Here is a 52,349-nt window from a genome sequence, read left to right as displayed (position 1 = left end):
ACCTTCACGGTGTCGGCGTACTGGCCGCGGCTGCCGAAATCGGCGAAGTACAGGTAGTGCTTGGCCGAGCCGCTGGCGCCGGTCGTGATGGGAGCGTTGAACAGCAGGCTGACCTGTCCGCCCTCGCCGAGAGACAAGGTCCCGGTGCTCCCATTGAGATCCCCATCCATGGTGCCGAGGGTGGCTCTCGCCGGGTCGTAAACGTGGCCAGCTGCAGTGCCGAAGAGGCCGGGGGTGTCCCACGGCCCCAGGTCGCCCTGGAGCCACTGCGCGACAAAGCCCGGATTGTAGACGACATCGGCATTGAGCGTGCTGTGGGTGACGGAAGACGGGATGTCAGCAGGCGAGGCGTACAAGCCGTCCGCAATCGCCACGAAGTCGATGTCCGCTCCGGATGCGCCGCCGCTTCCCCCTGATTTCACGCCGTCATCAAGGAGGGCAATGGACTGAACGGTGCTCGACGGAAGCTGGCTCAGATCAACCCGGTAGATGCTTCTGCTGCCATCAAAACCGATAAACTCCGCCGACGCGACAACATTGACCATGTAATGCTTCCTCCCAGGTGTTTGATAGCATCAAATGCTACGCTGGGCGGAAGGTCCAGGCCTACCAAGTCGTACCCCATTTAGCCTACAATACTGTATCTTGACATCACCAAGAAGCCGGATTCGCCATCTCGATAAGATGATGTCACAATCGACAATTTAATTAACATAGATTAATCTTGGCTGTTTCGCACCTCAAACTTGGACGTTACTTGATGGCAGCAGGATTGGCTGGGCCGACATGCCGCTTGCAGGCGTGTGTCAGCCCCGCTGGCTTGACTTGGATCAGTGCACATCCGATATTTCAGAAAATTCTGAAACATCGGAATAATCATGAACCTCCCTCCCCTCGTCCAGACCTTCGTGCTGCATTTCGGCGAAATGGGCTCCCGCTGGGGCATCAACCGCACCGTCGGCCAGATCTATGCCCTGCTGTACCTCTCGAAGGAGCCGCTGAACGCCGAGGATATCGTCGAGCGGATCGGCGTCTCACGCTCCAATGTCAGCATGGGGCTCAAGGAACTCCAGGCCTGGAACCTCGTGCGGCTCCAGCACAAGCCAGGCGACCGGCGCGACTATTTTGCTACCCCTGATGACATCTGGCAGATCGTTCGCACCCTCGTCGAGGAGCGCAAGAAGCGGGAGATCGACCCGACCATGACCCTCCTGCGCGAGGTGCTCATGCAGGAGCCCGCCAGCGCCGAGGAGCGACATGCCCAGGAGCGCATGCGCGAGATGCACGATCTCTTCGAGCTTCTGACCGGTTGGTATGCCGACGTGCAGCGGCTCGACACGGAGCGCCTCGTCCAGCTCCTGACTCTGGGCGCGAAGGTGCAGAAGATCCTGGAGATGAAGGACCGCCTCTTCCTCGTGCCGGGTTCGAAGAAGAGCCGCCGCGACGATGCCAAGGACAAGTAGCATGTTCGACCAGTTCGACGCCCTGCTGCTGGCGCGCTTCCAGTTCGCGTTCACGGTCTCGTTCCACTTCATCTTCCCGGCTTTCTCGATCGGCCTCGCGAGCTATCTCGCCGTGCTCGAAGGGCTGTGGCTGTGGACCGGACGCGAGGTCTATCTCAACCTGTTCAAGTACTGGCTCAAGATCTTCGCCCTGGCGTTTGCCATGGGCGTGGTCTCGGGCATCGTCATGTCCTACCAGTTCGGCACCAACTGGTCGGTGTTCTCCGACAAGGCCGGGCCGATCATCGGCCCACTCATGGCCTACGAGGTCATGACCGCGTTCTTCCTGGAGGCGGGCTTCCTCGGCATCATGCTCTTCGGCATGGGGCGGGTCGGGCGACGGCTGCATTTCGCCGCCACGCTGGCGGTCGCCATCGGCACCTTCATCTCGGCCTTCTGGATCCTGTCCGCCAATTCCTGGATGCAGACGCCGGTCGGCTACGGCGTCAACGAGGCCGGGCAGTTCGTGCCGGAGGACTGGTGGGCCATCGTGTTCAACCCGTCCTTCCCCTACCGCCTGGTGCACACGGTGATGGCGGCCTACCTCACCACGGCTCTCGTGGTGGGCGGTGTCGGCGCCTGGCACCTCCTGCGCGAGCGCACGAACAAGGGCGCCCGGGTGATGTTCTCGATGGCCATGGGCATGGTCGCCGTTGTCGCCCCGCTCCAGATCCTGGCCGGCGACATGCACGGGCTCAACACCCTGGAGCACCAGCCCGCCAAGGTCATGGCCATGGAGGGGCACTTCAAGAGCCATCCGGACGGAGCACCGCTGATCCTGTTCGGCATCCCCGATCAGGAGGCTGGCACGGTGCGCCACGCCATCGAAATCCCGAAGGCCTCCTCGCTCATCCTGAAGCACGACCTGAATGCACCCTTGAACGGGCTCGACACCGTCGACCGTGCCAACTGGCCCCACGTGCCCGTGGTGTTCTGGTCCTTCCGCATCATGGTGGGCCTGGGCTTCGCAATGCTGGGGCTTGGAGCGCTCAGCCTTCTCGCCCGGTGGCGCGGCACGCTCTATGACTGGCGCCTGCTGCACCGGCTGGCGCTCGCGATGGGACCTTCGGGCTTCATTGCCGTCATTGCCGGCTGGGTTACCACGGAAGTCGGGCGGCAGCCCTTCACGGTCTATGGCCTGCTCAGGACGGCGGCCTCGGCCTCGCCGCTCGAGGCTCCGGCCGTGGCCGTGTCGCTGCTGACCTTCATCGTCGTCTACTTCATCGTCTTCGGGGCTGGCACCGGGTACATCCTCAAGCTCATGGGCAAGCCGCCGCATCCGGGTGAGACCGGGCCCGAGGCCGGGCGCGAGCCGATCCGGACCGCCGGCATCACGCCGGCACCCTCTGTCGATCCCGCCCGTACCCTCGGCGCGAAGGCCTGAATCATGATTCCTGTTTTTGATCTCCCGACCCTCTGGGCCTTCATCATCGCGTTTGCCGTCTTCGCCTATGTGGTGATGGACGGTTTCGATCTCGGCATCGGCATTCTGTTCCCGTTCTTCAGTCCTGGACCGGAGCGCGACAGCGCCATGAACTCGGTCGCGCCGGTCTGGGACGGCAACGAGACCTGGCTGGTGCTGGGCGGCGGCGGCCTAATGGCCGCTTTTCCGCTGGCCTATGCCATCATCCTGCCGGCCCTCTACGCGCCGATCATCGCCATGGTGCTGGCGCTGATCTTCCGCGGCGTCGCCTTCGAGTTCCGCTGGCGCGACCCGGGCCACCGCCGCTATTGGGATCTTGCCTTCACCACGGGCTCGCTCGTGGCGACGCTCGCACAGGGGATCACGCTCGGTGCCCTGCTCCAGGGCATCGTGGTCGAGGGACGCTCCTATGCGGGCGGCTGGTGGGACTGGCTCACGCCGTTCAGCCTGCTGGTCGGGGTCAGCCTCGTGGTTGGCTACGCCCTCCTTGGTGCGACCTGGCTGGTGATGAAGACCGAGGGCGCCGTCCAGAACCACAGCTTCCGCCTCGCCGGCAAACTCGCCGTCGGGCTGATCGCCTGCATCGGTCTCGTCAGCGCGGCAACGCCGTTCCTCAGCGGCGCCTATTATGAGCGCTGGTTCGCCTGGCCGCAGGTGCTGTTCACCGCCCAGGTGCCGCTGCTCGTGGGCCTCTGCTCCGGGATGCTACTGGTGAGCCTGATGCGCCGCTGGGAGTACTGGCCGTTCCTGCTGACGCTGGCGCTGTTCGCCCTCTGCCTGCTGGGCCTGGGTGTCAGCATGTTCCCGCACGTGGTGCCGAACGCCGTCACCATCCACGAGGCCGCGGCGCCGCATGCCAGCCTGCTGTTCATGCTGGTCGGCGCGAGCGTGCTGATTCCGATCATCCTCGCCTATACCGGGTATTCGTATTGGGTGTTCCGTGGCAAGACCGGGCACGAGGGGTATCACTGATGACCGATGATCTCGAAGGGGGCTCCGCCATCAGACGATGGTTGTGGTTCATCGGTCTCTGGGCCGCCGGCGTCGGCGCAACGGGAACGGTCAGCCTTGTCATCCGGTTCTGGCTGACCTGACAATCGGGGAAGTTCCTAACGGGCGCGGTATCGCGGCAAGACGTCGGTAGGCTCCTGCATCTCCGGCAGGAGGGATCGCGCACCCTCAACACAATTATGACACAAAACAAGATCAATTGAGCTTGGCAATGAGCGGGAGAGAGCCAGCGTGCTGGCCGCCGAAGGAGCAACCGCCCCGGAAACTCTCAGGCACCGAGGACCGCTTACCGGTGAAACACTCTGAAAAGCGGAGCGTCCCGCTCCCGCCCAAGGTGTAAGTCGCGGCCGTTCAAGCCGGCTGCGATGAAGCTCTCAGGCCAATGACAGAGGGGGCTCGCGCGCAATCCGTGCGCGGAGCCTTTCCGGAGCCTGATCATGCCTTTCCCCATCCGACGATCCTCATGCGAACCGCCGAGTCGTCCCGGCCCGCATCCACGCCGCGCGATCAACGGCACGCCCTGTAAGCCGGCGCCGACAGTCACCGACTGAACCCCTGCTTCCCTCCGGTCGGCACCCGCTCCGGCTGTGCGCATCCGCGCTCGCGAACCGTCACGGATCCGTGCGGCGCAACGGGCACGTGCGGCCGCGCGGATGTCATCCCGTCATCTCCCTTCAAAAAGCGAACTGCCCCATGTCCCGTTTCCGCCTCCTCTCCCGTCAGAACCCGTCCATGCATCTTGCAGTGATCAGCATCACGCTGCTGGCCCTGACCCTGGCAGGCTGCGTCTCGACGCAGACGCCTCAGGACGCCGATCTCAAGGCGCCGCATCCGACCTACGTCGCCATGTACGGACCGCAGCCGGACGAGAAATTCCCGCTTCCGGCCACCGACATCTCGACCGTCGATCCGCAGTTTCTCAGGCGTGAAGTCGCCTACGACAGCCCGGAGCGGCCCGGTACCATCGTGGTCGACACGGCCAACCGCCACCTGTACCTCGTGCGGGAGAACGGCCGCGCCATCCGCTACGGCATCGGGGTGGGCGCCGAGGGCATGAAATGGGCCGGCCGGGCGCAGGTGGGCCGCAAGGCGGCGTGGCCCCGCTGGACGCCCACCGCCGCGATGATCAAGCGGGATCCGAAGCGCAACCGGCCCTGGGCGAACGGCATGCCTGCGGGACCGAGCAATCCCCTTGGGCCGCGAGCGCTCTATCTGTTCCAGGACGGCCGGGACACCTTGTACCGGATCCATGGCACCACCGAGCCCGACACCATCGGCGAGGCGGTGTCGAGCGGCTGCATCCGCATGCTCAATCCGGACATTCTCGACCTGTACAGCCGCGTCCCGGTCGGAACCCCGGTGGTGGTCCTCCCGGACATGCGCACCGCCGATACCGGCATGGAGCCGTCCACTTAAGGAATCCAGCCCCCGTTGCGGGCGGGCGCCACACCGGTCGGAGCGGTGTGGGCCTCGTGCCAGAGATCGCGCATCCAGGCCGCTTACGGTTCGGGCAGGGACCGATGGACGCACGGCCGCCCACATCGGTCTAGGCCGAACCCTGGCGCAAATTTTTTCAGGATAAGTCCTTGCGTATTGCCTCTTATGTCAACCATATTGGGCGATATTACCCCAGTTTCGGAGTTTCGCACGCGCTCCCCAGCCCCGGAAGGAGACCGCCTCACTCATGTCCAGTGGCATGCCCCTCCTGGCCATCGTCGCCCTTCCTTTCATCGGGAGCCTCGTTGCCATCTTCCTGCGCCAGAACGCCAGGAACGGCGCCGCCTTCCTTGCCGGTACCATCGCCTTCTGTTGCATGGTTCTGACTGGCTTCCAGTACCGGGCCGTTGGCCGTGGCGGCGTTCTACGCCTGAGCGTCGAGTGGCTGCCGACCCTCGGCCTGGACTTCACCCTGAGGATGGACGGCTTCACCTGGCTGTTTGCCATGCTGGTCACCGGCATCGGCCTTCTGGTGGTCCTCTATGCCCGCTACTACATGTCGCCCGCCGACCCGGTGCCACGCTTCTTCGCTTTCCTGCTCGCTTTCATGGGCGCGATGCTGGGCATCGTTCTGTCCGGCAACCTGATCCAGCTGGTCTTCTTCTGGGAGCTGACCAGCCTGTTTTCCTTTCTCCTCATCGGCTACTGGCACCACAATGCCAGCGCCCGCGACGGGGCGCGCATGGCGCTGACGGTGACCGCCACCGGCGGGCTGTGCCTGCTGGTCGGCGTCCTGCTGATCGGGCACATCGTCGGCAGCTACGACCTGGACGATGTGCTGGCCTCCGGAAACCGCGTCCGCAGCAGCAGCCTCTACCTGCCTGCCTTGATCCTGGTCCTGCTCGGCGCCTTGACCAAGAGCGCCCAGTTCCCGTTCCACTTCTGGCTCCCGCATGCGATGGCCGCCCCCACGCCGGTCTCGGCCTATCTCCATTCGGCCACGATGGTGAAGGCCGGCGTGTTCCTGCTCATCCTGCTCTGGCCCGTCCTGTCCGGCACGGAAGCCTGGTTCTACATCGTGGTGTCGGCCGGCCTCTGCACCCTGCTTCTCGGGGCCTATGCGGCCATCTTCCAGCAGGATCTGAAGGGCCTCCTCGCCTATTCCACCATCAGCCATCTCGGCCTCATCACGCTCCTGCTCGGGCTCAGCAGTCCGCTTGCGGCGGTCGCGGCGATCTTCCACACGATCAATCATGCGACCTTCAAGGCGTCACTGTTCATGGCCGCTGGCATCATCGACCACGAATCCGGCACCCGTGACATCCGGCGCCTGAGCGGCCTGTTCAGGTTCATGCCGATCACCGCGACCCTGGCCATGGTGGCGGCCGCCGCCATGGCCGGCGTGCCCCTGCTCAACGGCTTCCTGTCCAAGGAAATGTTCTTTGCCGAGGCGGCGGCCTTCCACATCGACTCGCTTCTCGACCATTCCCTGCCGTACTTCGCCATGCTGGCGAGCGCCTTCAGCGTCGCCTACTCGCTCCGGTTCATCCACGGCGTGTTCTTCGGCCCGCCCGCGACCGATCTGCCGCGCACGCCGCACGAGCCGCCGCACTGGATGAGGTTTCCCATCGAGTTCCTCGTCCTGGCATGCCTGCTTGTCGGCATCCTGCCGGCGATGACCATCAAGCCCTTCCTGTCGACGGCGGTCCGGGCGGTTCTGGGGCCGGACACGCCCTACTACAGCCTCGCGATCTGGCACGGCTTCAACGAACCGCTCCTCATGAGCGTGATCGCCCTTATCGGCGGCATTGCGCTGTACTGGGCGTTGCAGCGGCACCTGAAGAAAGGCATCGACGGCCCTCCCCTGGTGCGCCATCTCAAGGGCCAGCGCATCTTCGAGCGGGTGCTGGTCACGCTGTCATGGAAGTGGGCACGTTCCCTGGAGCGTCTGTTCGGCACCCAGCGGCTTCAGCCGCAACTGCGGCTGCTGGTGGCCTTCGCGGTGCTCGCGCCACTCTGGCCGCTCTATCGGCAGGGGCTTGAGGCGGGCTCCCGTCCAGGCACAGCCTTCGACCCCGCGTTCCTCCTGCTCTGGATCGTTGGCAGCCTGTGTGCCATCGGCGCGGCCTATCAGGCCAAGTACCACCGCCTCGCAGCCATGGTCCTGATGGGTGGGGCTGGTCTCGTCACCTGCATCACCTTCGTCTGGTTCTCGGCGCCTGATCTCGCCATCACCCAACTTCTCGTCGAGATCGTCACGACGGTGCTGATCCTTCTCGGCCTGCGCTGGCTGCCGAAGCGGATCGAGACCGCAGGCGAAGGCCTCACGATGGGAGTGCGGGCAAGGGTGCGGCGGGTCCGGGACCTGATGCTGGCTGTCGCGTCCGGCGCGGGAATGACTCTGGTCGTCTACGCGATGCTCATGCGGCCGCTCCCGGACACGATCTCGCGTTATTTTATCGAGAACGCCTACTCCGAAGGCGGCGGACGCAACGTCGTGAACGTCCTTCTGGTCGATTTCCGCGGCTTCGACACCTTCGGCGAGATCGTGGTGCTCGCCGTGGTGGCCATCACGGTCTTCTCCTTGCTGCGCCGATTCCGCCCCGCACCCGAGAGCGTCGCCGCGCCCGAGCAGCAGCAGGTGCAGGACGCCCATGACCGGGCCAGCCTGGACCGTGCCGTCGGCGATACCCTCGCCGATTACCTCACGATCCCTGCCGTGATCATGCAGTGGCTGTTCCCGGTCATCATCACGGTTGCGATCTACCTCTTCCTGCGCGGTCACGACCTGCCGGGCGGAGGCTTCGCGGCCGGGGTCACGATGTCGATTGCCCTCGTCCTGCAATACATGGCCGGCGGAACCCGCTGGATCGAGGCGCGGCTGCGGATTCGCCCCATTCTCTGGATGGGCCTCGGCCTGCTCTGCGCGGCCTCCACCGGAATGGGCGCGTGGCTCTTCCGCCACCCGTTCCTGACGTCCTATTTCCAGTATCTGGACGTTCCCGCCATCGGCAAGGTGCCCGCCGCCACTGCGCTCCTGTTCGACCTTGGCGTCTTTGCCGTCGTCGTTGGGGCGACGGTGCTTATCCTGATCGCGCTCGCACACCAGTCCATTCGCAACCCGCGCCCCGCCCGGCGGGCGTACACCCCCACGATGCAAGCCGTGGCGAAGGAAAACGCATGATGGAGCTCGTCTTCGCGCTGGCGGTCGGTATCCTCACCGCCTCGGGCGTATGGCTCCTGCTGCGTCCCCGCACGTTCCAGGTCATTATCGGCCTGTCCCTGCTGTCGTATGCGGTGAACTTGTTCATCTTTGGCATGGGCCGGCTGCGGATCGGAGCACCGCCGGTCCTGGAGAACACGGAGGCTGTCGACCCAGCGCTCTACACCGATCCCCTGCCACAGGCGCTGGTCCTCACGGCCATCGTCATCAGCTTCGCGATGACCGCCCTGTTCCTCGTCGTCCTGCTGGCCTCGCGCGGCCTGACGGGAACCGACCACGTCGACGGCCGTGAGGACGGACAATGACGGGCCTGCTCGACCACCTGATCATCGTGCCGATCCTGCTGCCGCTCGTCTCCGGAGCCGTCATGCTCCTCCTCGAGGAGCGCCACCGCATCCTCAAGGGCGGGATCGGCGTTGCGACCACCCTTGGCCTCCTGGCCGTGTCGATCATGCTGCTGCGCCTGGCCGATCTGCCCCCTGCCGGGCCGGACGGATCGGCCGTGTCGGTTTATCAACTCGGGAACTGGCCCGCGCCCTTCGGGATCGTGCTGGTGCTGGATCGGCTTTCGGCCCTGATGCTGGTGCTGACGAGCGTGCTGGGCATCACGTCGCTGCTGTACTCGCTCGCGCGGTGGCATCGCGCGGGGCCGCGGTTCCACACGATCTTCCAGCTGCAGCTCATGGGCCTCAACGGCGCCTTCCTGACCGGGGATCTCTTCAACCTCTTCGTATTCTTCGAGGTGCTGCTGGCGGCATCCTACGGGCTCGTTCTGCACGGGGATGGGATCGGTCGGGTCAAGGCGGGCCTTGCCTACATCGCCATCAACCTGACGGGCTCGTTTCTCTTCCTCATCGGCGCCAGCCTGGCCTACGGCGTCACCGGCACGCTCAACATGGCGGATCTCGCCAACCGCATCCCGACCCTTGCGCCGGGGGATGCAACCCTCGTTGCGGCCGCGGCGGCGATCCTTGGCACCGCGTTCCTGATGAAGGCAGGCGCATGGCCGCTCAACTTCTGGCTCCCGACGACCTATGCGGCCGCCTCAGCGCCGGCCGCCGCCATGTTCGCGATCATGAGCAAGCTCGGCGTGTACGTCATCCTGCGCCTGTGGATGCTGGTGTTCGGCCCGGCGGCCGGCCCGCTTGCCGGGTTCGGCGGCGACGGGCTGCTCGTCATCGGGATGCTGACCATCGCGTTCGGCACCGTGGGCGTTCTGGCCTCGCAGTCCCTGTCGCGGCTCGCCGGATGCAGCGTCCTCATCTCGTCCGGCACGCTGATTGCTGCCATCGGGACCGGGGGCGGCACGGTCATCGGCTCGGCCCTGTTCTATCTCGTCAGCTCGACCTTGGGCATTTCCGCCTTCTTTCTGCTCGTCGAACTGGTCGAGCGCCTGCGCGATCCCGGCGCCGACGTGCTGGCCGTCACGATGGAAGCCTATGGCGAGGGTGACGATGATGGCCCCCAGCACGAGGAAGTTGGCGTGGCCATTCCGGCCACGGTGGCCCTCCTGGGCGGCAGCTTTGTCGCCTGCGCGCTGCTTCTGGCAGGCCTCCCGCCCCTTGCGGGCTTCATCGGCAAGTTCGGCATGATGGTGGCGATGCTGAAGACGGACGGCGCCACGGTCCAGGCCTCGACCTGGATGCTGATCGGCCTCTTGACGGTGTCGGGCCTGGCGACCCTGATCGCGATGACCCGGTCCGGGATCAGCAGCTTCTGGGCCCGCCTGGACGACAGCGTTCCCCGGGTACGGGTCATCGAGATGGCACCGGTATTGTGCCTTCTGCTGCTCTGCCTCGGCCTGACCGTCGGCGGCGGCCCGGCCATGCGCTACATGGAGGCGACCATGCAAGCCCTCCGCACCCCGCAGGGCTACGTCACGGGCGTGCTGTCCGCACCGAGAACCGGATCGAACGACGGGGAGGATAGCCCATGAGCTGGTTCCTGCCCTATCCTCTCCTCTCGGCCGCTCTGCTCGCCCTTTGGCTCCTGCTGAACCAGAGCGTCTCGCCCGGCCATCTGGTGCTGGGGAGCGTGCTCGCCGTCCTAGCTTCCTGGGCGATGGCGGCCCTGCGGCCCGAGAAGCCGCGCATCCGCCGTCCCGGCGCAGCCCTGCGGCTTGCCGGCATGGTGCTGATCGACATCCTCCGCTCGAACCTCGCGGTGGGCCGGATCATCGTGCGTTCCCGGGAGCCAGGGGTGAATGCAGGTTTTCTGACCATTCCGCTCGACCTGCGTGATCGCCAAGGGCTTGCCGTTCTTTCCGTGATCATCACCTCGACCCCGGGTACGATCTGGGTGAGCTACGATGCCGCCAAGGGAACCCTGCTGCTGCATGTGCTGGACCTGATCGACGAGACGGTGTGGGTCCGGACGATCAAGGACCGCTACGAGCGGCGGCTGATGGAGATCTTCGAATGAGCCCTCTCGCCATCCTCGGATGGGCCATCATCAGTGCCCAGGTCATGCTTGGTCTGGCCATGTGCTGCGCCACCTACCGTCTCGTCGCGGGTCCACGGGCGCAGGATCGCATCCTGGGGCTGGATACGCTCTACGTGAACGCGATGCTGATGCTGGTCACGTTCGGAATTCGCACGGGCAGCACGCTGTATTTCGAGGCCGCGCTGGTGATCGGCCTCCTCGGGTTTGTCTCGACCGTGGCGCTCGCCAAGTTCCTCATGCGCGGGGAGGTGATCGAATGAACGCAGCAGGGACCCTGCCGGCCTGGGCCGCACTGCTGACCGCCCTCTTCGTGCTGATCGGGGCGGCCGTCACCCTGATCGGGTCGCTCGGGCTCCTGCGGCTCGGCACCTTCTACAAGCGCGTCCATGCACCCACGCTTGGCACAACACTGGGTATGGTCAGCATCCTGGCCGGATCCGTACTCTGCTTCAGCGTGCTCGAGGCGCGGCCGGTCGTTCACGAGATCCTGATCGCCGTGTTCGTCACCCTGACCACGCCGGTGACCTTGATGCTGCTCGTCCGGGCGGCGCTCTACCGCGACCGAACCGAAGGCAGCACGGACGTTCCGGCAGCGGAAGTGGCGGAGGATCTGATCCCTCCGGCATAGGAACCCCGTCGATGTACCGATAATGGCTGCTGGGCCCGGCGCCGGTCGGCTCAGCCTTCGCTCTCCGCGGCTGGCTGACCTAACTCCCAGAGTATCGGAACTGCGCATCGTTCGGGGCGGACCCAGTGGGCCGCGTCAGCGAAAACCGCGTCCACTTTTCAGCACGATGCTCTAGCCAACGGGTTTGCGGAGCCGCACTCCCGGGCCGGCCTCGTCGGATGGAATCAGCAGCGCTCCCCCTCGCTCCAAGGCTGCGACGACCTGTGCCGCCGTCGCAGGGTGGAGATGATGGCGCCCATTCTCGAAATCGCGAATGGTGCTGCGCGAGACGTCCGCCTGTTCGGCGAGTTCCTCCTGGGTCCAGTCCAGGAGGCCACGGGCGGCACGGCACTGTTCGGGAGACAATAGCGGCATTCAGGATGCTCTTGCACGGGCAACGCCAAGTCACCCATTATGGTTGAACCTAGGGCGATGTCGCGACTGGTGCAAGCAGACATGCACGCGGCTATCCGGTGCCATGATGAGGACCTATCGGTCGTACCCAGTCAGAACACGGTGGCGCCCAGGCCTCAGCGGGAGGTTACCTCGTGGATCAAGGCGCGATGGTTGAGCAGTGGCACAAGGCCTGCTTTTCCCACACATGGATTGGTGAACCTGCGCCAAGCGCCCGGCCCAGAATTCGGGAACCTTCTGGATCAGCCCTCATCCAATGGGGACGCACAGGCTCGAAACAGGGTCTGCGCTCCAACGGAGGATGCCATGAGGATTGCTGTCGCCACGCTCGCCCTGTTGTCCGCTTTCGCCCTGCCGGCCCAGGCCGCCGATCAGGTCGAAAAGGCCCCGCCGACAGGGGCCTACAAGAAGGTGAGCGAACTCGTGAAACTGCCCGACTTCCTGCCGGGGCTCGGTCAGCTCTATGTCGATCCCACGACCCTGCCGGCCGGTCCGTTCCTGGCATATGACCGCGACGGACGGCTCGTCAGCACGGTCTACATGCTCCCGATCGACGACCTCACCAACAAGGACAAGCGCTTCGACGATCTCGCCGCGCCCGGCGGCAAGGTCGATCATGTCGACGTCTATTTCAACGCCGGGCACCCAGGCGTCGAGAAGCCCCATGTGCATGTCGTCCTTTGGCATGTGCCCAAGGCCGACGAAACCCGGGTGGCGGCGAAGTGACGATCGATCGTAGAGACATCCTGCGGATCGGTGGGGGCTTCCTCGCCGGTCTCGCATCGCCCCGGCACTTACTTGCCGCTGAGGCGGTCGAGATCCGGATGCAGGGCAAGGCGGATGGCTCGCATGTCTGGTTCGATCCGATCGGCCTGCGCATTCAGCCTGGCCAGACCATCCGCTGGATCAACCTCGACCGCGGTAACTCTCATACGGCGACGGCCTATCATTCGAAGAATCTCGAGCGTCCCTTGCGCATTCCGGCAGGCGCCGAGCCTTGGAATTCGGACTACCTGCTGCCGAACGAGACCTTCTCGGTCACGCTCACCGTGGAGGGCGTGTACGACTTCTTCTGCATCCCGCACGAGCATGCGGGCATGGTCGGGCGGATCATCGTCGGTCAACCGGGCAGATCCTCTGCTGCCGATCTGTCGACGCAAGCGGCGGGCGGAGAGACCATCCCCGAAATCGCACTCCGCGCCTTTCCGTCCGTCGAGGAGATCATGCGCCGCGGCGTCGTCAGGCCTGCTTAGGTGCCGGCCTCGACAGCGGCGGGAACCTTCCAGGCTCCCGCCCATCCAATGACCGACCATCGAGGCCCTGCCAGACATACACGAGGGCGCCATGATCCGCTCGGTTGCCTACGCGAAGGCGGTTCTCGCCGGCATGGCGGGCGCTATTGCCTGGGAAATCGCTGCCCGGCTTCTGATCTGGGCCGGCGTACCCTTCTTCGATCTTGTCATGACGCTTGGAACCCTGGTTCTTCCCGACGCAAGCCCATGGGCGTCCTGGCTGGCCGGTATGTCAGTCCACCTGCCTGTCGGAGCGATCTGGGCCGTCTTCTACGCCTACTTCTTCTGGTCCGTCCTGCCGCTGCGCCCGGTCCTGCAGGGCATGGTGTTCGCCTTCGTGCCCATGCCGTTGGCGATCTTCATCATGCATCCGCAGTTCGACCTCATGCACCCGCTGGTCCAAAGCGGCGAGATGTCCTCCTCAGGGCTGTTCGGCTTGAGCAACGGAGCGCACGAACCGCTCTCCATTGCCGTTGGCCACCTGATCTGGGGCACCGTGCTGGGCGGGCTCTACACGCGGCCTGTCGGCTATCGGGCAAACCGGCCGCCGCGCCTGAGATCCCGATCCATCGGAACACGTCACCCCGTCGGTTCGGCTTCCGCCCCGCCCGATCGCGGGTTCATGTTCGCCACTGGCATCGAATGCAGCTATCCCACCCTTGAGAAAGGGCGGTGGCGCATGGACCAGATGGAGGCCTGCGGCCATTACCGCCACTGGCGCACCGATCTTCAACTCGTGCGCGACCTCGGCCTGCACTATCTGCGCTATGGGCCTCCCCTGCACCTCATCCATCGCGGACCCGCACAATACGACTGGGCCTTTCTGGATGAGGTTACCGCCGAAATGCAGCGATTCGGGATCGTGCCGATCATGGACCTGTGCCACTTCGGCCTGCCCGACTGGCTGCAGAACTTCCAGAACCCGGAGGTGCCGCAAGCGCTCGCCGACTATGCCCGGGCGTTTGCCCGGCGCTATCCTTGGGTGCGGCTCTACACCCCGGTGAACGAGATGTATGTCTGTGCCAAGCTCAGTGCACTCGAAGGTCTCTGGAACGAGCAGTGCCGTGACGAGAGCGCGTTCGTCGCGGCCGTCCGCCACCTCGCCAAGGCCAATGTGCTGATGATGCAGGCGATTGCGGCCGAGCGCCCGGACGCCGTGTTCGTCAACAGCGAAAGCAGCGAGTTCTACCAGCCCTGCTGTCCCGATCCCGAGATCCGCCGCATCGCGGCTTTCGAGAACGAGCGGCGCTTCCTGCCGCTGGATCTCCTCTACGCCCATCCCGTGCACGAGGATATGCGCGCCTACCTCCACCGGCATGGCATGCCGGACGAGGAGTATGCCTGGTTCATGCAGCAGGACGTGCGCAGCCGCTCGATTCTCGGTGTCGACTACTACGAGTGGAACGAGAAGCTCATCGACAGCGCAGGCCACGCGCAGGCGCTGGGCGAGCTGTTCGGGTGGTACGCCATCGCCGGCCAGTACTACCGGCGCTATCGGCGGCCCATGATGCACACCGAGACCAACCGAATGGACGCCCGCGATGGGCCGCGCTGGCTCTGGCGGCAGTGGCACAATGTGGAACTGATCCGCCAGACGGGCGTGCCGGTCGTGGGCTTCACCTGGTATTCGCTGACCGATCAGGTCGACTGGGACATCGCGCTGCGGGAGCCGCTCGGCAACGTCAATCCTGTCGGCCTGTTCGACCTCAACCGCGATCCCAGAGTGGTTGGCCTCGCCTACCAGCATCTCGTGCGCCTCTTCGGAGCAGATCTCAGCGGGGCACCATCCATCGAGGCGGCGCTTGAAGAAGCCTTGAAGGTCTCAGCACGAGAGGCAAGACGGATCCATGCTTAGGATGCTCCAAGCCCATGGCCTCGATGCCGGCCCTACCCAACGGCCTCGTCTCGCAGGCGCTATCGCGGGCGTGCTGGCAGCGGTTCCGGCCCTGGCGGTCCTCGTCGGATTCCAAGCGCTTGACGCTCCTGCCCAGGCAATCGGCACGTCCGTGTTCGCTGCCGGTCTCGCCTTTGCTGGCCTGATGCTCCTTGGTGGGGCCCTGTACGGCTGGCTGTTCCAACGGGCGGCCAATGACCCACGGGGCGGTTGGCTCTTCGGAATGGCGTTCGGCTTCGTCCTCTGGATGCTCGGGCCGGTCCCGCTGCTGCAATGGCTACCGGACCAGCCCATCCTCCAGGGCTATCCGGCCACCGGTCTGCTGCTGTCCCAATTGTTCTGGGGCCTCGCTTTGGGGTTGGGGTTCCCACTCATCCACCGCCATCTCCACGTCAGCCTGGAAAACCGATCGGGCTTCGCATCCCAGTCCACCGGCCCGGAGGCGGCGGCCCAATCTCAGATGCTTCGGCCGCTCCCGCCATCCGGGCGCCCGCCGTGCTGAAAGACCCTGCCCTCTCATCCCCAGACCACGGTTGGGAACCTTTGTTCGGACGCCCCATCTAATAGGCAGAGATAGGAGCTGGCCATGCAAACGGCAGCGGTCGCGGCGACAGGGTTGGACGGGCTCGATGATGGGGCGCTGGTGGAGCGGGCGCGAAACCGGGACGGCGCCGCGGTGCGGCTCATCATGCAGAGGCACAACCGTCGGCTCTACCGTGTTGCCCGCAGCGTCCTCAACGATGAGGACGAGGCGGAAGACGTGGTTCAGGAGACCTACGTTCGCGCCTTCACCCATCTCGACGGCTTCCGTGGCGAAGCGCAACTCTCGACCTGGCTCACGCGCATTGCGCTCAATGAGGCATTGGGCCGACTCCGACGGCGGCGCATCACCGTTGGATTGAAGGACATCGATGCCATCAACGACCAAGGAGAGGCCCGCGTGATCTACCTGCCGTCGGCCCACCAGGACAGCGACCCGGAAGCCGCCGCCGCCCGGACCGAGGTACGGCGTCTGCTCGAACACGCCGTGGACCAGTTGCCCGAACACTTTCGTGTGGTCTTCATGCTGCGCGACATCGAGGAAATGAGCGTCGAAGAGACCGCTTCCCATCTGGGATTGAGGACCGAGACGGTGAAGACGCGGCTTCACCGCGCCCGGCGTCTTCTGCGTCAGTCCCTGGACAGAACCCTGGCGTCGGCCGTGTGCGACGTCTTTCCGTGCGCCGGCGCCCGCTGCGCCCGGATGACGGAGGCCGTGCTGACCCGACTTGGAATCGAACTTCCTCCGGACGAATGATCATGTCCCACGGTCCAATAGGACGCGGAACGGAAAAGAGGCCTGAATGGACCTGACCCAGCTCGTGGCCAACGCGATCCTTACGGCCCCGGCCGACGCCGTGGTGGCAACGGACCGCGATGGGATCATTCGCCTGTGAAACCCCGGCGCAGAGCGGATCTTCGGCCATCGCGCGGACGAGGCGTTGGGGCAGCCGCTGGACCTCATCATCCCGGAGCGCCTGCGCCCGCGCCACTGGGAAGGCTTCCACCGGGTTATGGCCACCGGCGAGAGTCATTACGGCGCAGGCGACCTCCTCTCGGTGCCGGGCATCCGGAAGGATGGACACCAGATCTCGCTGGAGTTCACCATCGTGCCGCTCAAGGACGAGCAAGGGCAGAAGCAGGGCCTCGCTGCCGTGATGCGGGACGTGACCAGCCGCTTCGAAGAAATCAGACGCCTGAGGGAAAAGCTGGCAGACGCAGCTGCACCCCCGAGTCCTCACTGACAGGCATGGCAAACCCGTTCTACACCATCGGGCACTCCACCCGTACCATTCCGGAATTCGTGGACCTCCTCCGCGAGGCGAAAGTCCGACTTGTGGCGGACGTCCGAACGGTTCCGCGCTCCCGGACGAACCCGCAGTTCAACCGCGATGTTCTGCCCGAGAGCCTCGCCGGCTACCAAATCAGATATGAGCACATCGCCGAGCTCGGCGGGCTCCGCGGCAAGCCGCATATGGTCGAGCCCTCTCCCAACACATACTGGCAGAATGGCAGCTTTCGGAACTATGCCGACTATGCCCTGACTGACACGTTCCGCGCGGGCCTCAAGAAGTTGCGCACTCTCGGTGGCGCGAACGTCACGGCCATCATGTGCGCCGAGGCGGTGTGGTGGCGCTGTCACCGCCGGATCATCGCCGACTACCTGCTCGCCTCAGGCTGCGCCGTGTTCCACATCCTCGGACCCGGCAAGATCGAGCCGGCGTCGCTCACGCCCCAAGCCTAGCCGTCCACAGACAGGATCCTCAATCCGGCTGCCGCCGCCGGATGAGCTCGAGCCATTGGATTTCCCATCATGCCATCCTACCTCTTGAGGTAACGTGGCCTATAGCTGGAGGAGATCATGAATCCGACCGCGTCCTACTGGTCCTATGAAGCCGTCCAAGCGCTGATTTCCCTGGTCAGGGAAGGGGCACCCGCCTCGGTGATCAGCCTCAAGCTGAAGCGCTCGATCACAGAAGTCCGGGCCAAGATCAGCGATCTTGGATTGACCCCGCCGGCCGAGGCCTGAGCGCGGTAGAGAAGGCGCGGGCCGGGACGTCCAGCATCCCCTTCTCGGCGGGCGAGAGGTGCCGAACCGCGCCCCTTGGCAGCTCCCCCATCCGCAATCCGCCTACATCGACGCGCACGAGGCGCAGGACCTCCGCGCCGACTGCACCGAGCAAGCGGCGGATCTGGCGGTTCCTGCCCTCGTTCAGGACGACCTCGAGCCAGGCATTGCGCGTGCCGGCGCGGAGCACTCTCGCCGATCGCGCGACGAGGCGCTCGCCGTCGAGCACCATGCCCGCCTGGAGCCGTTCCAGCATTGTCTCGTCCGGCAGACGGTCGATCTGGACGTGATAGACCTTCTCGACGTTCGACGCGGGATCGAGCACGTGCTGCGCCCAGCGCGTGTCGTTGGTCAGGAGCAGCAGACCCTCGCTCGCCTTATCGAGTCGTCCCACGGGCGCGACGAACGGCAGATCGAGCCCTTCCAAGCAGTCGTAGACCGTGGCCCGCTCCTGCGGATCGTCGCGGGTCGTGACCAGGCCACGCGGCTTGTTGAGCATCAGATAGACCTTGCGCCCGGCCACGACCGGCTGATCATCGACGGTGATGCGGGCGCGTCCGGGATCGACACGGGCCGCCACGTTGCGGATCGCCCGGCCGTCGACGCGCACGCGCCCCTCCGTGATCAGGGCTTCGGCTTGCGTGCGGGAGCAGAATCCGAGCTTCGACAGGGCGCGCGGCAGACTGACCACAGGGCCATTTCGGCGCCGTGCTCCAGCCGCGCCCCGCAATCGGGGCACTGGTTTCATGATGGTGCTGGTCCGGACGTCAGCTGGTGAAGAACTGCTGCGTGCCATGCGCCTCGATGGCGCCCGCGAGCCGCGAGAGCGCGTGCACATAGGCGGCGCTGCGCAGGGTGATGCCCTTGTCCCGGGCCAGCGCCCAGACGGCTTCCCCCTCCCGCTCTATCATGCTCTTCAGTCGCGCATGCACGTCCTCGACGATCCAGTAGTAACCCTGCCGGTTCTGCACCCACTCGAAGTACGAAACGGTGACGCCGCCGGCATTCGCCAGGATGTCGGGAAGAACGACGATGTTCTTGGCAGCCAGGATTTCGTCGGCTTCGGGCGTGACCGGACCGTTGGCGAGTTCGAGAACGACACGAGCCTTGACCCCGGGAGCATTGCCCTCATGGATCATGTCCTCCAGGGCGGCGGGAACGAGCAGTTCGCAATCGACTGAAACGAGGTCCTCGGCGGGAAGAGCGGAGACGCCGTCAGCCCCGGCAAGGCTCGTGACACTCCCCTGGCCCTTGGCTGCGAGCAGCTGGCCGATGTGGAGACCCGACGGGCAGTGGATCGCTCCCTTCGAGTCGGAGACCGCCACGATCGTGTATCCCTCGGCCCCGAGCAGCCGCGCGATGTGCTGGCCTGCGTTGCCGAAGCCCTGGATGGCTACCCGCGCTCCCGGCTCAAGCCCGAGATCCCGGGCCAGGCGCTGGACGAGATAGTAGCCGCCGCGAGCCGTCGCATCGTCACGCCCCAGAGATCCGCCAAGTGCGATGGGCTTGCCGGTGATCACGGCCGGCGTCGCCTCGCCCACGATGGAGGCGTACTCGTCGGCCATCCAGCCCATGATCATGGAGTTGGTGTAGACGTCCGGCGCAGGGATGTCCCGGTCGGGCCCGATGATCTTGGAGAAGGCCTGGACGTAGGCACGCGACAGGCGCTCCAGTTCGGCCTTCGAGAGGGTGTGGGGATCGACCTGCACGGCGCCCTTGCCGCCGCCATACGGCAGGTTCATCACTGCGCACTTGAACGTCATCCAGAAGGCGAGGGTCTCCACCTCCTCCATGGTCGAATCCGGGTGGAAGCGGATGCCGCCCTTGGTCGGGCCGCGGGTGTCGTCATAGCGGCAGCGCCAGGCCATGAAGGATTTGCGCGAGCCGTCGTCCATGCGGATCATCAGGCGGACCTTGGTGGTCTCACGCGGGTACTTCAACTTTTCGAGAACGTCCGCGTCGAGGTCGAGGTGCCGGGCTGCTTCGTCGAGGCGTGTCAGGGCCTGGTCCAGCATGGAGGCTGCATGCAATTGATCTCACTCCTGTGTGTTGTTGCAATTGGGGCAGGTTGCCGTTTGGGAACCTTAATGGCGGCTTCCGTTCCCGAGCGCAACATCCTGGTGAGGGCTGCGTCCATTTGCTGTTCCTGCCGGCCGCCTACTCCCTTCGCGTACGCCCCTGCAACCTTGCATTCGCAGGCAACAGGGCTATCTTGTTAGTGTCATGATCAAGCTCGTGAAAAATCTTCGCCTTCTGGCGCATGCGGGCTGCCTCAAAGCAGGCAGGTAAGCCCCAGGAGCCGGTTTGACCCGCTGTGGTCGCCGGCGCTTCGGGGCATCAGATCTCTCTCACGCAATCATTGAGCCGTCGCATGCGCCGTCGATGCGCGTGCCGGCCCGTCACGTCGGTCCTCCCTGCGGGAACGTGCGCTTGCGCGTCCGGCAGTCGACCATTCTGAGGAGGCTTTCATGAACACGCGGTACGATCTCCCCCCGATCACCCTCGCAACCAACGACTACAACCGTCTGCTGTTCACTGCGATGATCCGGCAGAAGCACAACCGGAGAAAGCCTGATTTCCTGCTCAAGGAGCTGCGCCGCGCGAAGATTTGCCATCCGTCGGCGCTGCCGGAGGATGTCGTCTCGACGAATTGCCGCGTGATCTATCGCATCGACAACGAGGTGAAGTCGCGTGCCCATCTGCTCGTCCATCCCGAAGACCTGATCTGGCCCGGTGCGGAGATCTCCGTGACCACGCCGCTGGGAACGGCGCTCCTGGGCCTGCGCGTCGGTGACCGCATGGCGTTCGTGGAGGATGGCAGGGTCCGCGAGGTGTACGTGGAAGGCATCGGCCTTCGCTTCCTCGATGACGGTTCGACGGTGACGCGCACCCCCGGCAGCATCACGTGGATCTGAGGTGAAGGAAGACATCGTGATCAAGCAGGAATGCCTTCCGCCCGTAACGATCTCGGCGGGCGATTACGACCGTCTCGCCTTTCTCGCATCGTTCGGCTTGAGCAGCCGGCGGGACCGGCCTGCAGCGGAGATGCTTGGCAACGAGCTGATCCGGGCCACAATCCTGACGCCACGTGCCATTCCGCCGTTCGTGGCCACGATGCACTCGAGGCTGGAGTTCCGCGATGATGTCACCTGGGATGTCCGGTGCGCCATGCTGGTTTATCCCGATGAGGATGACGGGCAGGCGGATTGCATCTCCGTGCTGTCTCCGGAAGGCGCGGCTCTGATCGGCCTCAGGGAGGATCAGTCGATTACATGGCGGACGCCGCAGGGATGGCGCAGCCTGACGCTCCTGCACGTCCTCCATCAGCCGCATGGACGGTTCGTCGAGCCATGGAGGGAAATCTCATGAGGCACGTCTACACATCCGTGCGAAGAAAGCCCCGCGCTTCCCGGAAAGCTTGAGGACTCTGCATCGCTCAACTGAATCACGAAAGGAGGATTGGAGTTGCCGAGCCAAGTGCTTGCTGCCGTCGTGCTGATCTTAGCGTGCTACTTTGTGTACCAAGTGGTCATTGGCTCAGGAACGGCGGATCATCCCGATGATCGCATGGGTCGGCTGTAGATACCCGAGGGTTCATGCTGCTCGCAGCTGCCGTCGGGCAGCGTTCATCTCAACAACGCATCGGCATGATGCGCCGTCAGCTCTTGGCATCCTGCCATGCGCAGAACGGTCTCGATCACGCTGTCGATGCAAGGTGACGCGGCGACCGCCACCTGGCCGAAGCCTGCCGGCCGAAGCGCCTCCGCCACGTTGCGGCTGATGGCGACGGCCGTCATGTGCGCGCAGGCATCCACGAGGCCGGCCGCGATGACCAGGCTGCAGAAGATCGCCGCCGTTCGCGCGGACAGAAACACCGCTCCGTCAATACGGTTCCAGGACATTTCGTGCAGGGCTCGTGCACTCAACCGTTCCACCGCACAGGCACGGTAGACGATCACCCGGTCGACCGAGAACCCGGCTGGAGCAAGGCCGGCTGCCAGGTCGACCGAGATGTCGTGGCCACTGAGGTGGAGCAGCCGCCCGACGTGTGGATCGACATGCCGGCGAACATGGGCGATAAGACTCGCGGCCGTTCCTCCTGCGGCTTGCACATTCGAGAAGCCGGCGACCTGCAGAGCCACCGCCGTGGCCGGTCCGACCGCGAAGACGCGCAGGTCACGGCGAACTCCCGGCATCTGGAGCAGTTCGCGCGAGCCATTGGCTGAGGTGAGCAGAACCGCCTGCGGCTTGGCCAGGACGTTCGGATCCCAGCGGACCGGAGTAATCCTCAGCAGCGGCTCGCCCAGCCACTCGACACCATTGGACTTGAGAACGGTTCCGAGCTCCTCGCACTGCACCTGCGGGCGCGTGAGAAGAAACCTCATCGGATCATCACCTTCGACACTCGCATCCCCAGCCCCTATTGCATCTGGACCGGCCTGAAGGCGCCGACGATCTTTGGGCCGACGGCCTCGACCTCGACGCACGCGTCGGGCGATCCGTCCACGCCGAGCAACGGCATCCTGTCGCCGACGCGCAGCCCGAGAAGGGACAGGCCGACCGGCGTGAGAATGGACACCTCGGCGGGCGGCCAGACGCGGTCGTCCGGATGGATCAAGGCTCGCTTTTCCAACGGGCCGTCACCACTGAGCCGATAGGTGACGAACGTGTCGAGCGTGACGATGTCGTCCGGGAGCTCGTCCGGTTCACGCACCGATGCGCGGTGCAACTCCTGCAGCAGGGGCATCGCGAGCGGATGCGCTTGCTCGGCGAGGTTCTCGGCCGTGCGTATCAGGCGGCGATGGTCGGAGCTTGCTATCGTGATCGGGGGCAGGTTCAGGCAAGTGTTCATGGCAATCTCCTTTGCGAATCCACATCGGGCATCCGTTGCAGCATCGGATGTCATGGGATGGTGCAACCGTCTGCGGGCAGAATAGGCAGTCTTGTCGCTCGGTCAGCATGATGCACAGGGCTCTCGAAGCCATGCGCCAACCGGTGCATGCCAGCCTTTGCGTTCATACCGGGACGGTTCGTCTCGGCCATTCATTTGCCGTCGGCAGCACTTCTGCCGGTTACAGCAGCCAGCAGGGCCAAGCGGCCGGCGACGGCCTCATGGCGAACTGTTCGCACGACTTTTCAGTGGCATGCGCGCTTATGCGGGCTGGTACTCCACGACTGCAGGTTCGCGCACCTGCAGCACCGTCAGCCGCTTCGACTCCCCGTTGCGCGTGGTCCAGTCAATCGACTTGCCGACGGGAAGCCCGATCAGGGCGGTTCCGATGGGGGTCAGTACCGAGATGCGTCCCTTCGAGATGTCGGCCTCGTTCGGATAGACAAGGATTACCGTCTGTACCCGACCCGTCACGTCGTCGCGGAAGTCGACCTCGCAGCCCATGCAGACGGTGTCGACAGGGTGGCGGCCCGGTGAAAGGACGTGTGCGCGGTCGAGCTCCTCGGCAAGTTCGGCTGCGACATCGGGCATCGTATTCGCGGCCGCGTTGGCGAAAACCGAGAGCTTCTCGTAGTCGGCGGAGGTCAGGATGATGCGGGGTTTGGCGCCGCTGATTTTCTTGGTCATGGGATGTTTCCTGTTCTGTTGGGCTGTTGGCAGGATTCAGGCTGCCGACGGTCCGGGATCGTTGTCGCCGTCATGAGTTGGCGGGTTCGGGATCTGCTCCGTCGTGGGGCGTCGCCGCGGCCTCAGCCGGACAACCTTCTCGTCCGGCAGCTCCGCGTCTTGCGACGGCGGTTCGTACGAAGGCTGATGCACGGCACGGTCTCCTCTGCTTTCAGCATTCTTTTGGGCGAGTGCCGACCTCAGCACCTGCGCCAGGAATTCTGCTGTGGGACGTTGATGATCGGGGCGTGCTTCGCCCATCCGCAGACTGCCCCGTCGGCCTCCGGCTTGAACGGGTTTGCGCTCCGCCGTGCGGAAAACAAGTTTGAAGAAGTGTTGAAGCATACCGCCGCACCGGATGCGCCAGCACCCGGCCTCACAAGATGTCCGAAGGTGTAAGGATCTTGCGCTCCCCCGAACTCGGGGTGCGGATGCACGTCGAGCTCGGGGCTACTTGCCCGCGATGAGGTTGCCTGCCCGGTGCAGGCCGCGATGGTATTGTGCGAAGCTCAACATAGTGTCCTTAAGCTGGGATACATTGACCCGTTTGTCAAACCGCATGGGCGCGGTGTGGCGGAATGTCCGGTTTCAGGACCTTCGCCAGGCTCACGCCAAACGTCGCTCGTCAGCACGATATAGATGGCTTCCGCGTCCTTCGCCGACCTGAGACGCGATGCGATCTCGCGGTCGCGCAGGCGGCGCACGACGCAGGCCAGGGCCCGCAAATGCGTGGAATCATCGCCGCCAGGGCTCAGCAGCAGGAACACAAGATCGGCAGGGATGTCGTCTGCGGCGCCGAAGTCCTGCGCGGGCCTGAGACGCGCGAAGACGCCGATGGGTTGCTCAAGACCGGAGATTACAGCGTGGGGAACCGCGACGCCGCGGCCGAAGCCAAAGCAAGACGCCTCTCCGCATTCCAGAGCCGCGTCGCGGACGACCTCGTGGTCCAGCGCTGCGCTGTCCGCCGCGATGCCGGTGAGTGCGTCGACGACGTGCCGGACGTCGCGTGTGCTCAGGCGTGAAATCACACGCGCAGGCGTGATCAAGGATACCATCATGGTGAATGCCATCATCAATGTCGACCCGGGTATACGGGCCGCCTCAAGCTTCCGGAGAACAGGGCGAAGACAATCGACCCGGGGCGACGCCTCCGCGCCGCCGCGGGCTTAACCGCCCGTTTGGAGAAGTCCTTTCCGGAACAGCATGCGCCGCATGAGAATGCGTGTGTTCATGGCATTATGGCAACGCTCGCCGGCAAGGTAAGTTCAAGTCCATCGTCTCTGACCGCCTGAGCTTGAACCCGTGCATCCCAAGCCTTATCTAAAGGATGTCATGATTACGCTGTGTCATCCTTCGAGTCTTCGCGCGGGGCGCCTCCAAGCAGACCATTGAACCCCGAAGGCCGACCTGCCCGTCGCGGCGGTCCGCTATTCGGGGTCATGACGATTCCTGAACAATCCTCGGATTCAAGACGCCCCTCCTGGGGCCGGCGCGGCATGCGCCCGTCAGGATCGTCCCTCAGCCTTCTGCATGCCGCGCCGCGCGGAGGAGAAGACATGACCGTGAATCGTCGACACTCGACCGAGCCGCTTTCTCCTTACCTGCAGCCATCGCCAACTGCTGGCCCATCGCCCGTTCCTGACGGCGATGGCCTCATTACGCTGTTGCCGTGGCGTCTGAGGCGGGAAGCGCTTGACCGCTCGTCTGATAACCAACCCCATGACCAGAACCGCAGATCACAGCGTCGGCCCGCAGGCGAGACGCCACTTCCGCTCACCGTCGCGGATGTGATGACGCGCGATGTGATCTCCGTTGCGACGGCCACCCCGGTGAACGAAATCGCCAGTGTGATGACCGGCAGGAGGATCAGCGCCGTGCCCGTCGTGGGTGTCGATGGACGTCTCCTTGGCATTGTCAGCGAGAGCGACCTGATCCGGCGGGCTGAAATTGGAACCCAGCGCCGGCGCTCCTGGTGGCGCAAGGTCTTCGCCGACATCGAGGCGGAAGCCGCCGACTACGTGCGGGCCCACGGTCGGAAGGCGTGGCACGTCATGACACCGCGTGTCGCAACGGCCACGGAAGACATGACCCTTGCGGATGTCTCCGACGTCATGGAGAAGCGGCGGCTCAAGCGACTTCCTGTCGTCCGAGGAAATGTTCTCGTCGGCATCGTCAGCCGCAGCGATCTCGTCAAGGCGGTGGCGCGCCACCGCGCTTCACCGTTCACCGAGCCCCCTGCGGACGACACGATCCTGCGGGACCTGACGGCCCGCGTGAAGACGGTGACGCCCTCTCACCGGCTCGTCCACATCTCGGTGCATCGCGGCAACGCGGACATTGCCGGGCTCGTGGACTCGGCGGCAGAGCGTGAGGCGATCCTCGTCGCAGCCGAGAACACCTTGGGGATCCGGTCGATCCAGGATCGGATGATCCTGCGATCCCGCTCCGTTTCGTGATGCCGGAGGAAAATCCGATGACGCGCCTTCGTGCAATCCTGAAGCACGCCCTCCTGTTCGGTGGTGTGTGCCTGGTGCTCGGAGTCCTCGGGGCAATGACGATCGAGTCTGGAAAGGTTCTCGGCATTTACGGCATTGCGGTCTTGGGCTTTGCCGCATGGGTGTCCTGGGACACGTTCCGGGTGCCCCGCGCGGGGCAAGATGTCCCGAAGTCCAGGAGATCTTTGCCATGAGGATCGCAACCCTTTGCGCCTGCACTCTCTCGTGATGGGCGTTTGGCGGGAAATGTCGTGCCTGCCTCAACCATGCTTGCCCCGCGATGGGCACAACCGATGGAGAAGATGATGAAACAGAACGAAACTCGGACAACCCAGAACGGTCCCGCATTGATCACCAGGCCGATTGAGAGCAGGCCAATGCGCGATGAGGCAATCGACACAACCGCCAACAACCCGGCGGATCTCGACCGAAGGCTCGATCTGGCACTGGAAGAAACCTTCCCCGCCAGCGATCCCGTGTCGATCATGTGTTGTTGACAGCGCGAGCTTCATCCAGCTCGCGCCCGTTGCCTCGCCTTCTCTCGGCCGTAGCACCTGCGGCCGGCGGCCCTTCTTAAGCGGAGCACACCCGGCTTCACCGGACCTTATGCGGGATCACGCGCCACGGCTCTCCAGATAGACCCTGGCCGCTCTGACGGCGGCATCGCACTGGGCCGTTGTGCCGCCGAGGATCGCTTCCGGAGCGGTGCGGCCGATCCAGACGTCGAGCGCGGTCGTGACGACCCAAAGCGGCTCGGCCATGGCCCGGTCGGCCAGCTTCGGCAGGGAGGATGCGGCGCAGGTGCGAACGTCGGCGATGACGGCCTGAGGGGCGCGGACCCGGGCCAGGCGCTCGCTCATCTCCGCCTGGAGCGGATCGACGATCAGCATGCTGACGATGGTCGCCAAAAGGTCTTGAAGCATTCTCACCTCTGTGCCGGCGAACGGATCGAAGGAGATCCGACATCACGCAAATGCCGGCATGGCTCGCGTCAGAGGGGCCCGGATCGGGTCCTCTGAGATGTAAGAACGGCGGGCGACGGTTCAAGGCTCGGCCATTCGCTCTGCCGGGAATGACCCCGAAGATCATGATGGCCCTATAATCCTGACGCGAAGAGGAAATTCCGCTGCGACCAAACGTACTTACGTGATGAGGACGGAAGCCTCAAAGTTGCCTGGATTGCTCCTGTATGACCCAACCCGTGTCGGAAGCGATTTGCGGATCGGATCATCAGCCTTATGAGCAGCCCGCCTCAGTCTCGAAGTGACTTCACCTTTCCCTGGTCTGTGGATCAACAACCGCAACACGGCCTCATCGACAAGCTCGAACATTTCTACAGGCTCTGCCTTCTGCGCTGGCAATTCATCGAGACCTGCAGGCAGGCGGCGCGCCCCGCGCTGGAGCGCACCGGCGCCGTGCTCGACCGGACCGTTCTCGCCACCGCCCTGATCGTTTTACCCAAGGTGTTTGCCCGATGGGATGCGCTGCGCCCCGCTCTGCTCTCGCACACGCGGACGCTTCTGCCTTTCATTCCGATGGCCAGCGCTGAGAACAAGGCGCTGGAGTCGGATCCGGTTTGGGAACTCCTGGCCGAGTTCCAGGCGCTTGTACCGGACCAGCAGGACAAGGCCGCCAAGAACCTCGCTCTCCTGTGGGATCATTTCGAGCACATGTTCGGGGGCTTGAGCGGCTTCCTGGCGGAGCCGCAGGTCGAGCAATCCCTGTATCTCGACAAGCTGATGACGGCCTCGCGGAGGATGAAGGTTGCCCGCGGGTCGGACGTGGCCTTTCATTACGTCACGGTTGAGCTGATGCGGCATTACGTGCATTGCCTGCAGCTCGGACGGTCGGACCAAGCCGCGCTGTCGCTGGCATCCGCGGTCGCGGCCCTGATCAACCGCGGGCGCATGATGACGCCGGCGATTACGGCCGATGTAGCGTCACATCAGACGCAGCATGCGGCGGCCGCGTGAGCTCTAGGGCATCGGACGGTTAACCGGACGAATATCCAGCTGCCTTGAGGTAGTTCCAGCATTCTTGCGGCTCAAACAAATCGCAGATGCCGCCGAGCGCGCGCCACAGCGCGTCGAAGGTACGCGCCTCGGCCTTGCGCAGGTGTGCCTTGATCTTGGCGAAGGCCTGCTCAATTGGATTTAGGTCGGGCGAATAAGCAGGCAGGAACAGGAACCAGGCCCCTCTTTGCTTCAGGCACTGGGCGGCCTTCTCGCTCTTATGGACCGCGAGGTTGTCGAGGATCACCACATCGCCGGATCTCAGCGTCGGAGCAAGCTGCGTCTCGACGTAGATGTCGAACGCAGACCGGGTGATCGGGCCATCGATCACCCAGGGCGCGCTCAGCTCATGGCAGCGCAGGCCTGCGATGAAGGTGTGCGTCTTCCAGTGCCCAAAGGGAGTGCTCGCGCGTAACCGCTCTCCCTGGCGAGAGCGTCCGCGCAGGCGGGTCATCTTGGTGTTGACGTACGTCTCGTCGAGGAACACCAATCGGTGCGGCTCTTGGCGCATGCGCGGCTGGCGCTGGCCTACCCAGACCCGGCGCTCATCCCGCACGTCGGCGCGTACGCACTCCGCCGCCATCAGGTGTTTTTTTATACGTGAAGCCACGCCGGCACAGGAAGCGCGAGAGCATCGCGGGAGCCGCAACGATCCCGTGCTCGTCCAGAAGCCGGGCGGCGAGCTCGGGCATGGTGATGGCCGGCTCGGCCTCGACGGTCTGGATCAGGAAGGCCTCACAAGCCATCAGCTTGCCGCGTCCGGGCGGGCGGCCCTGACGGGCCGGCGCGAGGGAGCCGGAGTGCCGCTGGCGCTGCATCAGCTTGATGGCGCAGCTGTCACTGACCCCGAAGTGGCGGGCCGCCGCCCGGCAGGAATGGCCCGCCTCGACAAAGTCGGCGACCCGCACCCGAAGATCGAGAGAATAGCAGTGACCCATGATCCACCTCCCGGTCCAGAGAGTGAATCATGGATCGCGCCAGCCCAAAACCCCGGGAGTCAGATTTCTCGTCCGATGCTCTAGCGCATCGTGCGGTGTCGGGATGAGTCCACGCAACGAGAATGCCTGAGAGGCAGCGCACCTCTCAGGCATATTCCGGAGTCAATTTCAGGACGTTAGCGGCAGCGGCGCACGCGACGCGTGACGATGTCGCCGTCAGGTTCTTCCTCGCGGATCACAACGGTCCGGCAGCGATCGATGCTCCCGGTCGACAGGTCGTCCCGGTCATAGACACGACGACGTTCGATGTAACGGCGCTCATAGCGGTCATTATCCGGCCCAACGCGAACGTTCGGACCATCGGGGCCGATGCCGAACTGCACTTGAGCAGATGATGGGGTCGAAGCGGCGATAGTCGATCCAAGTAAAGCAGCAGCTAATAGCCAAGTTGATTTCTTCATCAATCCATCTCCACGTCTGTGGCGCATGGAAGTTCAACGCATTACTTTGCTTTACGTTTCATGGAATGAAAATGTCTCTTGGGACCTGCCGCGCAACCTTCCATGCTCAGCGCGGCGCCGCCTCGATGTCGTTCTGCTCGACGACCCGCTCGATCAGCTCCGCCTGGCTCTTGATGCAGTACAGCGGGACGCCTCCTGCCGTCGACGGCAGGAGGCGCAGAACCCGGAAAAGGTCGTTTGGCAGATTATGACTGGTCGATCGGGGCCTCACGACCTCTCCGACTTTGAACACATGCTCCATCATGGCACCCTCCAGGAACCAGGGGACGAAGCCATCATATCAGCCCCGCGCTCCCACCGTGAGGCTTTGTCGGGAAAAAGGGCGGTTCTTGTGGGGCAGCCCCGGCGATCAGATCGGACCTCTCGGGATGTCGTGCCAGTAATCCCGCATCTCCTGCTCACGCTTGCGATCGGGCCAGACCTGATCGTCGCCATAGAACGATGGTGCGCCCTGGACCTGGGCTGCCGTCACATCGGTGCGATATCCCTCGAGCTCCTTGTCGTAGGACAGCTTGTCCCACGGGATCGTATGATGATGAACCCCGATCCCCAGGAATCCGCCGAAGGTCACGTCGACATAAAGAACCCGTCCGCTCACCTTCTCGATCAGCAGGCGCTTGATGGTGCCGATCTGGGTCTCCTCCGAGCCGTAGACAGCCGTGCCTTCCACCCGGTCGCTTTCGATGACCGGATGCCACGCTGCCGTCTGATTGATCGGACCCCAGAGATAATAGCCGTTTTCGATGAGTCCGGCTGCCACGACGGCGCGGCTGACATTGAGCGTCCACTCGTCATCAGGGCCGACCTGCCGGCTGAGAACCCAAGGTCCATGTTCGGCCGGCAGCATTTCTCCCGTTGCACTCTCCGTGAAGCCGCGAAGAGCGGGGGTCGTCGTGGACTGGAACACATAATACGTTCTCATGGGCGCCTCCCATCCGACAGGATCGACCGCTCCGCACCCCTTCCCTCATGGCCGCATTCGTCACGCATGAGGTGATTTAAGTTTCAACCTCAAGGTCTTGAGCGCGGTTCCTCACATCTGCGAAAATCGAGGCGCGACGCTGCCTTGCCCGGCCCGCTTTGCAGCGTTGGAGTGCAGGTCTTTCGGTGATAGGCTCTCCTCAGGAAGCGCTTCGGAACTCAAGGAAGGAACAAGTGGTCGCAGACTTGGCAATATCCTTGCTCGTCGTTCTGGCCGGCGCCGTCGGGATGCTTCTGATGCTTCTCACATGGTTCGGCGGCAGAACCATCACGCCTGAGATCGAGGACGATCTGGACCCCATTCTGGGGGCACGGGACCCTATGGCCATCTACGAATCCCATGGCCCGTTCATCCCCATGCCCAGCCATCTGAAAACCAGCGATCAGATGATCGACTGGATGACTAAGGAACTTCCCAAGCTCACGGCGGAAATCGCGAACCCTCGGACGTAGAGCGTCGTTCCTCGGGAAGCCGGGACCACGTTTCAACGGCGTGACCCTGCGGGTCGCTGAAGCCAACCTCTGGATTGCGCATGATGCACCAGCAGGCGGCGCGGCCCGACATCAGAGGATGGGGATCAGTCTCAGTCGCAGCGTCGGACCCGCCGCGTGACGGTACGGCCCCACTCGTTCTCTTCCTGAATGGTGATGTTGCGGCAGCGGCTCTCGTAGCGGCGCTCTTCACGCAGAGCGTCGCGGCGGCCAGCCTCGTAGGCGCGGGCACGATCGTCCTGCCGACGCTCGCGGCGCTCGCGGCGCTCGTAGCGCTCCTGCTCGGGATCACGCACGCCGACCTGCGGGCGACCATCGGGTCCGATGCCGAATTGGATTTGGGGCTGGGCCAGAGCGGGCGAGGCAACGAAGAGACCTGACCCGATTGCAGCGACGGCAAGGAAAACGATTTTTCGCATCTGAAAAGTCCTGTTCAACAATCGCAGTCCAACGCCCGCTCACAAATGTGGTTCCAATCCGCAGCCGCCGTCAGTGAATTGCTCAATGAAAGACGATGAAAGTGATAGCGTTTCAGGGAAACATCAAGGCCGAGGTCAATACACTCGCGGCATAAGCCATTGCAATCAGAAGCGGCGCAAGCATCGCGGCTGAGGCAAGCAGGAATACTGACAAGCTGAGGCTGCGCATGATGTGGCTCCTTCAATCGTGAAGCTTGCAGCCTACCCGGAACCTGGGCCGCAACATGGCACAACCTTGGCCAAACATAAGATGCTCTGCAAAGATGAAGCTCTTATATAGCCTTACGGAGCGACGATGAGCATGCTCCGATCTTACCGATCACAAGCATCCGACAGCGGGGCATCGGCTCTGTCGCGCGGTGTTGGCCGCGTCGCGATGTAGAGGGCAACACTGCCCATGATGGCTGCGAGAATGACGGGCAGGATTCGGCTTTCCGTGAGCCACAGGATCAAGACATACGACAGGGCGAGTGCGACCAGTGCATAGATTTTCGCGTGCCGCGGAATGGCCCTTTGGTCGCGCCACACGGTCAGCAGCGGACCGAATTGGGGATGGCCGTACAGCTTCTCGGCAAGAGCCGGATTCGACCGGGCGAAGCACCAGGCTGCCAGAAGCACGAAAGGTGTCGTGGGCAGGACAGGCAGGAAAATGCCAACGATGCCGAGCGCGAGGCTTGCATAACCCAGGCAGAGATAAAGTCGACGCATCATCCGGCTTCTCGCATGGACGGATCCGGAATGAGCATAACGCTCCAGTCTCTCATTCCGTGCCTTTCACGTTTCCTGCGCCAACATCGTCTCGACGCTTGCAGCGATCTCCAAAAGCCGCCGGTCGTGACCATTTCGCGCCACGAGCATGAGGCCGACGGGCCGTTCGGTGTCTCGAATCGGCAGGGAGATGCCAGTGAGATCGAACTGGTTGCCAAACATGGTGTTTCGCAGGATCAGACCGTCGGTTTTGTTGTAGAGCTTGTCGTCGGCTTCGAGAGGGGCGGTCAGGGGCGCTGCGATGGCGGTGGTCGGCAGCACCAGAACGTCGAGAGACGACAAACGCTTGTCCATGGCTGCGACAAGCGCCTGTCGGCGGCGCAGCATGCGGATATAGACCGGCGCCGGTACGGTGCCGCTGCGCGCGATCCACCAGCGTACGCGCGGATCCATTTCCGCCGCCTTCGTGTCCAGCCAATCCGCATGAACCTCGGATGCCTCGATGGACGCGATCGAGGCTGTGATGGTGGTGTCCGCCATGGCCTCGAGCAGATCCTCGATGCCGTGATCGAGGATCCTGGCACCTGCTTTCGACAGGAGCGTCAGCGAAGCCTCGAAGGCCTGCTCCACCATCGGCTCGGTTTGCGAGAACAGACGTCCGCGTGGAACGCCGATGCGCAGGCCCGCCAAGGGGTGCGGATTCAACACGCGCGGCTCTTCGCCCGCCATGACCGCATCAGTGAAGGCGCAGTCCTGCACGGAGCGAGCCAGCGGCCCGATGGAATCGAGGCTGGGCGCGAGCGGAAACGCGCCGTCCAGCGGCACGCGATGCGCGGTCGGCTTGAAGCCGACGACGCCATTGAGCGCGGCCGGAATGCGTACGGAACCGCCGGTATCGCTGCCGATGGCGATCTCGCTCGTGCCTTCCGCCACGGAGACGCCGGCTCCCGAGGACGAACCACCCGGAATTCGCAACGGATCGGCGGCGTTTCCCGGCGTGCCGTAGTGGGGATTGAGGCCGAGGCCCGAGAAGGCGAACTCCACCATGTTGGTCTTGCCGATAATGACGGCACCCGCCTGGCGCAGACGACGGACGACGATAGCGTCCCGGTCGGCAGGAGGTGCATCGCGCAGGGCGATCGAGCCCGCAAGCGTGGTCTCGCCCGCCACATCGAAGAGGTCCTTGATCGAGACGATTGCGCCGTCGAGCGGACCGAACGAAAGGCCCGCGCGATGTCGCGCGTCGGATGCATCGGCGGCGATGCGCGCCGCGTCCTCATAGACGCGCAGGAACACCCGCTCGTCGGCCGCGCGCCCGGCAAGGCGCGCCAGAATGGTTTCGAGCTTGTCTCTGATCGTCGTCATGAGGGCACCGGATGAGAGGACATTGGTTTAGAGCGTCAGCCGGGAATGACACCAGTGCATTCCCTCCGCCGTCATGGCCGGGCCTGTCCCGGCCATCCCGATTGTTCGAAGCGCCGCGCTTAACCGATCGAGATCACCGGCACAAGGCTGGTGGTGACGGGGCGCGTTATCCTCGAGCTCATAGGCTCCTAAAGCTGACGTCCTCTTCCCTCAACGGGAACGACACGGCGTGTAACATGCGGTTCCTCATCACGACGCATAACGCTCGCGGACTTCATCCACGTCGTTCTGATCGGATGCCATGGTGGAAATCGGGAAGGTGATGACGCAGCGGATACCCGTCGGTGCGAAATCGAGCTTGATCTCGCCTCCCAATTGCTGTGCGAGGCCGCGCTGAATCAGCTTCGTTCCGAAGCCCTGACGCTCGGGCTTCTTCACGGGCGGGCCGCCGCTCTCGACCCATTCCACGAGAAGCGCAGGCTGGCCTGCAGCTGCGGTGACGGCCCACATGACATGCACCTTGCCGTCCGGAACCGACAGGGAGCCATACTTGACGGCGTTCGTCGCCAGTTCATGGACGGCAAGGCCCAGGGCGAGGACGGCACCCGGATGCAGGTTGATCCGAGGGCCCCGCAGGCGGATGCGCTGCCGCATGCCATCCTGATAGAGCTCCAATTCGTTCTTCAGCACGTCTTCCAGAAGCGCGCCCTGCCATTGGGTGGCCGTGAGAAGGTCATGGGTTTTGGCCATCCCATGCAGCCGGTCCATGAACGCGTTCCAGGCGGCCGGATCGCTGCTCTCGGCTGAACGCCTGGTCAGGGACGCTATCGATTGAACGGTCGCCAGCGTGTTCTTGACCCGATGATTGAGCTCGTGAAGCAGAAGCGCCTGCCGCTCTTCGGCGAGGCGGCGCTCGGTGATGTCCTGAGACACACCGACCATGGAAACCTGTCCGTCGGGTCCGCTTTTCATGCGGCCGCTCATCCGTATCCAGCGCTCGCTCCCATCGGGCCAGATCGCGCGATGTTCCACGTGCAGATCCGAGCGGGTTGCGAGGGCATGCGCGACGGCTTCCGCCTGCATGCTGCGGTCGTCGGGATGAATCGACCCGACCAGATCCGCATAGGAAAACGGCTCGTCCGGTCCGCGGCCGAAATTCGCCCTGCAGAGCGGGGATGTGGTGAGCGCCCCCGTGGCGGGGACGAACTCCCAGGAGCCGAGATGCCCGGCATTGAGCGCCAGGCGCAGGCGCGCCTCGCTCTCGGCCATATGGGCGAGAACCACTTCCCGCTCGCGCTGGTGCTGTCGGATGCCGGCTGCAGCCTCTACGAGCGCCTTCTTGATCGTGTCGAATTCCAGAACCCGCGTCGTCGCCGGATCGGCAACCTCGTCTCCACGCCCGAGGGCCCGGGCTGCAGCCACGAGCTGATCGACCGGCTTGGCGATGGAACGGGAGAGCAGAACCGCCAGGAGAATGCCGCCGAGAATGACGGCTCCGAGGATCGTGAGCCAGAACAGGGGGCGCTGAGCCGATTTGGCCAGTTCCGTTTCCGGTATGCTGAGAACGAAGGACCAGCCATAGGCCGGGGACTGGCTGAAATAGGTGCGGACCGGAATTCCGTCCAGGGTCACGCTCTGGAGATGTCCTTCCTGCGCGGCCGCAAGGGCGTCCTGAACATTGGGGCTTGCGGGCCGCCCCACGTATCGCTCCGGCGATCGGGAGCGGGCCACGATCTTTCTGCTGCGATCGAGCACCGCGGCATTCCAGTCGCCGGCGATCCGTTGATCCCGAATGATCTCCTGGAAGACATCCGGCGTGATCGCCAGCGACAGGATGTAGGCAACCTTTTCATTGAGAATGACCGGGGCATCGATGGTGACCAGACGCTGCCCCGTCAACGAGCCCGCAAAGAGGTCGGATACATGCGGCTTGCGGGTTTCCTGAATGCGCCGCAGCACATCCGGGCGATTGCTGTTCGGCAGGATCACGCCGTAAGGCACGAGGGTGTTGAAGAGAACGCGACCACCGGGTTCGAAAAGAGCGATCCAGGAGGGTTCGGCGAGCCCGGTGTTCTTCGCACGGTGATAAAACTCTTCGAAATCTCCTTTGGCAAGGCTGGACGACTGCGCCAGAACCTGCAGCGCCACCACAGATTTCTCGATTTCACGATCGAGCGAGAGGCTCAGCGCACGGGCCGTCTCCTGCATGCGCAGATCCGTGGCCTGCCGCTCGGCCCGGTAGCTTGAATAGAGCCCTGCAGCAGCCACGAGAATGGTCGGCAGGGCGAGAACGAAAACCAGCCCCCACAGCACCTGCCGTAACGACGTGCGGGCCCCTTCAGGAAGATGCCTGTTCGGTTGTCGGGTTCTGTCTGCCGCCTCGGGTTCCCGGTCGGCCATGCTAGCTGTCCTGAACCGGAATCAGGACGCGCACGAGCGTGGACGGATCCTCGCGCGGCCACTCCACATCAGCATCGAGCTGGCGCGCCAGGGCTTTCAGGATGGTGCCGGAGGCGCCTTTCCGCGCTGCCTCCTTTTCCTCCAGGCTGAAGGCATCATCCGAGAGTTGGAAGAGCAGGGTCCCGTCCCTGACGTGGAGCACGAGCTTCAGCTGTCCATGACGCTCCTTGTAGGCATGCGTGAGCGCGTTGACGACGATCTCGTTGAACAGGAGTGCCATGGGGGCCGCCTTCGCGGCTTCGATCTCCACGTTCTCGACTTCGAATTCCGGCGTGATCCTCACGCCCGAAAGAGACGAGGTCAGCTCCTGGCATAATCCTTTGGCGAAACTCGAAGCATCGAACCGTGTCGACCCCTGCCTGTCATAGAGGTCGCGATGGGCGGCGCCGAGGGCCTGCATGCGCTCCTTCATGCGACCGAGCGCCTGGCGCACATGCTCGTCCTCGGCCTGACGGAACTCAATGCCGACCAGGGAGAGCAGCAGCTGGAGATTGTTCTTCACCCGATGATCGAGCTCATGCAGAAGCGCCGTGCGCTCGTCGAGCATCTGCTGCAGCGCTTCCTGTGCCCGTTTTCTCTCGCCACGCTCGCGGGCTTCCGCCAGGGCGCGCAGGATCGTGGCTGGCAGGCGGTCGAGCTTGTCCTTCAGCACATAATCCGTCGCCCCGCGCTTCAGGGCCTCGACGGCAACCTCTTCGCCAAGGGCGCCCGAAACGAAGACGAAAGGCGTGGCCCGGGAGATCTCCCGGGCGATCTCGAGGGCATTCAGGCCATCGAAGGCAGGCAGGAGGTAATCGGCGAGAATGAGGTCCCAGCTTTCGTCCCGAACCGCCCTGGTGAACTCGTCGGCGGATACCACGCGCTCGATCGAGACGGAAAGATCGGCGTCGATCAAGGCTTCCGTCACCAATTCAGCATCGAGAGCGCTGTCCTCCAGGAGGAGGATGCGCAGCACCCGATCGGACTGGATGACGGACGGCCGATCCATCGACGCTCCTAAGCTCCATCGCGCCGCGGCGGCGGCTCGTTGAGGATGGCCCAGAACACGCCGAGGTCCTGGATCGCATCGAAGAATTCCCGGAAGCCGACGGGCTTCACCACGAAGGCGTTCACCCCGAGCTCGTAGCTGCGCACGAGATCGCTTTCCTCCCGTGAGGAGGTGAGCATGACGACCGGCGTCTGCCGCAGGTGTGGATCGGCCTTGACCGTCTCCAGCACCTCGAGCCCGTCGACCTTCGGCAGCTTGAGATCGAGCAGCACGACGGCCGGGTCGCTGGTGTTGCGGCTCTCATGCGCGCCGCGGCGATAGAGGAAATCGAGCGCCTCCGCGCCGTCGCGCACCACGACGACCTCGTTGGCGAGCTGGCTCTGCTCCAGGGCCGCCATGGTCAGTTCGAGATCCTTCGGATTGTCCTCAACCAGGAGGATCGGTTTCAACTCCGGCATTCACGCCGCTCCTTCATCATGATCCGGCAGGGCGATGGAGAAGGTCGCTCCCTTGTCGAGCTCACCTTCGGCCCAGGCCCGGCCTCCGTGCCGTTCAACGATACGCCGAACATTGGCCAGCCCGATTCCCGTTCCCTCGAATTCTTCCATCCGGTGGAGACGCTGGAAAACGCCGAACAGCTTGTCGATGTACCTCATATCGAACCCGACGCCGTTGTCGCGTACGGAATAGATCGTCTCCCCATCCTTGCGGGTGGAGCCGATCTCGATGCGCGCTTTCTCCCGGGTGCGGGTGTACTTTACCGCATTGTCGAGCAGATTCTCAAATACCAACCGGATCAGCACCGGATCCGCATTCACAGGGGCCAAGTCCCCGACGATCCACTGGATCCGGCGGCCACCATGCTCCACGGCCAGCTTCTGCCTGATCTCGTTGACGAGGGCGGCGACGTCCACCGGCCGGGGCTTCAGGGCCGTGCGGCCCATATGCGAGAAGCGCAGCAGGTTGTCGACGAGGGTGCCGGCCGTGTAGGCGGCCTCGATGATCGTGTCGACGTAGCGCTTGCCCTTCTCGGACAATTCGCTCGATTCCTGCTTCTTCAGGAGCTCGGAATAGCCGACGATGTGCCGGAACGGGGCCCGCAGGTCGTGGGACACCGAATAGGAGAACGCCTCCAGTTCCTTGTTGCTGCGGCGCAGCTCCTCCGAGAGCGATGCCAGCTCCTCGGCCCGGCGCAGGACGATTCCCACGATGGCGTTGCGCAGCTCCTTGACCGCCTCGACCTCGCTCCGGTCCCAGGACAGGGAGCGGTTTCGCACGGTCTCCTTCCAGGTCTCGAACGAGCGCCTGGGATGGAGCCTCAGGCTTCCCGCCTCCTCCTGAACGGGCTTTTGCGGATTGCCGCCCCATTTGACGGTCTGCACGACCTCGGGACGGAACCAGAGCACGTAGCTCGCATGCACCTTCGAGACCGAGATGGAAAGAAGGCCGCTCGCCCGGTCGGCATAGGCTCTCGCCGCGGGATAGACGTCCGCCAGGTTGTCGGTGGCGAAGACATCCTCCTGATGGGATTGCGAGATCCAATCGACCAGCGCCCTGACCTGATCCTTGTTGGGGGCTTGCCCCATGCACCAGCAATGGTCCTGCGTCAGGACGGCCGCCCCTTGCGCGCCCGCCAGCATCATCAGATCGTCCGCATGATTCACCAGCCCTGCGATGAAATGCTCCTCCGCCGCCATGTGGGCGAGAAGCCGCGTCTGCACGGCGCCGAGGCGCACCCGGTTCTCGGCCAGTGTCGTGTTCTCCCGCGCCTCCAGCTGCAGCGCGAAGATCTGCGTCAGGAAATCGCAGGCGTTGCGCACCTGGAGCGAGACCCGCTTCGGCTCCTTGTTGTGGCAGGAGATCAGGCCCCACAGACTGCCGTCGCGCAGGATCGAGATCGACATGGAGGCGAGCGTCCCCATGTTGCGCATGTATTCGAGATGCACCGGCGAGACGCTGCGCAGAACCGAGTCGCTGAGATCCAGAGGCGCGGGATCGCGCGACTGGATCGGAACGGGCGTGTAATTGGCATCGGGAATGATACGCAGCCGATTGCGCCGGTAGAGCTCTCGCGCCTGGGCCGGAATGTCGGAAGCCGGGAAGCGTAGGTCGAGATAGGACGGCAGAACCTCGTTGCGATCCTCGGCGATGACGGTGCCGTTCCACGCGTCGTCGAACCGGTAGATCAGGACCCGGTCGAAGCCGGTCATGCGGCGAATGTCCTGCGCGGCCAGATGGCACAGGACTTCGACGGTGGGCGCTCCCTGCAGCTGGCCCACGAAGCGGCGCAAGGTGGGATAGAGCGAATCGATGCTGGAGACCGCACCCTGCGGCGGCTCCTCCAGTTCCAGAATCGCGCAATCGCCCGAGCGGGAGATCGCCGTCTCGAAGAATCGTTCCTCCTGCGCCGTCCTGACCTGGATGGTCCGGACGAAGCGGGTGCTCCCCGCCGATGGCGGATCATCCAGCTGCGCGGCGAATGCTGCGCTCAAGGCCGGCAGCACCTCTTCGAAGGGACGGCCGAGAACATCCTCCGGATCGAGGCCGAAGACTTCGGCGATGTTGGCGCTGGCATAGGCGATCGTCCTGTCGGACAGCCTGATCGCCACGAGAATTCCGTGCGGCTGGACGCTGCCCGGAATGTGGATCGGCTCCCGGTCGCAGGCGGTCAGATCGATGTCTTGCGGCGATTGCAGGGTCATGGGGTCTCGCACAGCCAATGATGCATCACAGTGAAGGTATCTTGCGCGGCCCCGACGATGAGATCGTCCGCCTCCGGCGACGAGGCTTTCAGGAGCACCGCGCCGAACGACTTCCACATCGCGGCAATATCACGTCCATAGCTGCGGAAATAGGCGCAGCCCGTTTCCGCCGTCAGGCCAAGTCGGTTCTCCACCTCGCGCGCGATGATGGCGCCACCGAGCGTCGAGCCCTCGACCACGTACATGCTCCCCAGCACCGCTTCAGGCGCCGGCAAGGGCATGAGAGGCCGGCATTGTGGCAAACGGATGATGTCGTCAGACTTTAGTCCTAGGGCCTCGAGATCCCTGGCGAGAAGCTGCGTCTTGCAGCGGCTCTGAAAAAATTTCCGGTCGGCAATCCTGCCGGCGGCCTCGCTCTCCCAGGCCGTGTGAAAGCCGTAGAAGCGGATCAGCAGATCCCTGTAAGCGTCGCGCGATGCGATTCGGCGGTCGAGATCGATGGCGGCCTCGATCCGGTCATGCGCCGGGCGGGTTTCGATTTTCAGTCGTTCGAGAAGCGTCATGAGATCTCGTCCACAGGGCGGCCCAGCCTTCGGGTGGCCATTCGTTCGGCCATTCCCAATCCGTCGTGGATCAGAACGGCGAGCAGAGCAACCACCAGCCCCCCCTGCAGCACGAAAGCGACGTTGTTGGATTGAAGGCCCGCGATGATGACCTCGCCCAATCCCTTGGCCGCAACCGTCGAACCGATGGTGGCGGTGCCGAGGCTGATGATCACCGAAAGACGGATGCCGGCCAGGATAACCGGCAGAGCGAGCGGCAGTTCCACCTGCAGCAGGCGCTGACGGGGGTTCATGCCCATGCCCTTGGCCGCCTCCAGGGTCTGGGGGGATACTTCCATAAGGCCGGTGAGCGTGTTCTCGAAGATCGGCAGAAGGCCATAGAGGAAAAGCGCGATGAAGGTCGGCTTTTCCCCGAAGCCCACGAGCGGCACCGCAATCGCCAGAACCGCGATGGGCGGGAAGGTCTGGCCGATATTCACGAGGCTGCGCGACAGCGGCAGGAATTCCTGGCCCGAAGGCCGCGTGACGAAGATGCCGAGCCCCACGGCCAGGATCGTGCTGGCCAGCGTCGCCAGAAACACGATGCGCAGATGCGACAGGGTCAGGGCGAGCAGGCTGCCCTGGTTGTAGATCGCCGGAGCGTCGTTCGTGGTCAGTGGCTTGAACGCGAAGGCGAAAAGCTGCGGCGCCGTGACGAAGAGCACCAGCAGGAGCAGCGCCGCTCCGCGCAAGGCGAACGACCGCCCGCTCATGCGAGGGACCGCCCGTGTTCCATGATGCCCTTCACGCTGACCCGCCCGACGAGAGCACCGGCGGAATCCGCGACCGGCATCACGTCCCGTCCCGTCCAGATCAGCCGCGAGAGGGCATCCCGCAAGGAGTCGGTGACGAGGATGGGTTCCCCTTCCGCGCCTCCCGGCTCGAGGGCCTCCTGCACGCACCTCAGGGACAGGAGGCGGAAGGGCCTTTCCGCCGTTCCCACGAGCTGCTCGACGAATGCCTCCGCCGGTCGCGTCAGCAGTTCCGCGGGTGTCGCGTATTGCAGGAGCCGCGCCCGATCCATGACGGCGATCCTGTCGCCCAGTTGGAACGCCTCGTTCATGTCATGCGTGACGAGAAGGATGGTGGTGCCGAGACGGCGCTGGATCGCGAGCAGGTCGTCCTGCGCCTTGCTGCGGATGACCGGATCGAGCGCCCCGAAAGGTTCGTCCATCAGGAGATGTGCGGGCTTTGCCGCCAGCGCGCGCGCGACGCCCACGCGCTGCTGCTGGCCGCCGGACAGTTCGTGCGGGAATTTCCGGGCGAATTCCGCCGGATCGAGCTGGAACAGGTCGAGCAGCTCCTCGACGCGGTCCGCGATCCGCCGTTTGTCCCAGCCGAGAAGGCGCGGCACCGTGGCGATGTTCTCGGCGACATTGCGATGGGGAAACAGCCCATAGCCCTGGATCACATAACCGATCCGGTGCCGCAGCTGATCCTCCGGGATCGACATGGTGTCTTCGCCGTCGATGAGCACGCGGCCCGCGCTCGGCTCGATCAGGCGGTTGATCATCCGGAGCAGGGTCGACTTGCCCGCGCCCGACGTTCCGACGACGACGGCAATCGTTCCGTCGTCGACCCGGAGGGACACGTCCTCGACGACGGTGGTCGCGCCATAGCGCTTGGTGAGATGGTCGATCTCGATCATCTAGGAGCCCCGCCTGCTGAGATCGATGATCGCGTCGAGGATGATGGCGGCGGCAAACGACAGGACCACCGTCGGAATGGCGCCCAGGAGCACGAGATCGATGGCCGTCTGGCCGATTCCCTGAAAGACGAAGGTGCCGAAGCCCCCTCCCCCGATCAGCGCCGCCACCGTGGCCAGCCCGAGGTTCTGGACCAGCACGATGCGGATGCCGGCGAGGATGACGGGAAGCGCCAGGGGCAGCTCGACCTGCCACAGGCGTTGGCGCGCCGACAATCCCATGCCGCGCGCCGCATCGGTGACAGTGGCCGGCACCTGGTTCAATCCGGTGACCGTGTTGGCGACCACCGGCAGCAGGGAATAGAGAAAGAGCGCGATGAAGGCCGGTGCGGCCCCGATGCCGCGAATTCCCAAGGCCGCAGCCAGAGGCACGTGCGTGGCCAGGTACCCGAGCGGCGCGATCAGAATGCCGAAGAGCGCGATGCTCGGAACCGTCTGGACGATGTTCAGCACCTGAAGGAGCGCCGTTCTCAAACGACGGATGCGGTGCCCGAGAATGCCGAGAGGCAGCCCGACGAGACAGGCGGCGACCATCGAGCCGAATGCGAGCCACAGATGCTGACGCGCCTCGCGCCAGAAGGTGTCCTGCCGGTTCGCATATTCCTTGAGCAGGGAGAGATCGTCCCAGGCGCCGGAGGAGAGCAGAAGCGCAATCGCGCCCGCCGCCACGGCTATGGCGGCGAGCCGCGCCCACGGTCCCAGGCGCAGGCGCGTCAGCGCATCGGCGGCAAGGAGCGCGAAGGACAGAACGAGAAGCCAGAAGCCGAGAGACGGCGAGACGCGCGCAAAGGTGTTGCCGGCCGGCGTCACGAATCCGGCCGACCATCCGACCGCCGGAAAGATCACGCACAGGCCGACGGAAGCGGCCGCGAGGCGAATCAGGGGCGCGCGGGCGAGCGCCGCACACAACGCCACGCCGAGCGCCACGATCGTCACACCGATGGCGCCCGAAGGAGGCAGCGCATCGACCAGCATCCGTCCTTCGCCGGCCACGATGCGGTTGGCGCGGAAGATGACGAAGGGTGAGGCGAACAGCGCGACGCCGATCAGAATGGCGATCACGGTCCCGAGCCGATCGAGGGATATGGATGGACGCAACGAAGGCATGTCGGGCGCAGTGGTTCGGGAGGATATCGTGTTCACAAAGCTTCCGGCCCTTATCGCGCCGCCTGCGTCCTGAGAGTGCATCCCATCAATCTCTCCCTCATCATGCCTCGTCATCACCGGCCCTGTGCCGGTGATCCCGGTTGCATGAGGCGCCGAGCCTTTCATGATCGGGATGGCCGGCGCAAGGCCGGCCATGACGGGAAAGTCTCAATGACGAAACAGACTCTTTGGAGCAGCGTAGCTGCGTCTCGAGGGCATTTCGAGACGCCCTCGTCCTCCGAAATCAGACCCTCAGATCATTTCAGGAATCCTTTGGACTTCAAGTACTCGGTTGCCACGGCCTTCGCCGGCTCGCCGCCGACCTGGACACGGGCGTTCAGCCCTTGGAGCGTGGCGAGGTCGAGGGATGCGAAGACGGGCTTTAGGATCTCGGCGATCTTCGGGTTCTCCTTCAGAACGGATTCGCGGATGATCGGCGCCGGGGCATAGACGGGCTGCACGCCCTTGTTGTCCTCCAGCACCACGAGGCCCGACGGGGCAATGCCGCCATCGGTGCCATAGACCATGGCGGCATTGGCGCCGTTGGTCTGCTCGGCCGCCGCCTTGATGGTGGCCGCCGTATCGCCGCCGGAGAGCACGATGAGCTGTTCCGGCTTCATCTTGAAGTCATAGGTCTTCTGGAAGGCCGGCAGGGCCGCGTCCGAGTTCACGAATTCGGCGGAGGCCGCCAGCACCACCTTGCCGCCCTTGGTGACCCATTGGCCGAAATCGGCCAGCGTCTTCAGCTTGTTGGAATCGGCCACGTCCTTGCGCAGCGCGATGGCCCAGGTGTTGTTGGCCGGCGATGGATCGAGCCAGACGATCTTGTTGGCATCGTAATCGAGCTTCTTGGCCATCTCGAAGCCCTTGGCCGCATCCTTCCAGACCGGATCGTCTGCCTTGTTGAAGAAGAAGCCCGCATTGCCGGTATATTCCGGATAGATGTCGATCTCGCCCGCCGTGATGGCCTTGCGGACCACCGGCGTCGCCCCGAGCTGGATCCGGTCCTGGGTCTTGATGCCGTTGGCATCGAGCGTCAGCAGGATGATGTTGCCGAGAACCGAGCCTTCCGTGTCGATCTTCGATGAGACGACCACATCGGCCTTGGCGGCGCCCGCCGCTGCCAACGCCAGGGCGGCAGCGAAGGTGAGCGACTTGAGGACGGACTTCATGCGAACCCCCTTGAGGAACCTTGCCCTGCTGTTTCTAGGACAGTCGGGCGGTTTAGGCAGGGGGATCCGCAAGAAGAATCGACGGGAAGATAAAAACTTCGTGTGACGGTAAAAGATCCTGACGGAGTTCCGAGCCCGGGATGCCCGCGCAACAAGCGCCCGACTGTTCCCTCTCTATGCTGGGAGGGATTGAGGCTCGGGCGGAAGGCCGGAGCAGGTGCTTGATGAGGTTCGGCAACGCTCCCCGCCACGTCATCACCGGTCTTGTGCCAGTGATCCCGACCGGAAAAGCGCCGCGCTTCACGAAATCGAAATGGCCGGGACGAGCCCGGCCATGACGGAAAGGTCTCACACGATCACTCCCTCCCGTGAGGAGAGGGAGCGACGGCGCTTGCCCTCTCAGGCGCTCAAGGTCGTCGGAGGCTCCTGGGCGATGGTGAAGCGAACCTGGGCCTGGGGACGGTGGTCCTCCGACAGGGTGCGCCAGGTGCGCTCGGCCTCCATGCGGCTCTCGAAGGGCCCGACCACCCGCTCGGTGCCGTGGACGATGGTTTCGCAGTTGCAGGAGGTGTACTCGCCGCCGACCACCCAGAAACGTGACTGATGCATTGTCGATCTCCATTGCTGACAAGGGTTGAGGGTTGTTGAGGCCTACTCGGCCGCCTGAAGCTTGGCGGACGATTGGAACTGGGCGGTCTCGGTCGATTCCGCCATCGCCGTGGTGGAGGACTTGCCGCCCGTGATGACCACCGAGACCTGGTCGAAATAGCCGGTGCCGACCTCCCGCTGGTGGCGGGTGGCGGTGTAGCCCTCGGACTCGGCGGCGAATTCGCGGACCTGGAGCTCGGAATAGGCGCCCATGCCGCGGTCGCGGTAGCCGCTCGCCAGCTCGAACATGCCGTAATTGAGCTGGTGGAAGCCCGCGAGGGTCACGAACTGGAACTTGTAGCCCATGGCGCCGAGTTCGCGCTGGAACCTGGCAATGGTGGCGTCGTCCAGCTTCTTACTCCAGTTGAACGAGGGCGAGCAGTTATAGGCGAGCAGTTTGCCCGGATGGCGCTTGTGGATCGCTTCCGCGAACTTGCGCGCATCGTCGAGATCCGGATGCGAGGTCTCCCACCACAGCAGGTCGGCGAGGTCCGCATAAGCCAGGCCGCGGGCGATGCAATGGTCGAGGCCGGTGCCGTCCTTCAGGCGATAGAAGCCTTCCGGCGTGCGGCTGTCGGGCTCGATAAAGGGCCGGTCCCGCTCGTCCACGTCGGAGGTGATGAGCTTGGCCGATTCCGCGTCCGTGCGGGCCATGATGAGGGTCGAGGTGCCCATCACGTCGGCGGCCAGCCGCGCGGCGATGAGATTGCGCTCATGCGCGGCGGTCGGGATCAGCACCTTGCCGCCGAGATGGCCGCATTTCTTCTCCGAGGCGAGCTGGTCCTCGAAATGCACGCCCGCAGCGCCCGCCTCGATGTAGGCCTTCATGATCTCGAAGGTGTTGAGCGGCCCGCCGAAGCCCGCTTCCGCATCCGCCACGATGGGCAGGAACCAATCCCGCTTCGCTCCGCCCTCCGCATGCTCGATCTGGTCGGCGCGCTGGAAGGTGCGGTTGATGCGTCGGCAGAGCTCAGGGCCGGAATTGGCCGGATAGAGCGACTGGTCGGGATACATGGCGCCGGCGACGTTCGAATCCGCCGCCACCTGCCAGCCGGAGAGATAGATCGCCTCCAAGCCTGCCCGGGCCATCTGCATGGCCTGGTTGCCGGTCATGGCGCCGAGCGAATGAACGTAGGGACGCTCGTGCAGGAGCCGCCACAGGCGCTGCGCGCCGCGCTCGGCGAGCGTGTGGGCGATGGGGAAGGACCCGCGCAGCCGGAGCACGTCCTCGGCCGAATAGGGCCTGCGGATGCCGTCAAAGCGTCCCTCGGGAGCGGCGGGGATCGGGTCTTGCAGCAATCCCGGGTTCGGCTGGGTATCCATGGTCATGCTTCCTTTTACATTTCTTGACAAAACAATCCTGCAGGCCAGAATTATTGCAGAGCAGCAGGACGTCTTGATTTCATAATCCGCGAAGAAGCTTTTGTTTCAACGATGGATTTCAAAAGAAAAGTCGCCTTGTAAAGCTTTGACTCGACGGGTCGTGTAAACTTGTAAAAAGATTTACAACATGGATGAGAGCCGGAAGCTTTTCGTAGGTCCCCGCCTCAAGCGGTTGCGGCGCGAGCTCAACATGAGCCAATCCCGCATGGCCGAGGAGCTCGGGCTCTCCCCGAGCTACCTGAACCTGATGGAGCGCAACCAGCGCCCGATCACCGCGCAGGTACTGATCCGCCTCGCCCATGCCTATCAGCTCGACCCGCGCGAATTCGCCAACGACGATCACGAGCGCACCGTCTCGGAGCTCGAGGAGGTCTTCGCCGACCCGCTCTTCCGCTCCACGCCGGTGGCGCGGCTCGAACTGCGCGAAACCGTGGAGAGCGCACCGTCCCTGGTCGATGCCATCAACCGCCTTTACCGCGCCTATCAGGCCATGCGCGGTGCCCGCGAGGCGGTGACGCCGAGCCTCAGCGACCGCGACCGGGCGGAGGACGCCCCACAGGTCAACCCGGTCGACCGGGTGCGGGAGCTGATCCACGACGCCAAGAACCATTTCGCCGAGCTGGACGAGGCCGCCGAGGCCCTGGCATCGGATCTCGCGGTCACGGGCCACGAGCCCTTCTTCGCCATCGCCGAGCGCCTGCACGCCAGGCATGGGATCCGGGTGCGCGTGATGCCCATCGACGTGATGCCGGATTGCTTGCGTCGCTACGACCATCACCGGCGCCAACTCCTGATCTCCGAACTGGTAGATCCTTCCGGCAGGACCTTCCAGGCTGCCTACCAACTGGCGTTCGCCGAGATGCGCGAGACCATCGACGCGCTCGCCGCCCGCCTGGAGCCCGTGGACGGTCCGGCGCGGCGGCTGCTGCGGGTCTCGTTCGGCAATTACTTTGCCGGCGCCCTCATGATGCCCTACGGCAGGTTCCGTGCGGCGGCCGAGGCGCTCGGCTATGACGTGGAGGTGCTAGGCGCTCGTTTCGGCGCCAGCTTCGAGCAGGTGGCGCACCGGCTCACCACACTGGCCCGTCCGGGCGCCCGGGGAATCCCCTTCTTCCTGGTGCGGGTGGATTCGGCCGGTAATGTCTCGAAGCGCTTTTCCTCGGGTCGCTTCCCGTTCTCGCAATTCGGCGGCACCTGTCCGCTCTGGAACCTGCACTCCACCTTCCGGATGCCGGGCCAGGTGGCGACCCAGATCGTCGAACTGCCGGATTCCTCGCGCTGGTTCTCCATCGCCCGCACGGTCAAGCGCGCCTTCAACCCCTGGGGAGCGCCCGATCCGCAATTCGTGGTGGGCCTCGGCTGCGAGCTGAAATACGCCCATCGCCTCGTCTATGCGCGCGGACTCGACCCGGCCACGTCGGATGCGACGCCGATCGGCATCAATTGCCGTCTGTGCGAGCGCGCCGCCTGCCCGCAACGCGCCGCCCCTCCCCTGATGCACGCGCTGATCGTCGACGAGATGAAGCGGGGCGTCTCGCCCTTCGAGTTCGATGCGACTTGAATTCAGGCTAGCAAGCGCTTCGGTATCGGCTCGTCGAGCCAGTGATCGAGAAACCGGTCGAGCCAGCGCGAGACATGCGGGTCGTGCTGGAAGCGCCCGGCCAGCTGTCGGACCCGATCCTGCGCACCCGGCATACTGAGCCGCTCCTCGGCGTGAACCGTCCAGCGGCAGAGCATGGCATGGGTGACCTCCGGGTGGAACTGGAGACCGAAGGCCTTCTCCCCGACGCGAATCGCCTGGGTCGGGAAATCGTCGCCTGTCGCCAGGGTCTCGGCCTCGGCGGGACAGTCGAAGCCCTCCCGGTGCCAGTGATAGACATGGCTCGGCCAGGGAACGCCCCAATCGCTGCTGAGGGCCTCGCCGGCGGCCGTCGGCAGCAACGGGTAATAGCCGATCTCGGCCCGGCCTTCGGGATGGGCCCAGACGGCGGCGCCGAGATGCTTCGCCATCATCTGGGCGCCCAGGCAGAGGCCGAGATAGGGCTTGTTCTCCTTGAGCGGCACCTCGATCCAGTCGATCTCCGTCCTGACGAAGTCGTCCGGGTCGTTGGCACTCATCGGGCCGCCGAAAATCACGGCTCCGGTGTGCTCCGCGAGCGTTTCCGGCAATGGATCGCCGAAGCGGGGGCGGCGGATGTCGAGCCGGTAGCCGCGCTCAAGGAGCAAGCGCCCGACCCGACCGGGGGTCGAGTGCTCCTGATGCAGAACGATGAGAACGGGTGCCTTGGAGCGCCGCCTAGGCATGGCTTCGATCCGATGCGGAGGCGTTCATGATGAAACGGGAGCAATCACGCGGGAACATGGGCCGATTATTCGGGACAAGATGCGTTCTCCGCAAGGGGGCAGCGCCAGCCGATTTCTGCCATTCCTTTGCCGGATCATCTTAAGGAGGAAGACACCTAGGCAAGAGCCGCCTGCCGCTCTAAGATCAGATAACGATATCATAGATCGCCCCGGTACAGCCCGGTTTTTGCATGGATACGCAAAAATGATAGAAGCGTCTGATTCTCCAGGCTTGAAGTCCAGAATATCCAGCGCATCTTGTTTCCTGCTCTGCTGAGCCATCGACCAGCGCTCCAGCGTGAAAGAAAGTGAACCCGTGACCGACAGCGTAACCAGCGACGGCGATCTCAACGGCCTGCGTATTCTCGTCGTTGAGGATGAAGCTGCGATCTCCCTGCTCCTGGAAGACATGCTGCTCGACTTCGGTTGCGAGGTGATCGGCCCGGCCGCCCGGCTGTCGGCCGCCCTTGACGCTGTGGCCCGCGAACAGGTTGATCTGGCCATCCTCGACGTGAATGTGGCCGGCGAGCCGATCTACCCGGTGGCCGAGGCCCTGGCGCAGCGTTCGATCCCCTTCGTGTTCTCCACGGGCTACGGCAGCGCCGGCATCCGAGACGCCTTCCGCGACCGCCCCGTTCTGCAGAAGCCCTTTGCCCAGCACGATCTGAAACAGAAACTGCTGGTCGCACGCGGCAAGACAGCCTGAATCGGCAGATTCGCCCGAATTTGATGCCTCATCTGTGGCGTTAATGCCGCAATCGTTCACCCTGTGCTGCAAAACACATCATCCATGGTGTGAATCGGCTTTGTTCCTAGGCTCTTCCTGCTAAGTTCCAGTAACGTTAAAGCAGGTAACCTTTCGATCGAGCCGGTCTTCCATGTCTTTCCGATCCCTCAGTCTTCTGGCCGCCACAAGCGTCCTGGCACTCTCTCTTTGCGACGCTCAGGCCCAATCCCCCCTGCCGCGCCAGGCGCCCGCCGCGGGCGCCATCGTGGCAGCCAAGGGTGGCGAGGAGATGCGGTTCGTCCGCGAGGATCTCTGGCGGGCCGCCCAGCTCCAGCAAAGCCTCGTCGGTGGCGATACCCTGCGGACCAATGCCATCGGCAACCTGGCGATCCTGTTCAACGATCAGACCCAGATCCGCGTCGGCCGCAACTCGACCCTGACCGTCAACGACGTGGCGAGCGGGCCGGCCGACGCGACCCAGCTCAGCCTCCAGGGCGGCAATATCTGGGCCCGCGCGGCCCGCGGCGGCTCGGGTGTCGACGTCAAGACACCAGCGGCGGTCGCGGCGATCCGCGGCACCGACTGGTCCCTGTCGGTGGACGACGCGGGCAAGACCTCGCTCGTCGTGCTCGAAGGCGTCGTCGAGCTCAAGAACCCGCAGGGAGCCGTGACGGTCCGCCAGGGCGAAGGGGCCGTGGCGGCGGTCGGCCAGGCGCCGACGAAATTCGTGCTCGTCAGCCCCAATGATCGCGAGCAGATGCTGTTCTACATGTCGATGCGCGAGGTGTTCATCAACCTGCCGACGACAACCTTGGAGAACACGCAGTTCGAGGCCGAGAGCACCAGAATCCAGGCCCTGCCCCCTGAAACCCGCACGACGGAAGATTGGCTCACCCTCGCCGAAAGCCTCATGAATTCCAACGGCAGGCGTGCGGCGGCAGCTCCCCTTGCAGAAGCGCGCAACCGCACGATGACCAGGGTGCAGCGTGCCCGTGCCGATTATCTCGAAGCTCTGATGGCCGGTGCAGACCGCCGCTGGCAGGACGCCATCAAATTGTTCGAACGGGCGAAGCTGGGCCTTGATCCCCGGCGGCGAGGCTGGGCCGAGTATGGCCGCTATGCCGCGGCTTCCTTGGCGGATCCGAAGCGGGTCCAGCCGGCTCCGAAGGTTCCGGTCAAGGATCCCAGAACGGCAGAGATCAGTGCCTATCTCACCGGTTTCCGTCAGGATCTGAAGGCGGCTGCGGCCGAGGCTGCCGCGGCGGAAAAGACATTCCCGAATGATGCCGGCCTCGCCATTCTGTCGGCGTCTCTCGCCCAGGATCTCGATCATCGCGAGGATATGTACGCGGCGTATGAACGGGCTCGCGCCATCGACCCGACCGATCCGAACGTGATCGCATTCGGGGCGACGATCAAGGCGGATTATGCCCGGGATATCGATGGCGCTCTTGCCGACCTCTACAAGGTCGTGAAGACCGATCCGTCATTCTCGCTTCTGAACCAGATCGGCCTGCTCGAACAGAGCCGGGGCGCGCTCATCGAAGCTGAAGCCGCCTTCCGGCGTGCGCTCGAGATGGAGCCGCAGAATCCGATTCCCTACACCAACCTGGCCATCCTCCTCCTCGATCAGAGCCGGGTGGAAGAAGCCGGCACTCTCATCGACAAGGCGCTGGCGCTCGATCCGACCACCGCCTACACGGCCCGCGGGCGGTATCTTCTGCAGAAAGGCAGGATGGCGGACGCGATCGAATCGATGCTGGCCGGCTCCGCCGTCAATCCGGCCCTGTCCAACGACCAACTCATCCTGGCAGATTCCTATTTCCAGAATGGCGACTACGAACTCGCCTGGCAGGCCCTCGACAATGCGGATCGGCTGGATCCCAGGGCACCCATCGTTCCCATCCTGCGCACGGCCTTCGCTCTCGATCTCTATCTTGCCGACGAGGCGATCCTTGCCGCGCGCGAGGCTCTGCGGCGATACCGCGCCCGAGGTGGAGATTATGCCGGGATCTCGGTCAGCAAGCAGACCGGCTCCTACCCGGTCCAGGCCTACCGCTTCATCAATCTGCACGATTGGGGCCGCTTCTATGCCGATAGGACGTTCGATCCTTTCGAGGCTCAAGGATATTTCGATCAGGCCATCGTCAGCCGGCCGGGCCTTTTCCCCACGGAACCGACCCTCGATGCGGCGGAAGGAACGGAGCTCAACAGTGCGGCCCTGAACCTCTCGATCCAGGGATTGCTTCTCGATCCTCTGGCCGTGGCCGGCCGTATCGGGCGCTTCGACCCCATCCGCCGGCCGTTCCTCGACACCGAGATCGGGGGCGGTGCGATCGTGCGCGGCGGCAAGGTCGGCTGGCAATCGGGCGTGCTGGTCAACGGCTTCTCGAACGAACCGCTGCCGACGAGCTTCAGTCTGTCGGCCAGTGCCAACGAGGCCCGTGGCAATCTGACCGCCGACAACGAGAGGGGAAGAGGAATCACGTTCAGCCTCGGCACGGCCCCGAATGCCGCCGACCGGTTCATGTTCATGGGCTGGGCGAACGAGGGACAGCCGGGCCTGACGGATATCGACCGTTATGACTTCACGCAGCATATCGAGCGGGATTCGACCAACCTCTTCGGTGTGGCGGGCTGGAGCCACAGCTTCGGCTACCGGAATGTCCTCACGACAGCGGTATTCGCAACCCGGAACGATACGCTCGATCGCGGGGAAATCTGGGATTATCGCGTGTTTCCAACTGTCCAGACCCTCTGGCAGGAGAAGCAGCGCATGGATGGTGTCGTCGGAGCGGTGAGCCACGCCATCGGAATCGGCGACTTCAATCTGCGCTATGGTTTGGAGGCTCAGGCCGGCAAGGCGCGATACAACGGCTTCAGCGAGACTTACAGGTACTTGTTTCCGGAACCGGACGAATATCTGCAGAACGCATCGACCTTCGACAGCCC

57 protein-coding genes, 1 pseudogene and 1 riboswitch (1 of these 59 only partly in view) are annotated in these 52,349 nt (G+C 64.3%); of the genes and pseudogenes, 29 read left to right on the top strand and 29 right to left on the bottom strand.

What is annotated here, in order from left to right; all coding sequences use genetic code 11:
- Positions 1-545, bottom strand: a 545-nt coding sequence (locus KHP60_RS13035; RefSeq protein WP_213564701.1) for a hypothetical protein, incomplete at its 3' end; no start/stop codon positions are given.
- A 333-nt stretch (positions 546-878) separates the two neighbouring features.
- Between KHP60_RS13035 and KHP60_RS13030 the strand changes: the two genes are divergently transcribed.
- The 11 genes from KHP60_RS13030 (at position 879) to mnhG (ending at position 11,666) form a co-directional block, all read left to right on the top strand.
- Positions 879-1,463, top strand: coding sequence for a GbsR/MarR family transcriptional regulator (locus KHP60_RS13030; protein ID WP_213564700.1), 585 nt, complete (start codon positions 879-881; stop codon positions 1,461-1,463).
- Between the two features lies 1 nt (position 1,464).
- On the top strand, positions 1,465-2,886 hold the full coding sequence (locus KHP60_RS13025; RefSeq protein ID WP_213564699.1) for a cytochrome ubiquinol oxidase subunit I: 1,422 nt from the start codon (positions 1,465-1,467) through the stop codon (positions 2,884-2,886).
- A 3-nt stretch (positions 2,887-2,889) separates the two neighbouring features.
- Positions 2,890-3,897 (top strand): cytochrome d ubiquinol oxidase subunit II, encoded by a 1,008-nt coding sequence (gene cydB, locus KHP60_RS13020; RefSeq protein ID WP_213564698.1) that lies wholly within the window; start codon positions 2,890-2,892, stop codon positions 3,895-3,897.
- Entirely contained in the window at positions 3,897-4,019 is a 123-nt protein-coding gene (locus tag KHP60_RS25495) for a hypothetical protein (RefSeq protein ID WP_283770707.1), read from the top strand. The genes cydB and KHP60_RS25495 overlap by 1 nt, the downstream gene beginning before the upstream one ends.
- 123 nt (positions 4,020-4,142) lie before the next feature.
- A riboswitch (glycine riboswitch) is annotated at positions 4,143-4,231 on the top strand.
- A 398-nt stretch (positions 4,232-4,629) separates the two neighbouring features.
- Positions 4,630-5,352, top strand: coding sequence for a L,D-transpeptidase (locus tag KHP60_RS13015; protein WP_409366281.1), 723 nt, complete (start codon positions 4,630-4,632; stop codon positions 5,350-5,352).
- 268 nt (positions 5,353-5,620) lie between these two features.
- A complete protein-coding gene (locus KHP60_RS13010) occupies positions 5,621-8,557 on the top strand; it encodes a monovalent cation/H+ antiporter subunit A (RefSeq protein ID WP_213564697.1) in 2,937 nt (978 codons plus the stop codon).
- The gene (locus KHP60_RS13005) at positions 8,557-8,901 is read left to right on the top strand and encodes a Na+/H+ antiporter subunit C (protein WP_213564713.1); all 345 of its coding nucleotides are present in this window, start codon (positions 8,557-8,559) and stop codon (positions 8,899-8,901) included. The genes KHP60_RS13010 and KHP60_RS13005 overlap by 1 nt, the downstream gene beginning before the upstream one ends.
- A complete protein-coding gene (locus tag KHP60_RS13000) occupies positions 8,898-10,532 on the top strand; it encodes a monovalent cation/H+ antiporter subunit D (RefSeq protein ID WP_213564696.1) in 1,635 nt (544 codons plus the stop codon). Before KHP60_RS13005 ends, KHP60_RS13000 begins: the two co-directional genes overlap by 4 nt.
- Positions 10,529-11,017, top strand: a complete 489-nt coding sequence (locus tag KHP60_RS12995) for a Na+/H+ antiporter subunit E (protein ID WP_213564694.1) — start codon at positions 10,529-10,531, stop codon at positions 11,015-11,017. The genes KHP60_RS13000 and KHP60_RS12995 overlap by 4 nt, the downstream gene beginning before the upstream one ends.
- On the top strand, positions 11,014-11,298 hold the full coding sequence (locus tag KHP60_RS12990) for a K+/H+ antiporter subunit F (protein ID WP_213564692.1): 285 nt from the start codon (positions 11,014-11,016) through the stop codon (positions 11,296-11,298). Before KHP60_RS12995 ends, KHP60_RS12990 begins: the two co-directional genes overlap by 4 nt.
- Positions 11,295-11,666 (top strand): monovalent cation/H(+) antiporter subunit G, encoded by a 372-nt coding sequence (gene mnhG / locus KHP60_RS12985; RefSeq protein ID WP_213564690.1) that lies wholly within the window; start codon positions 11,295-11,297, stop codon positions 11,664-11,666. Before KHP60_RS12990 ends, mnhG begins: the two co-directional genes overlap by 4 nt.
- Positions 11,667-11,837: 171 nt before the next feature.
- Here mnhG and KHP60_RS12980 read toward each other — a convergent pair whose 3' ends face one another.
- A complete protein-coding gene (locus KHP60_RS12980) occupies positions 11,838-12,080 on the bottom strand; it encodes a helix-turn-helix transcriptional regulator (protein ID WP_213564688.1) in 243 nt (80 codons plus the stop codon).
- A gap of 345 nt (positions 12,081-12,425) precedes the next feature.
- Here KHP60_RS12980 and KHP60_RS12975 point away from each other — a divergent pair, with 345 nt between their 5' ends.
- The 8 genes and pseudogenes from KHP60_RS12975 to KHP60_RS12940 all read left to right on the top strand — a co-directional run bounded on the left by KHP60_RS12975 (position 12,426) and on the right by KHP60_RS12940 (position 17,874).
- Positions 12,426-12,845: a DUF5602 domain-containing protein gene (locus tag KHP60_RS12975; protein ID WP_213564686.1), complete on the top strand. Its 420-nt coding sequence runs from the start codon at positions 12,426-12,428 to the stop codon at positions 12,843-12,845.
- A complete protein-coding gene (locus KHP60_RS12970; protein ID WP_213564684.1) occupies positions 12,842-13,372 on the top strand; it encodes a plastocyanin/azurin family copper-binding protein in 531 nt (176 codons plus the stop codon). Before KHP60_RS12975 ends, KHP60_RS12970 begins: the two co-directional genes overlap by 4 nt.
- 91 nt (positions 13,373-13,463) lie before the next feature.
- Complete coding sequence (locus KHP60_RS12965; protein WP_249688737.1) at positions 13,464-15,266, top strand: family 1 glycosylhydrolase; 1,803 nt, start codon at positions 13,464-13,466, stop codon at positions 15,264-15,266.
- A 1-nt stretch (position 15,267) separates the two neighbouring features.
- Positions 15,268-15,807 carry a hypothetical protein gene (locus KHP60_RS12960; RefSeq protein WP_249688736.1) on the top strand — a complete coding sequence of 180 codons (540 nt, stop codon included), beginning with the start codon at positions 15,268-15,270 and terminating at the stop codon, positions 15,805-15,807.
- Between the two features lie 84 nt (positions 15,808-15,891).
- Positions 15,892-16,602 carry an RNA polymerase sigma factor gene (locus tag KHP60_RS12955; protein WP_213564681.1) on the top strand — a complete coding sequence of 237 codons (711 nt, stop codon included), beginning with the start codon at positions 15,892-15,894 and terminating at the stop codon, positions 16,600-16,602.
- A 46-nt stretch (positions 16,603-16,648) separates the two neighbouring features.
- Positions 16,649-17,089: pseudogene (locus KHP60_RS12950) on the top strand (PAS domain-containing protein).
- Positions 17,090-17,094: 5 nt separating this feature from the next.
- On the top strand, positions 17,095-17,589 hold the full coding sequence (locus tag KHP60_RS12945) for a DUF488 family protein (protein WP_213564680.1): 495 nt from the start codon (positions 17,095-17,097) through the stop codon (positions 17,587-17,589).
- Between the two features lie 117 nt (positions 17,590-17,706).
- Complete coding sequence (locus KHP60_RS12940; protein WP_213564678.1) at positions 17,707-17,874, top strand: hypothetical protein; 168 nt, start codon at positions 17,707-17,709, stop codon at positions 17,872-17,874.
- Here the strand turns inward: KHP60_RS12940 and KHP60_RS12935 are convergent.
- A complete protein-coding gene (locus KHP60_RS12935) occupies positions 17,837-18,661 on the bottom strand; it encodes a pseudouridine synthase (RefSeq protein ID WP_213564676.1) in 825 nt (274 codons plus the stop codon). The genes KHP60_RS12940 and KHP60_RS12935 overlap by 38 nt on opposite strands.
- 19 nt (positions 18,662-18,680) lie before the next feature.
- Positions 18,681-19,928 (bottom strand): Glu/Leu/Phe/Val family dehydrogenase, encoded by a 1,248-nt coding sequence (locus KHP60_RS12930; RefSeq protein ID WP_409366282.1) that lies wholly within the window; start codon positions 19,926-19,928, stop codon positions 18,681-18,683.
- A gap of 453 nt (positions 19,929-20,381) precedes the next feature.
- Here KHP60_RS12930 and KHP60_RS12925 point away from each other — a divergent pair, with 453 nt between their 5' ends.
- The gene (locus KHP60_RS12925) at positions 20,382-20,828 is read left to right on the top strand and encodes a GreA/GreB family elongation factor (protein WP_213564672.1); all 447 of its coding nucleotides are present in this window, start codon (positions 20,382-20,384) and stop codon (positions 20,826-20,828) included.
- A gap of 1 nt (position 20,829) precedes the next feature.
- Positions 20,830-21,282, top strand: coding sequence for a GreA/GreB family elongation factor (locus tag KHP60_RS25670; protein WP_311925030.1), 453 nt, complete (start codon positions 20,830-20,832; stop codon positions 21,280-21,282).
- A 257-nt stretch (positions 21,283-21,539) separates the two neighbouring features.
- Here the strand turns inward: KHP60_RS25670 and KHP60_RS12915 are convergent, their stop codons facing one another.
- From KHP60_RS12915 to KHP60_RS12895, 5 genes are all read right to left on the bottom strand, one after another.
- Positions 21,540-22,298: a uroporphyrinogen-III synthase gene (locus KHP60_RS12915; protein ID WP_213564670.1), complete on the bottom strand. Its 759-nt coding sequence runs from the start codon at positions 22,296-22,298 to the stop codon at positions 21,540-21,542.
- A gap of 35 nt (positions 22,299-22,333) precedes the next feature.
- Positions 22,334-22,765 carry a GreA/GreB family elongation factor gene (locus KHP60_RS12910; protein WP_213564668.1) on the bottom strand — a complete coding sequence of 144 codons (432 nt, stop codon included), beginning with the start codon at positions 22,763-22,765 and terminating at the stop codon, positions 22,334-22,336.
- A 300-nt stretch (positions 22,766-23,065) separates the two neighbouring features.
- Entirely contained in the window at positions 23,066-23,491 is a 426-nt protein-coding gene (rnk, locus tag KHP60_RS12905; RefSeq protein WP_213564666.1) for a nucleoside diphosphate kinase regulator, read from the bottom strand.
- Positions 23,492-23,527: 36 nt separating this feature from the next.
- Positions 23,528-23,683, bottom strand: coding sequence for a hypothetical protein (locus KHP60_RS12900; protein ID WP_213564665.1), 156 nt, complete (start codon positions 23,681-23,683; stop codon positions 23,528-23,530).
- 356 nt (positions 23,684-24,039) lie between these two features.
- On the bottom strand, positions 24,040-24,576 hold the full coding sequence (locus tag KHP60_RS12895) for a PTS sugar transporter subunit IIA (RefSeq protein ID WP_213564664.1): 537 nt from the start codon (positions 24,574-24,576) through the stop codon (positions 24,040-24,042).
- 744 nt (positions 24,577-25,320) lie between these two features.
- Between KHP60_RS12895 and KHP60_RS12890 the strand changes: the two genes are divergently transcribed.
- The 3 genes from KHP60_RS12890 to KHP60_RS12880 all read left to right on the top strand — a co-directional run bounded on the left by KHP60_RS12890 (position 25,321) and on the right by KHP60_RS12880 (position 26,522).
- Positions 25,321-25,986 carry a CBS domain-containing protein gene (locus KHP60_RS12890; protein WP_249688735.1) on the top strand — a complete coding sequence of 222 codons (666 nt, stop codon included), beginning with the start codon at positions 25,321-25,323 and terminating at the stop codon, positions 25,984-25,986.
- 17 nt (positions 25,987-26,003) lie between these two features.
- Entirely contained in the window at positions 26,004-26,219 is a 216-nt protein-coding gene (locus KHP60_RS12885) for a hypothetical protein (RefSeq protein ID WP_213564662.1), read from the top strand.
- Between the two features lie 111 nt (positions 26,220-26,330).
- Positions 26,331-26,522, top strand: a complete 192-nt coding sequence (locus KHP60_RS12880) for a hypothetical protein (RefSeq protein ID WP_213564661.1) — start codon at positions 26,331-26,333, stop codon at positions 26,520-26,522.
- A gap of 117 nt (positions 26,523-26,639) precedes the next feature.
- Here KHP60_RS12880 and KHP60_RS12875 read toward each other — a convergent pair whose 3' ends face one another.
- Entirely contained in the window at positions 26,640-26,948 is a 309-nt protein-coding gene (locus tag KHP60_RS12875) for a hypothetical protein (RefSeq protein WP_213564660.1), read from the bottom strand.
- 315 nt (positions 26,949-27,263) lie between these two features.
- Here KHP60_RS12875 and KHP60_RS12870 point away from each other — a divergent pair, with 315 nt between their 5' ends.
- Positions 27,264-27,998: a hypothetical protein gene (locus tag KHP60_RS12870; protein ID WP_213564658.1), complete on the top strand. Its 735-nt coding sequence runs from the start codon at positions 27,264-27,266 to the stop codon at positions 27,996-27,998.
- 19 nt (positions 27,999-28,017) lie between these two features.
- Here KHP60_RS12870 and KHP60_RS12865 read toward each other — a convergent pair.
- The 4 genes from KHP60_RS12865 to KHP60_RS12850 form a co-directional block, all read right to left on the bottom strand.
- Positions 28,018-28,975 (bottom strand): IS630 family transposase gene (locus KHP60_RS12865; RefSeq protein WP_249688734.1). Its coding sequence is split into 2 segments (ribosomal slippage): positions 28,018-28,623 and positions 28,625-28,975, totalling 957 coding nucleotides; the frame shifts between segments, so codons are not numbered across the junction.
- Positions 28,976-29,151: 176 nt separating this feature from the next.
- Positions 29,152-29,436 carry a hypothetical protein gene (locus KHP60_RS12860; protein WP_213564656.1) on the bottom strand — a complete coding sequence of 95 codons (285 nt, stop codon included), beginning with the start codon at positions 29,434-29,436 and terminating at the stop codon, positions 29,152-29,154.
- Positions 29,437-29,542: 106 nt separating this feature from the next.
- Entirely contained in the window at positions 29,543-29,740 is a 198-nt protein-coding gene (locus tag KHP60_RS12855; protein WP_213564655.1) for a hypothetical protein, read from the bottom strand.
- A 105-nt stretch (positions 29,741-29,845) separates the two neighbouring features.
- Positions 29,846-30,418, bottom strand: a complete 573-nt coding sequence (locus KHP60_RS12850; RefSeq protein WP_213564652.1) for a PRC-barrel domain-containing protein — start codon at positions 30,416-30,418, stop codon at positions 29,846-29,848.
- 245 nt (positions 30,419-30,663) lie between these two features.
- Between KHP60_RS12850 and KHP60_RS12845 the strand changes: the two genes are divergently transcribed.
- On the top strand, positions 30,664-30,930 hold the full coding sequence (locus KHP60_RS12845) for a hypothetical protein (protein ID WP_213564651.1): 267 nt from the start codon (positions 30,664-30,666) through the stop codon (positions 30,928-30,930).
- Positions 30,931-31,061: 131 nt separating this feature from the next.
- On the opposite strand, the gene KHP60_RS12840 is transcribed toward KHP60_RS12845, so the two are convergent.
- The 14 genes from KHP60_RS12840 to aceA all read right to left on the bottom strand — a co-directional run bounded on the left by KHP60_RS12840 (position 31,062) and on the right by aceA (position 46,267).
- Positions 31,062-31,388: a hypothetical protein gene (locus tag KHP60_RS12840; protein ID WP_213564650.1), complete on the bottom strand. Its 327-nt coding sequence runs from the start codon at positions 31,386-31,388 to the stop codon at positions 31,062-31,064.
- Positions 31,389-31,760: 372 nt separating this feature from the next.
- Positions 31,761-32,156, bottom strand: coding sequence for a YbaN family protein (locus KHP60_RS12835; protein WP_213564707.1), 396 nt, complete (start codon positions 32,154-32,156; stop codon positions 31,761-31,763).
- Positions 32,157-32,222: 66 nt separating this feature from the next.
- Positions 32,223-33,521 (bottom strand): amidase, encoded by a 1,299-nt coding sequence (locus tag KHP60_RS12830; protein WP_213564648.1) that lies wholly within the window; start codon positions 33,519-33,521, stop codon positions 32,223-32,225.
- 249 nt (positions 33,522-33,770) lie between these two features.
- Positions 33,771-35,921 (bottom strand): sensor histidine kinase, encoded by a 2,151-nt coding sequence (locus KHP60_RS12825; RefSeq protein WP_213564646.1) that lies wholly within the window; start codon positions 35,919-35,921, stop codon positions 33,771-33,773.
- Position 35,922: 1 nt separating this feature from the next.
- The gene (locus KHP60_RS12820) at positions 35,923-36,969 is read right to left on the bottom strand and encodes a sensor histidine kinase (RefSeq protein WP_213564644.1); all 1,047 of its coding nucleotides are present in this window, start codon (positions 36,967-36,969) and stop codon (positions 35,923-35,925) included.
- An 8-nt stretch (positions 36,970-36,977) separates the two neighbouring features.
- Complete coding sequence (locus tag KHP60_RS12815) at positions 36,978-37,427, bottom strand: response regulator (protein WP_213564642.1); 450 nt, start codon at positions 37,425-37,427, stop codon at positions 36,978-36,980.
- Positions 37,428-39,671: an ATP-binding protein gene (locus KHP60_RS12810; protein ID WP_213564640.1), complete on the bottom strand. Its 2,244-nt coding sequence runs from the start codon at positions 39,669-39,671 to the stop codon at positions 37,428-37,430.
- Positions 39,668-40,234 carry a biliverdin-producing heme oxygenase gene (locus tag KHP60_RS12805; RefSeq protein ID WP_213564638.1) on the bottom strand — a complete coding sequence of 189 codons (567 nt, stop codon included), beginning with the start codon at positions 40,232-40,234 and terminating at the stop codon, positions 39,668-39,670. The genes KHP60_RS12810 and KHP60_RS12805 overlap by 4 nt, the downstream gene beginning before the upstream one ends.
- A complete protein-coding gene (locus KHP60_RS12800; protein WP_213564636.1) occupies positions 40,231-40,986 on the bottom strand; it encodes an ABC transporter permease in 756 nt (251 codons plus the stop codon). The genes KHP60_RS12805 and KHP60_RS12800 overlap by 4 nt, the downstream gene beginning before the upstream one ends.
- Positions 40,983-41,921, bottom strand: coding sequence for an ABC transporter ATP-binding protein (locus tag KHP60_RS12795; RefSeq protein ID WP_213564634.1), 939 nt, complete (start codon positions 41,919-41,921; stop codon positions 40,983-40,985). The genes KHP60_RS12800 and KHP60_RS12795 overlap by 4 nt, the downstream gene beginning before the upstream one ends.
- A complete protein-coding gene (locus KHP60_RS12790) occupies positions 41,922-43,085 on the bottom strand; it encodes an ABC transporter permease (protein ID WP_249688733.1) in 1,164 nt (387 codons plus the stop codon).
- 296 nt (positions 43,086-43,381) lie between these two features.
- A complete protein-coding gene (locus KHP60_RS12785; protein ID WP_213564632.1) occupies positions 43,382-44,296 on the bottom strand; it encodes an ABC transporter substrate-binding protein in 915 nt (304 codons plus the stop codon).
- Positions 44,297-44,695: 399 nt separating this feature from the next.
- A complete protein-coding gene (locus tag KHP60_RS12780) occupies positions 44,696-44,905 on the bottom strand; it encodes a hypothetical protein (protein ID WP_213564631.1) in 210 nt (69 codons plus the stop codon).
- Between the two features lie 42 nt (positions 44,906-44,947).
- Positions 44,948-46,267: an isocitrate lyase gene (aceA, locus tag KHP60_RS12775; protein WP_213564630.1), complete on the bottom strand. Its 1,320-nt coding sequence runs from the start codon at positions 46,265-46,267 to the stop codon at positions 44,948-44,950.
- A gap of 187 nt (positions 46,268-46,454) precedes the next feature.
- Between aceA and KHP60_RS12770 the strand changes: the two genes are divergently transcribed.
- Positions 46,455-47,888, top strand: coding sequence for a short-chain fatty acyl-CoA regulator family protein (locus tag KHP60_RS12770; RefSeq protein WP_213564629.1), 1,434 nt, complete (start codon positions 46,455-46,457; stop codon positions 47,886-47,888).
- A gap of 2 nt (positions 47,889-47,890) precedes the next feature.
- On the opposite strand, the gene KHP60_RS12765 is transcribed toward KHP60_RS12770, so the two are convergent.
- On the bottom strand, positions 47,891-48,631 hold the full coding sequence (locus tag KHP60_RS12765) for a glutamine amidotransferase (RefSeq protein ID WP_213564628.1): 741 nt from the start codon (positions 48,629-48,631) through the stop codon (positions 47,891-47,893).
- A gap of 355 nt (positions 48,632-48,986) precedes the next feature.
- Between KHP60_RS12765 and KHP60_RS12760 the strand changes: the two genes are divergently transcribed.
- The gene (locus KHP60_RS12760) at positions 48,987-49,376 is read left to right on the top strand and encodes a response regulator (RefSeq protein WP_213564627.1); all 390 of its coding nucleotides are present in this window, start codon (positions 48,987-48,989) and stop codon (positions 49,374-49,376) included.
- A gap of 172 nt (positions 49,377-49,548) precedes the next feature.
- Positions 49,549-52,349, top strand: partial view of a FecR domain-containing protein gene (locus KHP60_RS12755; RefSeq protein ID WP_213564625.1) — the 5' portion only. 838 nt of this gene lie beyond the right edge of the window; only the first 2,801 of its 3,639 coding nucleotides appear in the window; it begins with the start codon at positions 49,549-49,551; its stop codon lies beyond the right edge, outside the window.

It is taken from the genome of Microvirga sp. 3-52 (assembly GCF_018383585.1).
In the GTDB taxonomy this organism is placed as follows: Bacteria; Pseudomonadota; Alphaproteobacteria; order Rhizobiales; family Beijerinckiaceae; genus Microvirga.
Note: the sequence above shows the minus strand (reverse complement) of the source record. Positions and strands in the feature narration are given on the sequence as shown.

Excerpts from the sequence above, each read along its gene's own strand:
- KHP60_RS12935 (WP_213564676.1), bottom strand. The coding sequence starts at position 18,661 with ATGAAACCAGTGCCCCGATTGCGGGGCGCGGCTGGAGCACGGCGCCGA.
- mnhG (WP_213564690.1), top strand. The coding sequence starts at position 11,295 with ATGAACGCAGCAGGGACCCTGCCGGCCTGGGCCGCACTGCTGACCGCC.
- KHP60_RS12840 (WP_213564650.1), bottom strand. The coding sequence starts at position 31,388 with ATGCGAAAAATCGTTTTCCTTGCCGTCGCTGCAATCGGGTCAGGTCTC.
- KHP60_RS12855 (WP_213564655.1), bottom strand. The coding sequence starts at position 29,740 with ATGATGGAGCATGTGTTCAAAGTCGGAGAGGTCGTGAGGCCCCGATCG.
- KHP60_RS12810 (WP_213564640.1), bottom strand. The coding sequence starts at position 39,671 with ATGACCCTGCAATCGCCGCAAGACATCGATCTGACCGCCTGCGACCGG.
- KHP60_RS12770 (WP_213564629.1), top strand. The coding sequence starts at position 46,455 with ATGGATGAGAGCCGGAAGCTTTTCGTAGGTCCCCGCCTCAAGCGGTTG.
- KHP60_RS12960 (WP_249688736.1), top strand. The coding sequence starts at position 15,268 with ATGCTCCAAGCCCATGGCCTCGATGCCGGCCCTACCCAACGGCCTCGT.
- KHP60_RS12915 (WP_213564670.1), bottom strand. The coding sequence starts at position 22,298 with ATGAGGTTTCTTCTCACGCGCCCGCAGGTGCAGTGCGAGGAGCTCGGA.
- KHP60_RS12995 (WP_213564694.1), top strand. The coding sequence starts at position 10,529 with ATGAGCTGGTTCCTGCCCTATCCTCTCCTCTCGGCCGCTCTGCTCGCC.
- KHP60_RS12875 (WP_213564660.1), bottom strand. The coding sequence starts at position 26,948 with ATGCTTCAAGACCTTTTGGCGACCATCGTCAGCATGCTGATCGTCGAT.
- KHP60_RS12800 (WP_213564636.1), bottom strand. The coding sequence starts at position 40,986 with ATGAGCGGGCGGTCGTTCGCCTTGCGCGGAGCGGCGCTGCTCCTGCTG.
- rnk (WP_213564666.1), bottom strand. The coding sequence starts at position 23,491 with ATGACCAAGAAAATCAGCGGCGCCAAACCCCGCATCATCCTGACCTCC.
- KHP60_RS12790 (WP_249688733.1), bottom strand. The coding sequence starts at position 43,085 with ATGCCTTCGTTGCGTCCATCCATATCCCTCGATCGGCTCGGGACCGTG.
- KHP60_RS12880 (WP_213564661.1), top strand. The coding sequence starts at position 26,331 with ATGAAACAGAACGAAACTCGGACAACCCAGAACGGTCCCGCATTGATC.
- KHP60_RS12815 (WP_213564642.1), bottom strand. The coding sequence starts at position 37,427 with ATGCCGGAGTTGAAACCGATCCTCCTGGTTGAGGACAATCCGAAGGAT.
- KHP60_RS12990 (WP_213564692.1), top strand. The coding sequence starts at position 11,014 with ATGAGCCCTCTCGCCATCCTCGGATGGGCCATCATCAGTGCCCAGGTC.
- KHP60_RS12870 (WP_213564658.1), top strand. The coding sequence starts at position 27,264 with ATGAGCAGCCCGCCTCAGTCTCGAAGTGACTTCACCTTTCCCTGGTCT.
- KHP60_RS12980 (WP_213564688.1), bottom strand. The coding sequence starts at position 12,080 with ATGCCGCTATTGTCTCCCGAACAGTGCCGTGCCGCCCGTGGCCTCCTG.
- cydB (WP_213564698.1), top strand. The coding sequence starts at position 2,890 with ATGATTCCTGTTTTTGATCTCCCGACCCTCTGGGCCTTCATCATCGCG.
- KHP60_RS12965 (WP_249688737.1), top strand. The coding sequence starts at position 13,464 with ATGATCCGCTCGGTTGCCTACGCGAAGGCGGTTCTCGCCGGCATGGCG.
- KHP60_RS12850 (WP_213564652.1), bottom strand. The coding sequence starts at position 30,418 with ATGAGAACGTATTATGTGTTCCAGTCCACGACGACCCCCGCTCTTCGC.
- KHP60_RS13025 (WP_213564699.1), top strand. The coding sequence starts at position 1,465 with ATGTTCGACCAGTTCGACGCCCTGCTGCTGGCGCGCTTCCAGTTCGCG.
- KHP60_RS13005 (WP_213564713.1), top strand. The coding sequence starts at position 8,557 with ATGGAGCTCGTCTTCGCGCTGGCGGTCGGTATCCTCACCGCCTCGGGC.
- KHP60_RS12780 (WP_213564631.1), bottom strand. The coding sequence starts at position 44,905 with ATGCATCAGTCACGTTTCTGGGTGGTCGGCGGCGAGTACACCTCCTGC.
- aceA (WP_213564630.1), bottom strand. The coding sequence starts at position 46,267 with ATGGATACCCAGCCGAACCCGGGATTGCTGCAAGACCCGATCCCCGCC.
- KHP60_RS12945 (WP_213564680.1), top strand. The coding sequence starts at position 17,095 with ATGGCAAACCCGTTCTACACCATCGGGCACTCCACCCGTACCATTCCG.
- KHP60_RS13000 (WP_213564696.1), top strand. The coding sequence starts at position 8,898 with ATGACGGGCCTGCTCGACCACCTGATCATCGTGCCGATCCTGCTGCCG.
- KHP60_RS12885 (WP_213564662.1), top strand. The coding sequence starts at position 26,004 with ATGACGCGCCTTCGTGCAATCCTGAAGCACGCCCTCCTGTTCGGTGGT.
- KHP60_RS12805 (WP_213564638.1), bottom strand. The coding sequence starts at position 40,234 with ATGACGCTTCTCGAACGACTGAAAATCGAAACCCGCCCGGCGCATGAC.
- KHP60_RS25495 (WP_283770707.1), top strand. The coding sequence starts at position 3,897 with ATGACCGATGATCTCGAAGGGGGCTCCGCCATCAGACGATGGTTGTGG.
- KHP60_RS12795 (WP_213564634.1), bottom strand. The coding sequence starts at position 41,921 with ATGATCGAGATCGACCATCTCACCAAGCGCTATGGCGCGACCACCGTC.
- KHP60_RS12830 (WP_213564648.1), bottom strand. The coding sequence starts at position 33,521 with ATGACGACGATCAGAGACAAGCTCGAAACCATTCTGGCGCGCCTTGCC.
- KHP60_RS12930 (WP_409366282.1), bottom strand. The coding sequence starts at position 19,928 with ATGCTGGACCAGGCCCTGACACGCCTCGACGAAGCAGCCCGGCACCTC.
- KHP60_RS12860 (WP_213564656.1), bottom strand. The coding sequence starts at position 29,436 with ATGAAGAAATCAACTTGGCTATTAGCTGCTGCTTTACTTGGATCGACT.
- KHP60_RS12825 (WP_213564646.1), bottom strand. The coding sequence starts at position 35,921 with ATGGCCGACCGGGAACCCGAGGCGGCAGACAGAACCCGACAACCGAAC.
- KHP60_RS12820 (WP_213564644.1), bottom strand. The coding sequence starts at position 36,969 with ATGGATCGGCCGTCCGTCATCCAGTCCGATCGGGTGCTGCGCATCCTC.
- KHP60_RS12785 (WP_213564632.1), bottom strand. The coding sequence starts at position 44,296 with ATGAAGTCCGTCCTCAAGTCGCTCACCTTCGCTGCCGCCCTGGCGTTG.
- KHP60_RS12835 (WP_213564707.1), bottom strand. The coding sequence starts at position 32,156 with ATGCGTCGACTTTATCTCTGCCTGGGTTATGCAAGCCTCGCGCTCGGC.
- KHP60_RS13030 (WP_213564700.1), top strand. The coding sequence starts at position 879 with ATGAACCTCCCTCCCCTCGTCCAGACCTTCGTGCTGCATTTCGGCGAA.
- KHP60_RS12975 (WP_213564686.1), top strand. The coding sequence starts at position 12,426 with ATGAGGATTGCTGTCGCCACGCTCGCCCTGTTGTCCGCTTTCGCCCTG.
- KHP60_RS12940 (WP_213564678.1), top strand. The coding sequence starts at position 17,707 with ATGAATCCGACCGCGTCCTACTGGTCCTATGAAGCCGTCCAAGCGCTG.
- KHP60_RS12765 (WP_213564628.1), bottom strand. The coding sequence starts at position 48,631 with ATGCCTAGGCGGCGCTCCAAGGCACCCGTTCTCATCGTTCTGCATCAG.
- KHP60_RS12890 (WP_249688735.1), top strand. The coding sequence starts at position 25,321 with ATGACGCGCGATGTGATCTCCGTTGCGACGGCCACCCCGGTGAACGAA.
- KHP60_RS12925 (WP_213564672.1), top strand. The coding sequence starts at position 20,382 with ATGAACACGCGGTACGATCTCCCCCCGATCACCCTCGCAACCAACGAC.
- KHP60_RS12910 (WP_213564668.1), bottom strand. The coding sequence starts at position 22,765 with ATGAACACTTGCCTGAACCTGCCCCCGATCACGATAGCAAGCTCCGAC.
- KHP60_RS13010 (WP_213564697.1), top strand. The coding sequence starts at position 5,621 with ATGTCCAGTGGCATGCCCCTCCTGGCCATCGTCGCCCTTCCTTTCATC.
- KHP60_RS12955 (WP_213564681.1), top strand. The coding sequence starts at position 15,892 with ATGCAAACGGCAGCGGTCGCGGCGACAGGGTTGGACGGGCTCGATGAT.
- KHP60_RS13015 (WP_409366281.1), top strand. The coding sequence starts at position 4,630 with ATGTCCCGTTTCCGCCTCCTCTCCCGTCAGAACCCGTCCATGCATCTT.